Origin of the sequence: Halioglobus sp. HI00S01, from assembly GCF_001635445.1 — a bacterium.
GTDB classification, from domain to species: Bacteria; Pseudomonadota; Gammaproteobacteria; order Pseudomonadales; family Halieaceae; genus Halioglobus; species Halioglobus japonicus.
The window spans coordinates 57672-115342 of record NZ_LWEE01000265.1; the positions used below are offsets into that span (position 1 = coordinate 57672).

Sequence of the window (57671 nt, forward strand, 5' to 3'; positions counted from 1 at the left end):
TCTGAAAGGGCTGAGAACAGCCATGCAGTCGGAATAGCGTAATAAGGCAACGGTAGAGAGGTGAGTACGATGTTCTCCATATTTAATATTTCCAGTTCTGCCCTGGCAGCACAATCTCAGCGCCTGAATGTGGCCGCTAGCAATATGGCCAATTCCGGTAGCGTTGCCGGCCCCGGTCGAGAGCCTTATCGGGCTAGGCATCTCATCTTCGAAAGTCAGGCTGGCGGCATGGGAGGGGTGCAAACGGTAGGAATTGTGCACAGCAACAAACCGTTTGCCTCAGAGTATCGTCCCGATCACCCGCTAGCCGATGCTGAAGGCAATATCCGCAAGCCGAATGTGGAGCCGGTCCATGAAATGGTCGACATGATGGCCGCATCCAGATCGTATCAGGCGAGTGTCGAAGTCATGAATACCACCAAGCAGCTGATGCTCAAGACACTCACTCTGGGAGAGAACTAATGCCTATAGCCAGTGTGTATGACAGCAGCGTTCTTGCCAGGGTTAACCAGACTGATCAGCAGCCCACCCGTGGTGAGTCAGATGCAATAGGAGCGAACTTCATGACATTGCTGGTGGCCCAGCTGCAGAACCAGGACCCTCTCAAACCTCTGGAGAATACCGAGCTAACATCTCAACTGGCGCAAATTAATACAGTAAGCGGCATTGAAGACTTGAACCGTACCTTGCAGGACATCGACAGCCAGATCAATGCCGGTCAGCAACTGCAGGCGTCTATGTTGATTGGTCGCGGTGTCATGGTGCCTGGTAACACGGTACTGGTGGGGGATCAGGGCGTGACCACGCCGTTTGGTATCGAGCTGACAGAGGCGGCGGAGTCGGTGACAGTCGAGATTGTCAGCGAGGCTGGCGAGGTGGTTCGCAGTCTGGAGCTGGGTCCCATAGAGGCAGGCTTACGGACCTTAAACTGGGACGGCCAGCTGACGAGTGGAGCCCCGGCACCGCAGGGCGCCTATGAACTTCGCGTCACGGCACGCGGCACCGGCACCCGAACGTTACCTACTGAATTAACGGCTTTTGCACTGGTTAACGGTGTATCAATCGACCCCTCAGGCGAGCCCTTGCTCGATCTTGGTGGGCTTATGGAGCCGGTGTTGTTGAGTGAAGTGAGGCAGATTCTTTGATCGAGTAACAGCTGGCGAGCAGGCCAGCGGGAGAACAATAGTATGGGATTTTCACAAGCGTTAAGCGGTTTGAATGCCGCTGCCACCAACCTGGATGTGATTGGTAACAATGTTGCCAACTCCCAGACAGTGGGGTTCAAGGCCGGTCGGACGCTGTTTGCTGATGTCTACGCCGGAGCTCAGGCAGGGCTGGGTGTCAAAGTAGCTGCGGTGCAGCAAACATTTACTTCGGGTACGCTGGAGAGCACCGGGCGCAATCTCGATGTAGCGATCAGCGGGTCCGGCTTTCTCCGGTTCGACCAGAATGGCCAGACGGTGTATTCGCGCAACGGTCAGCTCAACATGGATGCCAATGGCTACATCGTCAATGCCCAGGGTGCGAGGCTCACTGGCTTCCCTGACGGCAAAGTTGGTGGCGACCCGGAAGCTATCTTCATACCCACTGGCGGGCTGGAGGCCTCTGCAACCACATCCGTGAGCGCCACGCTTAACCTAGATGCGGCGACGCTAGAAATCGATCGTCTTGGAGTGCCGTTTGACGCGACTGACGACAGCACTTATTCCTACACGAGTAACGTGACTATTTATGACTCTCAGGGCAACGATTACGCCGCGACGCTGTATTACACCAAAACGGGCGACAACACCTGGGAGGTTCGCGTTGGCAGGGATGGAGAGATTGCCACTGCCGCGGGCACGCTTAATTTCGATGCCAACGGCTTGCTCAGCAGTACTGCCGGTCTTGACAGTTTTGAGTTCTCTCCCGGTGGTGGTGTTACTGATCTTGATATGGCTCTGCAGTTGGACGGTACCACGCAATTCGGCAATGACTTTGAACTTACTGCATTGAGCCAGGACGGATACACCTCGGGCAGTTTGGTCGGTATTGCGATCGACGAGTTGGGTAATGTTGTGGGTAATTACTCCAACGGCCAGACCCGGGTGATATCCACTTTGGTCATTGCCAACTTCGCCAATGCAGAGGGCTTGGAGCCTGTGGGTGACAATGCCTGGGCTGAAACGACCTCCTCTGGCCAGCCGATTATTGGCGCTCCCGGAGTGGGGCTGGCCGGCACTGTGGCTTCGGGCGTGGTGGAAAACTCGAATGTCGATCTGACCCGGGAGCTGGTTAATCTGATTATTGCGCAGCGTAATTACCAGGCAAATACCCAGACGATTAAGGTTCAGGATGAAGTTCTCCAAAGTGTGGTTAACCTGAGGTAATAAACCGTGGATAGAGTGGTATATACCGCGATGAGTGGTGCGCAACAGTCGTTGAATGCGCAGGCAGTCATCAGCAACAACCTGGCTAACGTAGCGACAACAGGGTTTAGAGAGCAACTGCTCGCGTTCCGTTCAGTGCCGGTAAACGACAACTCTACCCTGGGTAGCCGCGTTTCGGTGATCGCCCAGACGCCGGGCTCCGAGTTTGGACCCGGCCCTGTGCAGTACACTGGTCGTACCCTGGATATTGCCTTGAAAGACGATGCATGGCTGGCGGTGCGTGGCGCTGACGGCACAGAAGCCTATACACGTCGCGGTGACTTGCAGGTTGATGGCAATGGGCAGTTAACCGCAGGAGGCTTTGTGGTGCTTGGCGATGGCGGTCCGGTGCAGTTACCGCTCGGGGCTGATTTATTCATTGGTGAGGACGGCACCTTCAGCACGCTCGGCAGCGGTGAAGATCCGGATGCAGTGACCCAGGCAGGTCGACTCAAGCTGGTGGATGCATCCACGGCTGTTTTGGTCCGTCAGGCAGACGGCCTGTTCAGGCCCAAGACAGGAAGAATGTTACCCGCCAGCGAGGAGGCCAGAATCGCCACTCAGTCGCTGGAGGGTAGCAATGTAAGTGCCGTTAAAAGCATGGTGGAGATGATGAGCTATGCACGGCTGTTCGAAATGCAGATGCAGGTGATACAGAACGTTGAAAAGAATGATCAGCGTGCCGCCAACCTGCTGTCGCTGCGCTAACACAGTAAACAGGTATTAGCATGATCAACTCATTGTGGACATCGAGAACAGGCCTGGAAGCACAGCAGGTACAGATGGACGTCATTGCCAACAATTTGGCGAACGTATCGACCAACGGTTTTAAGCGATCGCGAGCCGTCTTCGAGGACCTTCTGTATCAGACGGTGCGCCAACCTGGCGCAGACGCAACCAGTCAGGACACTATTCCCTCGGGCCTGCAGTTGGGTACCGGGGTAAGGCCGGTGGCTACCGAACGGCTACACACCCAGGGAAGTCTGCAGGAAACTGGCAACTCCCGCGACCTGGCGATTAACGGCAAAGGCTTTTTTCAGGTGCTGATGGCCGATGGCAACACCGCGTTTACGCGCGACGGTAGCTTCCAGGTCGATGAGAACGGTCAGTTGGTAACAGCGTCCGGCTACCCGATTGAACCTGCCATTCTTATTCCGGAGAACGCGCTATCGCTGTCTATCAGTCAGGACGGCATCGTGTCTGTGGTCACGCCGGGGAATGTGAACAGTAACCAGGTGGGACAATTGTCGATAGCCACCTTTGTCAACCCAGCTGGTTTGCAGGCCATCGGCGAAAACCTCTTCGTAGAGACGACCGCATCCGGGACGCCAACAGAAAGTAACCCCGGCCTCGATGGCGCAGGTCGTATTTATCAGGGCTTTGTAGAGACCTCTAACGTGAATGTTGTGGAGGAGATGGTGAGTATGATCCAGACTCAGCGAGCATATGAAATTAACAGTAAAGCTGTACAGACCAGTGACGAAATGCTGGCTAGGCTCACCCAGCTCTAAAGCGATGAGATAACAAATGATGAATAGGCACAGTAATACATTGTTGATCGTGTCACTGCTCGTGTCTAGTTGCGCGCAAGTGCCCGGTAGCCCGCAGCCGGATAACTTTCCCAAGGCTGAAATACAGCAGCCGGAGGCCCCGGTTGCCGATGGATCTATTTATCATGATCGGGGTGTCTACATGCCCTTGTTTGAGGATCGCCGTCCGCGTCGCCCGGGCGACATCATCACGATTGTTCTTAATGAACGGGTGAGTGCAAGCAAGAACTCTTCCGCTCAGGCGAGTCGCGAGGGGACTGGTGCACTGGTAACCACCGCGACACCGGAGGGTCTTGAGGAGTTGAATCGCTGGGGCTTTGATATCTCCGGGAGTAGTGAGTTTGCCGGTAGTGGTGGCGCCCAGGCCAGCAACCGGTTAACTGGGACGATAACCGTGACCGTTGCCGATGTCCTGATCAACGGCAACCTACATGTCGTCGGCGAAAAAAGAATACTGATCAACCAGGGTGCAGAGTTTTTGCGTTTTTCGGGTGTGGTCAACCCCCTTTCAGTGGACGAGGATAATTCAGTGAGGTCGTCGGAAGTGGCTGATGCCCAAATCGAATACACCGGCAAGGGATATATTTCAGAGGCACAGCGTATGGGCTGGTTGCAGCGGCTGTTCAATAGCGTTTCACCTTATTAATTCGTCGCTCGCTGAGAGCTGGAGTCGTGCACGATGTATGTTAGTGGCAATGTTTCGATACTGGCGCGCTTGCTGCTGTGTCTGCTGCTGCTTGTGCATGCCGGTGCCGGTCGTGCAGAGCGTATTGGTGAGCTTGCGGATTTCGTTGGCGTACGCAGCAATGCATTGATCGGCTATGGCCTGGTGGTTGGGCTGGACGGGACAGGCGACCGAACCATGCAGGCCCCCTTTACGGGTCAAGCATTGGCAAACATGTTGTCTCAGTTAGGTATCTCCATTCCGCAGGGCGCCAATATGCAGCTCCGCAATATCGCCGCTGTTGTTGTCACTGCTGAGCTCCCGCCCTTTGCGCGTTCTGGTCAGACCATCGATCTCAATGTTTCGTCGATTGGCAATGCCCAAAGCCTGCGCGGTGGTTCGCTATTGATGACGCCGCTTAAGGGTGTTGATGGTCTGGTGTATGCCATCGGTCAGGGCAATATACATGTCGGTGGTGTTGGAGTAGAGGCCGGAGGCAGCGGCGTTCAGATTAACCAGCTGGCCGGTGGCAGAGTTCCGGATGGCGGTATGGTGGAACGTACGGTGCCTCTGGATATCGTGGCTTCCGATGGCAGTCTGACCCTGCAGTTGAAGCGCCCCGATTTCGACAATGCCCGCCTGGCTGCAAAAAGAATCAATGAGGTTTTCGACCAGCAGGTCGCCCGCCCCGTCGATGGCAGTGCTATCCGTCTGTCTGCACCGGAGCAGCCCGGGCAGTTGGTGAACTTCATGGCGACCATCGAAAATATCGAGGTGGATCCGCGCATTGATGACAGCCTGGTAATTGTCAATTCGCGCACGGGTTCTGTCGTGATGAACAGTCGGGTCACGCTGCGACCGGCAGCGGTCGCCCATGGCAATCTCTCGATTACGATCGATACACGTTATGGTGTTAGCCAGCCTGGTCCTTTTGCAGATGTCGGTCGCACTGTTGTTACACCCGATACAGAGATTGTCATTGACCAGGGTGAGGGCGCCCTGCATATGATGGAAGGCGCTGCATTGGCAGATGTTGTGAGCGCCTTGAATATCATGGGCGCTTCTCCAGTGGACCTCATGTCGATATTGGAAGCGCTTAAAGCCGCCGGCTCACTGCGCGCCTCGTTGAAGGTGATCTAATGTCATTGCCTGATGTGACCAGTCAGCACGCCCTCGATATTGCCCGCCTAGGCCAGCTCAGCAGGGACGCGAAAAATGGTAACTATGAACGCTCGCTGCGGGAAACTGCCAAGCAGTTCGAAGCGATTTTCCTCGGTAAGATGCTATCGACAATGCGCGATGCGTATCTCAAGTCTGATCTCGGCCGTAGCAATCACTTGTCGTTCTACGAATCGATGATGGATAAACAATGGGCACAGCATCTCTCTGAGCGCGGGATTGGTCTGGCCGACATGTTGGTTGAGCAGCTTACCTACGCCGGATCGACGGTACCCGCGGCCCGAGAAACTCTGGCTAAAATGCCGTCGCCGCGTGCAGCTTGGCCAGTTCGTTCTATGGGCATGCCTGCCTCAATCCCCAGGCCTGTCGAACCAATAAGCCCGCTGCCGATGGATGCTGTGCCAGGCGCAGAGGACGATGGCGAGAGTCCGGATGCCTTCGTGGATCGCATTACGCCCTACGCGCGGTCGGCGGCACGGAAAAGTGGTATTCCCAGTGAGCTGATAGTTGCTCAAGCCATTCTCGAAACGGGCTGGGGGCGTCGCAGAATAGAGCGTTTGGACGGTAGTGACGGGCACAATATTTTTGGCATTAAAGCCGATCCGCAGTGGCGCGGAGAGCGTGTTACTGTCGAGACGCACGAGTATATCGGTGGGCGTCGTGCCGAGGTGAATGCTCGCTTCAGGGTCTACCAGTCTTTGCAGGCAGCGTTTCAGGACTACGCACGGATAATGGGCGAAAGCGACCGCTACGAGAGAGTCAGGGCCGCTGAATCGCTGGACGAGGCCGTCCAAGCGCTGTCAGAAGCCGGCTATGCCACTGATCCTGCTTACGCCGACAAACTGCGTGCATTAATCGATCAGGGCCTGCGGCCGCGTTCGTCGAGATCCTAGGGAGTGAGAAAAATGTTCGCCAATTTACTCAAGACCCTGCTCTTTTGGGCCGATCTAGTAGCAACGGCGGGAAAGGATCGTAATCTATGAGCATTTTTTCCACCGGGCTCAATGGACTGAATGCAGCACAGGCCGCACTGAACGTCACTAGTCGGAACATCAGTAATGTTTACACGCCCGGATACAATCGAGAACTGACCGTTCTTGAAGACTCGGTGGTCAGTGGCGGGGCCAGNGTGTCGGCAATACAGCGACAGTTCAATGCCTTCACAGCTGGCCAGCTCAATCAGGCGACGACACGGCTGGAGTTCTATCAGGTCTATGCCACTAATACCTCTCAGATCGATGATCTGTTGGCAGATCAGGACTCGGGACTGTCGGCATTGATGCAGCGTTTTTTCTCCTCAGTGTCTGACCTCGCCGCTGCCCCCTCTGACCCAGCTGCCAGGCAAGGCGTGCTTGGAGCGGGCAATAGTCTGGCAACGCAGTTTCGCTCGGTGTCGGGTTTCCTCGAGGATATGGCTCGGGGCATTGACATTCAGTTGGCTCAGGAGGTTGACCTGGTTAACAACAAAGCCGACCTGATAGCGAATCTTAATGAACAGATTACGGTGACTCTTGCCCGCACCGGTGAGTTGCCGAATGCGCTGATGAATCAGCGTGACCAGGTGATTGCAGAGCTGAGTGAAATTGTCGACACTCGGGTGCTGGTGCAGGGTGACGGTACGTACAGTGTGAGTATTGGCAATGGGCAGCCCCTCGTGTCAGGTGACAATGCCTATGAGCTCTCTATTATGGATGCCAGCGATGACTCCAGCAGAAAAGCGATTGGTTATCGAGACTCTGGGGGCAACATCTTGGAACTGGAAGACGATAGTTTTGACGGTGGCCGGATTGGCGGCTTGCTGGCCTTCCGAAGCGAGGTCCTCGATTCAGCTCGAGACAGTATTGGTCGTCTGGCGGTGAGCGTGGCGTCTGCAGTTAACGAGCAGCATAGGGCCGGCATAGATCTCAATGGAGATCCGGGACTAGATTTTTTTGATATTGGCTCTCCCAGTGCATTTGCCAATGATCGGAATGTGGGTACTGCGGTTTTTTCTGCTGCATTCGGTGATACCGTCGATCTCACCGGTACCAGCTACGAAATTCGCGTAGTCGATGCGGGAACAGGTGAGTTTTCAATCACCCGCAAAGATGATCAGAGCACCACCATGGGATTTCTCGATGGTGCCAACCAGCTAACGGTGGACGGTGTGGTGCTGACACTGGATGATCCCGGTCTGCTGGCCGATGGCGATCGGTATGCGTTACAGCCAACGCGCTTCGCTGCCTCGCAGTTCTCGACAGCGCTAGTGGACATCGCTCAGGTAGCGGCAGGCCAGTCTGCGGCCACGGGTGACAACCTTAATGCGCTCGCACTGCAGCAGCTGCAGTCGACAGATATTGTTGGCGGCAGTGCCAGCCCTGGTGGGGGCTATGCGGCGATACTTGGCGATGTTGGCAACCGTACCAATATCGCCCAGATCAATCTCGAGGCCCAGGCGGGTATCCGCCAGCAGGTGCGCAACCTGCAGCAGTCTGAGTCGGGTGTTAATTTGGACGAGGAAGCTGCCAATTTGGTGCGCTATCAACAGTACTACCAAGCCAACGCAAGAGTGATTGAAGTGGGCACAGTCATGATCGACACCTTGCTTGGATTGAGGTCATAGGCCTCCTAGGAGCATTTAATGCGGATTAGCACCGTAAACATGTATGAGCAGAGTATTGCCTCAATGAACCGGCAACAGGGTGAGCTGCTTCGCGTCGGTCAGCAGATAGCGACCGGTCGTCGGGTAGTAACGCCCTCGGATGATCCTCAGGCCAGTGCAAAAGCCGTAGGAATTAGCCAGGCCATCGGGGTTATCGAGCAATACTCCGGCGCTCGAGCGACCGCCCGCAACTCGCTGTCCCAAGAAGAAAGTGTACTCTCTAGTGTAAGCGATGCGTTATCGGCAGCGAAAACACTGATGCTGCAGGGTATAAACGGCACCCTGCAGAATGCAGATCGGCTGTCAGTTGCTACTGAGTTGCAGGCCGTTTTCGAAACGGTATTGGGGCAGGCCAATGCAGCCGACGGCAATGGACGCTTTTTCTTCGGTGGTTTCAACGATGGTGCGCCGCCGTTCTTTGATGACGGGCTGGGCAATATTGTCTATGTGGGAGACACCAATGAACGCACTCAGCGCGTAGACAACTCACGCTTGATGTCGGTGGCCGACAGCGGCGATCAGGTATTTCTCAGAGTGACCCCGGGCTCCGGTTATGTGGCCGAAGCTGACTCAGCCAATACCGGCAGTGTGGTCTTCAAGGGGCCGGGTGTGATTGATCCTACAGATCCTGACTATGGCGCTAATTTCTCCGTTGCGTTTGTTGATATGGCCGGTGAGCTAGGCGTGTCGATTAACGGAGCGCCGCCGTCTTTGTACGTAGATGGCGCAGCAATCACCTTTGGCGGCCTCTCCTTGGAGCTTAGGGGAGTGCCCGAGATCGGCGACTCTATCGACGTCGGGCCTGCTGAAACAATGAATACGGATGTCTTCCAAACCTTGAACAAGGCGCTGGCGGTGCTTCGTCAACCCGTGTCTACAGAAGCTGATCGTGCTGCGCTGAACAATACCTTGAATACTGTTATGCGAGAGCTGGACAATAGTCTTGACAACGTTCTCACCGTACGTGCCTCGGTGGGTGGGCGGCTCAATGAGTTGGATATTATCGACAGCGTGGCGGCTAGTCGTAGTCTCGGGTACCAGACCAATCTCTCGCAGCTGGTAGATCTTGACTATAACGAAGCTGTTGCTGACTACAGTTTACGCCAGGTGGGTCTGCAGGCGGCACAGCGCTCGTTTGTCGACATCAACGGTATGTCGCTATTCGACTATCTGCGCTAAATCACAACTAATCCGCGTGTCAGCAGAAAGTCAATAAACTCCAGCCCGCGATCAAACACCTCCTCAAGTACCGGTTGCAGCCGGGTCATTAGGAGCGCGATTAGTAGAATTCCCAGCCCCAGTGAAATCGGGAAGCCCACAGTGAAAACGGTAAATTGCGGCGCAGAACGGTTTAAGATCCCCATCGAGAGGTTAATGATAAGCAACATGCACAGTACCGGTAGTGCCAGTAACAGTCCGGTTTTGAAGATCTGCCCGCCAAACATTGCCAGGGAGTAGAAGCCTTCGGAATTAATCGACAACGCGGCAATGGGAAGCAGTTGGAATGACTGTGCAACGGCGGCAATTAGGAGTAGATGTCCGTCCAGCGCCACGAATAGTAACAGAGATACGATGTATAGAATGCGGGCGACGATCATCGTGTTGGTGTTCGTGTCCGGCGAAAAAAATGCAGCGAACGCTAACCCCATCTGCAGGCCGATAAAATCACCGGCGGCCTGCACACTCGCAAACACCACGCGCATGGTCGTGCCCATGGCCACCCCGATGATGACTTGCTCAGCGATGATCGCGGCGCTGCTCCAGGATAGCATCGGTACATCCGGTAACGGCGGCAGTGTAGGGGAAACAATGATGGTAAGTACGACGCACAGGCCTATTTTTGCCTGCATTGGGATACTTTGATGACCCAGCAGCGGGGCAGATGCCACCAGCCCCGAAATCCGAACAAAGGGCCAGAAGAACTGGGATAGCCACGTCTCCAGCTCTGTAAAGCTGACTTCCAGCACTTTCCTACTCGCTAGCGGATCATGTTTGGAATGCCCTGTAGTAACTCTGCCGTATAATTGGTGATCAACTGCAGCATATAGGGTCCGAAAATTAACAGCGTCAGCCCGACGCCGAGAATTTTCGGAATAAATGACAGGGTCATTTCGTTGATTTGGGTGACGGCTTGGAACAAGCTAACGGTCAGGCCCAGAAACAGGGCCGCAAGTAGTGCCGGCGCGGCCAGTAGTACGGCGACCCGCATGCCGGCATAGGCGAGATCCATTACTGATTCGGGTGTCATGGTATGGGAACTCCTTTAGGTAAAGCTCATCGCCAGTGAACCGATTAGCAAGTGCCAGCCATCGACGAGTACGAAAAGCATGAGTTTGAAAGGCAGCGAAATGGTGGCGGGAGGTACCATCATCATGCCCAGAGCCATTAGAATACTCGCGACGACCAGGTCGATAATCAGAAAGGGTATAAAGATCGTGAATCCAATCTGAAACGCGGTCTTAAGCTCGCTGGTGACAAACGCCGGAATCAGCACAGACATAGGTACGTCAGCCGGGCTGGCAAATTGCTGGTCTCCGGATAACTCAGCGAATAGCGTCAGATCATTCTCCCGTGTCTGGGCCAGCATGAACCGATGCATTGGGTCTGAGGCGCGACTGATGAACTCCTCGAATTCAATGCCGCCGTTGCTGAGAGGCTGCCAGGCCTCGTCGTAGATCTGGCTGAGCACCGGCGTCATGATAAACAGGCTCAGAAACAAGGCCATGCCAATCAACACCTGATTGGGAGGCGCAGACTGTGTGCCCATAGCCGTTCGCAACAGGCTCAGCACGATGATGATGCGAGTGAAACTGGTCATCATCAGCAGGATCGCTGGTAGGAAAGCTAGGCTGGATAATAGCAGCAGTAACTGCAGATTAATGGACCATGACTGGCTGCCATCGGCCTGCGTACTGCTTGTGAGTCCGGTAATCTGTGCTTCTGCTGCGCCGCAGAACAAGGCCATTGCAGTGCAGGTGATCGATCTGACAAACGCAGGGCTCATCACTGTGACTCGCCAGATAGACTCGAGTGGTCAGCGTCGGTGAGTGTCTCACTGTGAGCGGCCAGCATTCGGTCGAAGTCATGGTCCGTATTGGGTGGCGATAGGGCTTGTCGGTCATGCTTGTGAATGAGCGAGATATTTCCGTTACTTATGCCCAGCAACAGCTCGGTATTACCTCTGAACGCAATAAGCACCAGACGTTCGCGTGGTCCAAGATGGGTGGTGGCGATCTGCTGCAGAATATCGTCCTTGCTGCGCGTCGGACGCAGCAACTTGCGCGCCAGCAAGCCCAACAACAAAATCAGCGCTACGACAACGAGTAGCGACAACAGAGTTTGGCCGAGCATACTGGCGCCATATAGCGACTCTACCGCACTGGAATTCAAAGGCGCTGAATTATCGGTCTGCATACTAGCGGTTGAGTTTTTCCACTCGCTCTGTGGGAGTGATGATGTCGGTAATCCTGATGCCGTATTTGTCTTCGACGACGACGACCTCGCCCTGGGCGATGAGATAGCCGTTGATAAGAATGTCCATAGGGTCGCCTGCCAGTCCATCGAGTTCGAGCACAGAGCCTTGTGCGAGTTCCAGCAGCTGGCGGATAGATATACGGGTACGGCCCAACTCCACATTGAGCTTGACCGGGATGTTCATGATGAGGTCCAGCTCTTGTGCCGAACCTTTGGCAGGGCCCGCGCTCAGCGGCGGGAATGCCTCTGCGCTACCATCCCTGACACTGTGGCTATGGGAAGCGGAGCCTGTACCGGGGTCAGGCTTTGGATTCTCTTCGACTTGTTTTTGATCCTGCTCCTGCGTCACGCCTTGCTCTGCGAGAGCCGCAGCCCACGGGTCTTCCTCTTCTAAGGTGTCATCGGCTTTAGCTGCAATATTGTCCGTCGCTTCGGTTGAATCGACCAGGGTCTGGTCTGGCGCTTCGAGTGTGTCTTCGGTTTCGTTAATCACGGTGTTGGCTCCATGAATATGCTTCGGGCTACCGGGATTCGGTATCCTGTTCAATTTGGTCCTGCGAAATGTTGAGTACTTGCTTCACTGACAGCGCGCGATGCCCGCCGCGGCTTCCGTAGCCACATTCCAGAATGGGAACACCGTTGACGTGCCCAGGGATGGAGTCGGGGAGATTCACGGGCAGAATGTCGCCCGCTTTCAGAGAAAGAATGCTGCCGATACTGGTCGGTATCTGACAAAAGTCGACAATAAGCTCCACTTGTGACCCTTTGATTTCATTCGAGAAACGGTCACGAAATGGAGCTTCGCCTTCTTCCTCATTCTTCTCGACCGGGTTAATCAGGGCGTCGCGTATAGGCTCAATCATTGTGTAAGGAATGCACACCTGAAACGACATCGTGGAAGCACCTACCTCCAGATGGAAGTTGGTATTTACGATGACTTCATTTGGTGAATTGGTGATGTTGGCAAACTTCACCTGCATCTCTGAACGCACGTATTCAACATGAATTGCATAGATCGGGCGCCATGCTTCTACATAGGCTTCGATTGCCAGGTCCAGAAGTCGATGAATAATACGCTGCTCTGTGGCTGTAAATTCCCTGCCCTCTGATCGGGTTAGAAACCGGCCGTCGCCACCGAATAAGCTGTCGACCACCAGGAATACAATGTCCGGCGGGAATACGAAGAGTGCTGTGCCGCGTAGCGGTTTGATGTTGACCAGGTTAATGTTGCTCGGTACAGGGACATTTTTTGAATAAGTGCTATAGCTTTCAAACTTCAGAGAGCCACAGTTGACGTCAGCATTGCGTCGAATCAGATTGAACAGGCCCACCCGAAAAAGCCGGGCAAATCGCTGATTGATCATGTCCAGGCCATGTAGGCGTTCTTTGATGATCCGCGATTGGGTACGTGGATCGTAGGGGCGGATGCTGGCTTCTACTTCCCGGGAGTTTTCAGCCGATTCTTCATCGCCACTGACACTGTTGAGCAGTGCATCGATTTCATCTTGTAACAGTAAATCACTTTCGGCCATGACAGGGTCCGCCTACTGGACGATGAAATCCTGGAAGTAAACGCCGACAATCGAGAGCTCTGGCTGCGGGTCTGAGAATGGCTCGGATAGGGCGAGCAGAATTTCATCAGCAACTTGGCTTTTGCCCTCGGCAGCCTTTAGCTGTTCAGCGCTCTTCTGTGATAGCAAAACCAACATCCGATTGTTGATGTCTGGCATGTAGGTGGTAAGGAAATTTCTGGTTGTATTGTCGGAGACCCGCAGCATAACACTGGTGTAGAGAAGCCTGTCGGTGCTCTTTCCTTGCAGGTTTACGGTCATCGGCCCTACTTTGACAAACAATGGGTCAACGATGACCGCCGGCTCCGCAATTTTGGATTCATCAGCGTCGCTGCTTCCGAGAGTTAGGTACGCTCCCGCCGCTGCGCCCATAATCCCAACAAGTATCATTGCGACAAGGATGATTCGTTTTCTGGATTTTGGTTGCTGTTCTTTTTCGCCGGACTTCTTTTCATCTACCATAGCGCCAATCCTTAAGCGTCGATTCTTTAAGTGTAAGTGTTCAGAGCAGAAGCAATCCGTGGAAAAGAGAGCAATTGAAGCGTCTATTTGCTGCCCTCGCTCTATACGTAAATGTTGATGCCGGGAGCGTGTATATGACGCTCGCTGGTTGCAGTTGGGGCAATTGCCGATGGTGTGTCAATCAGCCCCCTCAGCTCAGCACTTGGGTGCCTATTCTGCGGTTGTTGCTGATGCGCGCCTTGTTCAGCCGATATGGCTGTCTCACCAAGCTCGATACCCTGTTCGCCCAATATCTCCCGCAGTTGCGGCAGCGCCTGCTCAATCGATTGCCGCACTAGCGGCTGGTTACTGAAGAAGCTGAGCTGAGCATGTTGTTCTTTAACATGCATCTCCACCAAAAGCGGACCGAGCTCACGTGGATGCAGCTGGATTGCCACCTGCTGTTCGCCACTCAGTGTGATGCGACCTAACTGATGGCCCAGGCTAAGCCCCCATTTCTGGCTGCCGAGCGGTGAGGCTATAGCGAGTTGCTGGTTGCTATGGGACATGCCTTGTTGGGACGGCGCAGGGAGCGTGTTTACGTCCAAACTGGAGGGTGGTGCAGTTGCAAACAGACTGACGCCATAGTTGCCTAAAGAGGATGTAGTCACTGGCGTATGTTTCGGCTCGCTGAATGTATTGATCCCAAGCTCCAGTGTGATTGATTTGGTCACACCCTGCTCCGTTTGGCCATTCGACTGCGTCGTGAGCGCTGGAAGCTGCTCTTTTGGATTGGTAGTTGTGAGCTCGCCGCTTACCCGCCCTATAGCAGGTTTCTGAGCCTTGGACATCGCCTCAGGTTTCACCAGATCAAGCCCCAACTCGCGGCCGTGAATGGATACTTGGGTGGCGGGCGGAGCCATGCTTGCGCTTAGCTCAATTCCTGCGATTTGACGATCCACTGGGCGAGGGCTTTGGGCCGTCGCTTCAAAAACTGGCCTGGCAAATTCGCTCGTCCCCACCAATGACATGTCGCGCGGGATAAGTGCGGTGGCTTCCGAGTTAGTAATCTGGGGGATCGGGCTGGCGGTGTCTAGAGGCTGAGAAGAAAGAATTCCAGGTAGCCAATGTGGTGCCAGCTGCGCCACGTTATAAGTGCTGCTAGGTTGGATCAGCGCCTCTGGTGTTGTTGCTTGATCCGCAGTCAGGTTTTCGGGCACAGCAAGGGAGCGCAGAATGGAGGCAAAGCGACCACTGGTCCCCTGGGTATTGGCTCCTGGCGTGGCACCAACGGGCAGCGGCGCTGGAGTGGGCGCTGCCATGAGGCTGAGTAGTTCGGCATCCATAGTGTTAGTGCGTCTATGCGCTAAAGTTCTGATCGCTGCTTGCGTTGATAGAGAGATGTAACGATCATGTCCATCTCCTTGAGTTCACGCTTGTTTTTCTCCTCAATTTGCCGTTCCTCACGACGAGTGCAGAGCGCATTCAATGACGCGTGCTCGCGAATACTATCTTTCATGTTGAGCATCGATTGCTCAATGTCGCGCTCCTGGCGTTCCATAGATAAATTTGCGTGTTCAATGGCGCGATCCAGCGACCCAATAAACACTTGATACTCCTGTACCAATTGGAGTGGAGAGCCTTCTATGAGAGCTAGCCGAAGTTTCTCCCGATACTCGTTGCGGTAGGCGTGGAGCGCATTACACTGTTCCTGTAAATGCGCTTTAGATGCTCGATCGCGTGAGAAACAGGCTGTGTCCGAAAGCTTCTTTTGCTCGGCTTTGTCTTTTAGATAGTTGACGGCGTCTGTCTTCATGGCCTGTCTCCATTGATATGCAATAGCTCGGCGAGTGAATCGTTAAGAGTGGATTTCTCTGATATGTTCTGCTGCAGGAATGCCTCTACCGCGGGGTAGTTGGCGACTGCGACATCAAGCAGTGGATCGTGACCTGGGCTGTAGGCTCCCAGGCTTATCAAATCCTGGTTACGCTGATAAATACTGAAGTAGCGTTTTATCTCCAGCGCCCTATCGAGTTGCTCGCGACCCACCAGCTTGTCCATAGACCGACTGATAGAGGCCTCCACGTCGATGGCTGGGAAGTGACCGGACTCCGCCAGCTGCCGTGACAATACAATATGGCCATCAAGAATTGCACGGGAAGCGTCTGCAATTGGGTCCTGTAAGTCGTCGGCTTCTGTGAGCACGGTGTAGATGGCCGTCAAAGAGCCCGACCCGGATGCGCCATTGCCCGCCCGTTCAATCAACGCTGGCAAACGCGCAAACACCGATGGTGGATAACCTCGGGTCGCTGGCGCCTCGCCAACTGCAAGGGCGATCTCTCTTTGTGCCATGGCGAATCGGGTCAGCGAATCCATGAACAACAGAACTCGATGACCTGCGTCTCGAAAGTACTCTGCCAGTAGTGTTGCGTAGCTCGCACCGTGCAAGCGCTGGAGGGGTGAGTTGTCAGCGGGTGTGGCCACCACAACAGCTCGGGTAAGGCCTTCGGCTCCAAGGCTATGCTCAATGAACTCCTTGACCTCACGGCCGCGCTCGCCAATCAGTGCCACGATGACTATATCGGCGGACGTATATCGGGCAATCATCCCTAGCAGAACTGACTTGCCTACGCCTGACCCTGCGAACAGACCGATGCGCTGGCCTTCACCGATGCTGAAAAGAGCGTTAATTGCACGAATGCCGGTATCTATCTGGGCCTCAATTGGTTTACGATCTAAAGGATTGATCGGGGTGGTCGGCGAGCAGGCATAGCTATCGGGGTGCAGTGGGCCTTTTCCGTCAATCGGATCGCCGAATCCATCTACGACCCGGCCTAGTAAATTCATGCCCACAGGAAATCGCTTACCCCGATCACAGTGTTCGCTCGGACAATACACTCGGGCGCCAGGCACAAGCCCTTCGATCACTGTGAGTGGCATCAGGAACAGTGTGTCCTTGCCAAAGCCCACCACCTCCGCTTCCGCCGTTCGAGTGCCGCCGCCCCGGGGATCCACACCCGGCAAATCAATCACACAGAAACTGCCCAGCGGCAACTGAATGCCTGTTGCCTCGAGCACTAGTCCAGCAGCTCGCGTTATCCGGCCGCTTTGCTGGTAGCGCGGCAGGTCTTGCAGCCGATTGTTGACACTGACAAGAGTTTCTCGCCAGCGAGCAAAGTGGCGATTTTCGTATGAGTTCTCTTGAACAGGTGAGTTCATTCTGAAGGCCATCGATCAGTGGATTAAGAGACGCCTTGGTCTGCGCGCTGCCTGACTTTAGTGAAAATCTGTTGCAGGCGAGACTCTAATGAGGCATCGATGACAGTGTCTGCGGTTCGCACAATGCACCCGCCACGACTGACGGCGCGGGAGGGTCTTATTTCCCAGGAGCGCGCTTTGAGTTCGTCAGCGCAGTGGGTATTGATGATCTCAACGTCATCAGGATTCATGGTAATCTCGATGTCTCCACTCAGGTGCAGATTCTCCTGCAGTAGCCCCTCGACGCAACGCCTAATGGTCTCAGGATTGAGCGCAATGCAATCCAGTGCCATGTGATTGCCGATAGCCAGTGATAGTTCGATTAACTCGTTGCTTATCGAGGCGCTAGCAGTATCTAGGGCGTTTCTGTATTCGTCGCGCATAGTTTGTAAGGGTCCAAATACCGATTGGCGTAGTCGTTCGAGCTCCTGTTCTGCTGCTGCCATGCCTTCTTTGAAGCCCACCGCATAGCCGTCGTCCCTGGCCATGTGATAGCCTTCTTCGTAGCCTTTGGCTTTGGCCTCTAATCTATTTTTCTCAAGTATGGCTGCGTCATCGGCCGATGGCTCGTCATCAGTTTTCGCAGTTTCGATTGCGGCTTCGGTTGCGGGTTCTTCAGGCCGTTCAAGGCTGTCATTTGTGCCTCGGGGCGGATCGAGTAATTCCATTTCCCAGTGTTGCCAGGGCGCTGAGGCGGTAAGTAGTTCTGTGCGTTCATTCAACTCAGACATAACGTTCGTCACCATTGGACAATACTATCTCACCGGATTCAGCGAGGCGCCGAACCAACTGTAGGATATTCTTCTGCTCTTTCTCCACCGCAGATAGACGCATCGGGCCACGGGCTTCCATGTCCTCGATCAACATTTCCGAAGCCCGTTGAGACATATTGCGAGTAAATTTTTCGGTCACTGATGCCGGTGCACCCTTTAGCGCCACCGCCAAAGTCGCAGTATCTACTTCTTTTAGAACTATCTTAATCGCCGAATCGTCGAGGAATTCAAGGCTTTCAAAAAGGAACATCTCGTCGATAATTTGCTGCATAAGCTCTTCGCTGTAGTCCTTTACGTTCTCGATTATGGATTCCTCTGTAGAAGAGTTCATCATATTGAGAATCTCGGCAGCGGTTTTGACACCGCCCATCTTGCTGCGCTTCAGATTCTGGCCTCGTAACATCGAACCGAGCACTTCGGTCAGTGTTTGTAACGCGGCGGGTTGTACACCACTGAAGGTGGCGATTCGCAGAACTATGTCGTTGCGTTCTTTCTCATCGAAAAGCTCAAGAATGTCTGCAGATTGTCGGCGATCAAGATGCACGAGAATGGTGGCAATAATTTGCGGGTGTTCCTCCTTGATCATTTCTGCAACGGTGGCAGGTTCAATCAGGTTCAAGGCCTCGATGCCGTTATGAGTGTTCTTGGTCTCGGTTATGTCTTCGATCAGGCTGAGCGCTCGATCTGAACCCAGCACTTTCGTTAGTATGTCCTGTATATGGTCGGTAGAGGAGACGCCGAGTACTGCAAAGTCCTCGGATTCAGTAAAGAATTCGTCCAGGACCTCGGCCACCTCGGTGTGTGATACCTGCGCGACGGACGCCATTTGTTGAGAGAGTTGTTGAATCTCAACGGCAGACATATGCTTGAGCACGTCAGCGGTACTCTCATTCTCGAGTGAAAGAAGTAATATGGCACTCTTCTGGAGTCCACTCATTGAAGAATGGCCGCTAGTTGCTGTCATGTTTCATCCAGTTTCTAACGATCATGGCAATCATTTTCGGATCTTCGCCACCCAAGCGCTGTAGTTCACGTAGCTGCTCTGCGTAACTGGCTGATCGGTCTACGCGTTTGAAAGGGATGGAAGCCGCAGGGTCTGTGGTATCGTCACCTACACCGCCTTCGATTTTGTTCAATGCGCCTCCCTCAGCTAACGCGGGCGTGGTCTCCGGTGTAGCCTCTATCAGGTGCTTTTTCATTACCGGGCGCACAATCAGGCGGTAGCTAAGCGCTATCATAATGCCGGCGACCAGGTAGCGTAAGAAGCCGGCAAGCATATCCAGGTGGGCGGGCTCTCGCCACCAGGGCGCCTCTTCCACGACCGGAACCTTAACGACTTTGAAGGCGCTGTTTACCACCTCAACACTGTCTCCCCGCTCGGGTGTGAATCCGACTGCCTGCTGGATCAGTCGTGTGATGTTGGTAAGTTCAGCCTCGCTAAGGGGTTCGTTCGTCTGCTCACCCTGATCGTTGATACTTTGGCGATGATCTACGACAACGGCGACACTGAGCCTTTCCAGAGAACCACGCGGATGTTCGATATGGCGTACTGCACGATCCAGTTCGTAGTTCACAATATCGTCGCGTGACAGATTGGACTTGTTGGTATTCCGCCCGGCTGCTGCTTCGCCGAGGGCCTGGCCGTCGGCAGCGTCCGGGTCACGTTGCTCTGCGATCGGCGGCTCGAAAGTCGGTGCTATGTTCGATAAAGCGCCCGGCACGCCCCGAGCGGCGTCTTCGTTACCCGAAAAATTGGTGCGAGTCTGACTGCTGCGAATGGAGGCGCTGTCGCTGCTTTTGTTGGGGCTCCAGGCCTCGGTGGTCTCCTCGACGCGGGTGAAGTCGAGGCTGGCGCTAACCTGCACTTTGAAACTGCCCGCTCCAAGAATAGGCTCGAGAATATTCTGCACCCGCTGCTGGTAGCTCGACTCGACCGTGTGTGTATACTCCAGCTGGGTGTGCTTCAGGCCCTCAATGTCATCCTTGGGTGCTGATAGCAGCTCGCCTCGCTGGTCAACCACGGACACATCTTCCGCTTCCAGGTCGGCCACCGCACTTGCGATCATTAACGCAATGGCGTTCACCTGGCTCTCTGTCATTGTTCTGCCCGCGTGCAGATTAAGCACCGCTGAAGCTTTGGCAGGCTGGTTTTGGGAGACGAAAACGGAGCGTCGAGCCATGGCCAGGTGAATTCGCGCTGATTTGACGGGACTCAGCTGTTCTATGGATTGTGCTAGCTCACCTTCGAGGCCGCGCTGGAAATTGACCTGCTCGGCGAATTTGCTAATCCCGAAGGCTTGATTGTCCATGAGTTCGAAGCCGACTTTGCCGCTTCGGGGTAAGCCCTGTTCAGCTAGCTCCATCCTTAATCTGTAAACATGCTCGGCGGGGACCAGAATAGCACCGCCGCCTTGACTGATTTTGTAGTCAATGCCGCGCTGGTCCAGCGCTGCTATGAGCTCGCCGCCTTCGGCGTCACTCAGATTACTGTAGAGCAACTGATAGTTTGTATTAGTCGCCCACAGCGCGGCCGCGATGATTACGGCAAGAAACGCAGCTGATACAATCAGTAGCGGAACTGTCGAATGATTGGCTGCAAGTCGCTCAAGCGTTGTTTGTGGTTTAGCGGGTGTGTCTTCGGGAATGACGGCCGGCAGTTGCGCCGCAGGAACCGGCGCGACAGAGACAGGAGTTGCAAGAGTCGCTGTATCAGCCATGGATCGATACCTGACCGTACGCAAAATCACTGCCCTGCAGTGGTTTCAGTCTCTGCTCAGTACTCTGCGTTTCGCCCATGCCAACCTCAGCCTCTGGAAGTACGTCCGATACTCGGGCTTTTTGGTTGACCCGAAAATATCGCACGGTGAGATTATGGCAGGGCTGCCAATGGGCTAAAGCACAATAAAGTCGACTTTATTGCGTCTTATCGCCCGACTGCCCTCAATCTTTAGAAGCTAGTATGGAATTTGTTATTGTGCAGGGAGCACTGGTTATGGTGACGCCACCAGGCGCGCAGAAGGCGATGCTGTATCAAATGCAGCAGTTGTCCATTGAGGCCCGGCATGAGCCTGTCGAAGGTCATGGCGTCAGGCATTCAGTCGGCGAGGCAGGTTTCGCCGATGAGCTGCACAGCTCTCTGCTACGAATTAACCAGCTGCAGTCTACAGCCCGCGAGCAGGCGATGGCTTTCCAGGCTGGCGATTCAGGCTATAGCCTGAATCAGGTTATGGTGAATTCGCAGAAAGCTTCCTTGGCCTTCGAGGCAGGAGTCCAGCTACGCAACAGGCTGCTCACCGCGTACAAGGAAATCATGAACATGCAGGTGTAGAGCATGCAGTGTGCGGGGGCGCCGGCAACGGCTACTAGTGCTACCAGGCCAATAGTGCTGCTAATCCATGTTTTCATCGTGCTAAATCCTCAGGCTATTTGATCAATAATTTGAGCGCTCAGTTCTTCACGGTGCGCTGCAACACGCAACATTGCTTCACTGGGCATCTGGCGAGTAACTTCGCCGCTGTCGCTTTCGACGATCTGGATTCTCACCTGGTCAATGTTCTTAACCAGGTCGAACTGGAGAGTGTACGGACGCATAACTCCGTTAATGCGCTGCAAGTCACGGGCGCTTAAGGGCGAGGGCTCTGTTCTCACAGCGAGCGCGCCATAGGCGACACGATAAGATAGCGTGGCATCATCTATTATCCGCGAACTATTCTGGCTGTTCTTACCTTCCGTCCGCGTGGTGCTGCGGCTGTTATCTGCGCTCATTGTCAATGGGCTGGCTGTGATGGACATAGGCCTCTACCCACCCCGTTTTTTCGAGATACTCGTGCTCTTTGAACACTCACATCTACTCTATCGGCAGTGGAAATCTCGACTTTAGCGCCTTTACTTCAGGCAGGGTCGTGCGCATAGCTTTCCCAAAGCGAGCGCAAGGCAGCGCGATCGAGGTCTTCACGGACAGTAAACACACCCGCGGTTTCCACCCGCTCCACCAATTCTAGAAACTCTAGGATCGGGTGGTACTGTTCACGGTTCCAGAAATCATGAATGAATATTCTGGTGCTTGCGAGGTTCGTATTGTGGCGAAGAGTATGCTCTATCGCTCGTGCCGCGCAGGCGACCCGGAAGCGTCCATCGACCAGAATCAGGTCGAAGGGTTGCTGTAGCTGATGAATGGCGCGACTGTAATCGACGAACAGCTCCGCAAATTTGTTTGAGGTAGGCATACCCCACTCGCCGACCTCTCCGATATCGACTGCCACAAGGTGGCAGCGATCTCCCAGCTCGCGCGTAAGGGCGTTAACCCACTGCGCATCGCTCTCAACGCCGTGGACTTCTAGACCAGCTGCTACTGCCCATACGGTGGAACCGCCAGAGCCAAACTCGAAGTAAGACTCAGCAAAAGACAGGCATCGGGCAAACAGCTCCCGTTCATCCCGCGACATATGTGGTGCAGTTGGGAGATTGAATTCTTTGTCCTGATTTTTGGCAGTCCCGGGTCGCACAAAACTTTCCAAGGGTGCCTGTTGCGGATTCTCCATGTGGGCAGCAGCGCGAATGTACCGCTGCGCGAGATCGGGATCAATGCGGTGGATTAACGATGCTGGTAAATCCCTAATATTGAACACATTGTGCAGTATAAAGCTCAGCGTCAGTAGCTGCTCAATCTGTAGCTTGGCAAGCCTGGCTTCACAGGGCACAAACAGCAAGTCCACCGAGTCCAACTGACTTGCCGGGAATGCGTTCTGTAGGCCATCGCAGGAACTCACTCGCTGTAAATCAGTAAGACAATGAAGGGTAAAGCCGGATTCCGCTGCGCTGGCGATCAAATGAGATAGATCAGGTTGGTGCAGGTAGCGCGGTTGGGTAGGGCAGCGAATTTGTAGAAGCAGAGTAGATTCCAGTGTTTTGCGCCCGTTCTCGAGGATAGTGAGCGGGTTTCCCGAGGTGTCCAGAATGAGCCAGTCAAGTTGGTTCATGCCCTCGATATCATCCAGCGCCAACGTACTAATGGGCAGGGTGGTAAGTACCTGTGCAGGGAGTTGCATGGCGCCCGGCAGGGCGTCGGCGGGTAGCGGCTCGCACACACTGCTCCACGCCGGGTCGATGCACGCGTGCAACACACTCGGTTTGCCGTCACCCAGCACCGTGTGCTGGAAAACTTGCACATTTTCGCGGGTGCCATCGTCGTCACTGCGTGGCACGCGGCTGGCGGGATCGAAGCCTATAACCTGAAAGGCATTGGTGCTGGCCAGTGCGTCAAAACCTGGGTCAAGCAGTAGTTTGCTGCCGCAATCCATGACCACTATGTGGCGCTCCAGAGACCACACGAAGTCGGGCTGCACCATACTGTGATTGGGGTCTCTGGGGTTCGGCAGCTCGTTAATCCTGACGCTGGTGAACGTATCTTCATTGGCAAACTGCATTTGCCCGTTGGGGTTGAAAGACAAGGCAGTCGGGTTTTTGCCTGAGCAATGGCGTTGCCAGATTGCACGCAGCGCGCTATTTAGGTGGCGCGCAAAGCGATGCGCGTCGCAGACGGGCGAGTGTTGCAATTGCTGTCGTAGAGAGCTGCGATAGTGCTCCAGTTTTGGGATATCACTGGCGAGGCCTATTGCGATTCGTCGATAGTCTTGCCAGTTTCTGGCCACAAGGTGAGCCAGGCCTGCATTGGTTAAGTGCGTTGCCGAGTGGCGCCCTGCGAAAGTAGGTCCAGGTAGAGTGATGACCGGCACGCCCATGAGTATGGCCTCGCAGGTCGTCAAACCTCCCGAGTAGGGCCAAGGGTCAAGCGCGATATCTACGCGATTGTAGGCGTCCAGAAGTTCAACGTGCGGCGATCGACCCTCAATATGAATCCGGTGCTCGTCAATGCCATGGTGCTTGAACATAGCCCGTACCCGTCCACATAACTCTTCAGAGCCGAATTGACTGCCCTTGAGGAACAATCGGCTGTGTTCCACAGCCAGCAACAGGCTGGCCCATTGTTCAATGAGCTGCGCATTGATTTTGGTGGGATTGTTGAAACACCCGAAAGTGATATACCCATTCTCGAGAGCTGGCACGGCGCCAATCGACGGGGTGTCCCCTCTGGGGATGTAGCAAATGTAGTCATCGGGGAGACGTATCAGTTTCTCGGTGTAGAGGTGATCAACCCCTTCAGGCGTCTCTACGTGATCGGTGATCATGTAGTCCATGGCCGTCAGGCCAGTGGTATTGATTTGCCCGCCAACCCATTTGACTTGCAAGGGCGCGGGTCGCATGGCGATGGTCTTGCAGCGATTGCCCTCGGTATGTCCACATAGGTCGATAAGGATATCTATCCGGTCCTCTGCAATGCGTTCTGCCAACTCCTCGTTGCTGAGCCTGATGACGGATCGCCATTCATCCGAGCGACGCTGGATGAGCTGTGTGTAGGGATCAAACTTGTCATTCATGGTGTAACAGTAGAGCTCGATATCCTCCCTGGGCAGGAACTGAAGGCAGGAAGTGATCATCTGCCCCACTGGGTGAATGCGAAACCCTGCTGAAATCATGCCAACTCTAATACGGCGATCAGGATCCTGGTCGACCGTCGCGCGCGCTACGGGAGCTTCTGTCGCAAACAGTGCATCCCAGTTGAGATGAGCCTGGTGAATAGTCTCAGCGCTCAGATGGGGGTTATAGTGCATTAACAACAAGTGATCGCTTGCCAGAAGGAAATTGGTCGGGTCCAGTTCACGACTCGCCTGGATCTTGTTTTCTGCGTCCTCAAAGCGTCCCAGGTTGTAATAGGCGTTGCCCAGGCTGTGCAGCAATATCGCGTTGTCCGGCTCCAGCGCACACAAGCTCTCCAGCAGTTCCGCAGCTTCGCCATGGCGAATGGCGCGCAGCAGCAAATTGGCCTTCTTCTTGAGAAAGTCACGATGCTCAGGGCTGTAAAGCAGCGCGTTATCCAGCAGCTCTATGGCCGCGTCATACTGACTCTTGTCGGCCATCTCCCGGCAAAGCCATAGCAGCGAAGAAGCGAAATCAGGCTCTATTTCCAGGGCCCGATGCATCAGTTTGATGGCTTCTTCAGTTCTGCCCTGAGCATGATACACCCTGGCAAGGCTGTTGCAGACTTCGGGATCTTCGCCTTGCAAGCTCGCGGCGCGGTTCAGTGCGCGTTCAGCTTCATCCAGCGCTCCGTTGCGCAGGAGAGATGATCCCAGTGCTTTCCAAGCAAAACGGCTGTCCGGATAGTGGGCGGCAAACGACTCGGCCAATTCGAGGCAGGATTGGTTATCGCCGGCCTGATGCAGGTCTACGTACTGCTGCTGTTTCTCTATAGGCACCTGGCCAAAGGCGACGTGGTTTACCTCTTGAAGCTTAAGGCGTGCTGATGGCGCGGAAAAAGGTGTGGCCTGGCTAGACTTTTTATTCATGTTCAGAATACCTCGGGTTCGTCCCGGTTTTACTTCAGTCTGCAGTGTAGGCAGGTTGAGCCGTTGCCAATGAGGTGAATAAGACGAACAAAAGGGCTCTTATCGTCAGACAAAAAAAGCCCCCAATAAAGGGGGCTTGGAATTACGGGCGATTTCCCAGGGGAAGGAAAGATAAGAGCCCGTTGACCTAGATGGGTGCAGTTCGCGTCCCCACGCTGACTGCGAGAATTCCACTATAGTCACACCTTGTCCTCTTCAAAGTGTGTATAAACAGAGGAAAAGTACGCTATTTTGTCTTTATTATAATCCTACTCCCAAAAAACGCCCCATCAGGGGCGTTGAGTGGAGCCGCGTGACGACTATCCAAGCAGGCTGAGAACAGTCTGTGGTACCTGATTGGCCTGAGCGAGTACCGAGGTGCCTGCCTGTTGCAGGATCTGGGCTCGGGTCAGGTTTGATACTTCAACCGCATAGTCAGCGTCTTCGATTCGAGATCGTGCTGCAGACAGGTTGGTCGACGTCTCGGCGAGGTTGGTAATGGCTGATTCAAAGCGGTTCTGTGCTGCACCCAGTTCGGATCGTAATACGTCAACTTGAGTGAGCGCCGCGTCGAGCGTGGCAAGCGGGTCCGCGGTTAGCTGATTTCCTAGTGAAACCGTGCCATCAGTGGCTATTGTTGCTTCGTAGTAGGCGGTGTTACCGTCTGCGTCATTGCCACTCACCACGTAACCGCTGCCGTCCGAATACGCGTAGACATTGGGGTTGGTAAGTGCAGTGATGCCGCTGACGTCAACGCTCACAACGTCATTGTCGGTAATCTGAGTCAACTGGGCGCTCAAGGCTGAAACCGTTGCTGCGCTGCTCGTGATCGCATTGGTTCCAGATGTATAGCTAACCACCCCCGTGGTAAAGTTCACCGATGCGGTAAAGTAGTTGTCGCCGCTATCTAAGGTGACGTAGTAGTCACCCCCAACATCCTGATAAAGCGCCGGTGTTGCTGCAGAGTTGGTATCTGATACTACGCTTAAATCATCAACATTAATGGTAATGCCGTCGCCGACGAAGACACCATCGCCAGATGACACCGCGGTGATCTCGCCGCTGCCGGTACCGAGATCACTTGCAGTTTTAGCTGTGCCGGAACTATCGAAAGTCACCACGCCAGTGGTGGTGTTGTAGTCGGCCACATAGCCCTGGCTGGTGGCCGCATCCCACACGTAGAAGCCATTGTCCGGGTCGTCACCTGCTACATAGATGTCATAGCTGGCGCTGGATCCGCCGTCTGCGAATGTCGCATTCTTCACGTCCAGCGTTTGGGTAATTTCCGTGGTTGCTGAGCTTGATAACTCGTTCGACAGCAATGTATTTTCGACCTGGAAACCCGATAGCCCCAGCGTGCTCGCTGACGTTTCCCGGAGGTTCATCGTAATAGCCTCGCCGTCATTCGCGCCGACCTGAATAGTGAAGGTGCCGTCGCCGGCAAGTACGTTGACGCCGTTGAACGAGGTTTCCGCTGAGATTCGATCAATCTCATCCAGGCGCGACTGGATCTCATTCTGAATTGAGGTCAGGTCACTGGACGAGTTCGTCCCGTTGGCGGCCTGAACACTGAGTTCGCGAATGCGCTGTAGGTTGTCGTTAACCTGGTCCAGTGCACCCTCAGCCGTCTGGGAGATGGAAACACCGTCGTTTGCATTGCGTTGAGCCTGCATCAAGCCGGTAATTTGTGATGATATCCGGTTTGCGATGGCGAGGCCGGCTGCGTCGTCTTTGGCACTGTTAATTCTCAGTCCCGAAGACAGACGCTCCATGGCGGTGGATAAAGCGCTTTGCGAACTTCCCAGATTTTGTTGGGCGACCAGCGCGGTGATGTTCGTGTTGATAACTGACATGGTCGTATTCCTTTTCAGGTTTCTCGTTCATGAATGCCGAAGCGCTCGAGCTTGTGCCCCTGCATTGACGGCCGTTTTGCCGTTAGGCTGTGTTTCGGCCAGTCGCCAAAATCCTTTAGCACTGCAATAGCAGAAAATGTTCTATATTTCTCGCGCAATGATTGTCGGATGCGCACGCAGCGGCAGAATAGTCGGGCTGACGTCGAGGTCGGAAATGTTTGAAGAACAGCCAACTAAGCAGGATCTACTTGAGGGGCGAGATGACATCTGGCAATGGCTGGAGGGCTTTGTTGGCGTAGGCGGCCTGTGGATCCGTCTTGACGCAAGCCCAAGTGAAGCTTGCCCAGTGGTGGTTGTGGGCTTAGAAGAGGGCGATCAATTAGCGCTCGAAGTGGTCGATGCTAACTTGGCTGAGCGGGCACATTCTGCAGGGAGTTCCATCACCCTGTTTACCAACGAGGGTGTCAAGTACGCCCAGAGCAACTCACTTCATATAGAGCACTGTCACGTGCTGGAGAACGCCGCAACTGTCTACACAGGTTTGCCAGAGTGCATAGTCATTAACGCGAGGCGTGGCGAGTTTCATGCAAGGCTCAGAAAGGATCTCGATTGCCCCGTGACCATCAGCGGTCCTGGCTTGATCAGGCCGGTACAGGGTGAACTGGCGGACTTGTCGGTGGGAGGGTGCCGTGTTCATCTGTCCAGCCACGCCTGTTATATGCAGCCGGAATGCCCAGACTATTCAGTGGAAGTTGCGTTTCCCAGTGGCGAGTTGTTCCAATCCTCAGCTGAGGTTCGATATCTGGATCTGTCTGAAGAGAATTTCTCAGTCACAGCGGGATTTAAGTTTCATTCCTGTTCGGCGCAGCATGAGAGCCAGGTTTGGCAGCTGGTTCGTGACATTGAGCGGGAGAGTGCCCGGGCTGCCGACTCCGAGCGTGATTTTGAGCCATCCGAGCTGTTCAGGCCTGTTTCATCAGTCGACAATGAAGTACTTGACTCTAGGAAGCCGCTTTCCGCTGCAGCCGTTCGATTACGCCATATTGCAGACAGCCTTTGTTTTCAGTGGTACAACCTCAGGAGCGGTAAATCGCTGTCCATGGAAAGTATGCTGTGGGCGGCAGAAGATCTGATTGTACTTGCGGCAAGCGACGCCGAGGAGGCCCTGTTTGCCACTTTGGACGATCCAGGCCACCCAGCATTGATTTGGCATGACGTCTGTCTGGCAGTACGGATGGCCTGTGTTGCCCGCCATTGCGGTTTGCCCGAGGGTGAGCTGAAAGCGGCGGTGGCCTGTGCGTTGGTTCACGACGTAGGGTATCTGGTTAACGGCAGCTGCTCTTTGGAGCATGCATCTAGGCCGGTATACCAGGCCGAGGCCGTGGCTGTCATAAAGTCAGCTCTTGCACATTGCAATTGGATTCCCGATGCAACCGTTGAGGCCGTGCTGGATAGTGGGGCCTGTTCGCCACCGAACTGTTCCAGAACTCCCCTGGGGAAACTGGCGTTGTTACTGGGGCTGTTGGACTGGCAATGCCGCGATGTGGCCAACAAGGCTGCGCAGCCCTGGAACTCCGCTTTACAGCGCGTTTGCTCCGACTATCCGGATCTTGCCGACTGGGCTGATATCACTGTGGCTTGTTTTGGAAAGATGCCAGTGGCCAGTCGGGTCTGTGATCCTGATGACAAAAACTTCTGGGTGCGTGCCCTGGATGCCGATCAGCGTCCCGCCGTTCTAGTGCCCTGTGGTGAGCGATGCCTCCCAAATCGAGAATCCTTGCAACGCCAAATGATGGAGCTGCAAACAAAGTCACTGCGCCAGCTACTGGTGCCAGTTAATACTCACATCTAACGCCGGGCTTAAGTTCTACCTCGCAAGGGCCGATACAATCTGTGTGCCTGGTGTCCTGATTTCAAAGTTACCTGAGTCCATGGCACGACTGACGACGGCGTGGAGTTGAATTATGCCCACAATTAGTGCACTTGGTATCGGCTCTGGTCTGGATTTGAATGGCTTGCTGGATCAGCTAAACAGTGCTGAACGCGAGAAGCTTGTTCCGATCGTGGACAAGCAGCGCTCGTTCGAAGCTAAGCTATCTGCGCTAGGACAATTCCGATCAGCGCTGGAGTCATTTCAGGACAAAGTCGATCAACTTTCGGACGGTACGGCATTTCAGTCGGTGACAAGTTCGTCGACAAGTGAAGGCATCAGCGTAGCTGCCACTCGCGATGCGGTGCCAGGGCAATACAATATCGATGTTACCCAGCTGGCTGGCACATACAGTATCGCGACAACGGGTCTGGATGCCCGTGATGAGTATCTTGGTGCTGGCACTATTACGATTACCCTTGCCAACAATACCAGCGTTGAAGTTGATATCGATGGCGAGGCAAGCACATTGAATGATGTGCGTGATGCGATCAACAAGAGTGGGATCGATATACAAGCCAGTGTTGTCGATGACGGTAGTGATGCGCCCTACCGTCTTTCCATAGGCTCAGTTGAAGCTGGCGAGGATGCTGCCATTACGAATATCGACTTCGGCGCGCTGGCGGGTTCGCTGGTGCTGGATGACGCCACCGAAGTGCAGGGGCAGAACGCACAACTCACTGTTAATGGTATTGATATCGTCAGCCAGACAAATCAGGTCGAAGGCGCTCTCGAAGGACTGACTTTGGCATTGCTAGAGGAGGGCGAGGTCGGTGTTCGAATTGATGTTGATAATGAAACCATTCGTTCCGGTGTCGCTGAATTTGTCGAAGCCTATAACCGGCTGCAGACAGAGATCGATAACCTGACGAGATATGAACCTGAAAGTGGTGTGTCCGGTGCGCTGCTTGGAGACTCCACCCTGCGTTCGGTTCAAGTGCAATTGCGCGGCATCTTTACCACTGGGCGTCCCGAAGGTGAGCTGGTCCAGTTAAGCGATAGTGGTATTGCAATGCAGTTAGACGGAACGCTTGAGGTCGATGAAGACATCCTGTCTGACATCGTCGAGGAACAGTTGGCCGAATTGTCAGCATTCTTCGCCGGCGATGACAGTGGTGATGGTATTGCCGAAAGATTGTCAGCGGCCTTGCAAGCACTGCTGGATTCGGATGGCATTATCAACAGTGCAAGCGATAGCCTGGATCGCCGTATTGACGCACTCGATCAGCGTCAAGAGCGGGTTGAGGCGAGTATTGATCGAACAGTAGAACGCTATCGCAAGCAGTTTTCCCAGCTGGACATTCTGGTGGGTAACCTGAATTCAACGAGTGCGTACGTAGCGCAGCAATTTGACATTCTCAACGCCCAGTTGTCGCAGCGCGTATAGCTAGCTGCATAGAGACATGGGGCTCGGAGTGTTTGAGCAATGGAGAGTAGAGAAGTGTATGGTCAACAACACATAGTTCCGGGTAATTCGGGTGCAGGCGCCTACGCTAGAGTAGGGCTAGAGAGTGGGGTAATGTCGGCAGACCCACACCAGCTCATTGTTCTGCTCTTTGACGGCGCTGAAAGCTGTATCCGCAATGCGCGCATTCATGTCGAAATGGGTGCGATCGCCGAACGCGGCCGGTCTATTTCGAGAGCGGTCGATATCATAAACCAAGGGTTGTTGGCGGCACTTGATATGGAGCGCGGTGGAGACATATCCGCCAATCTGGCGAGAATCTACGACTACATTATAAGGTTGCTGCTGGAGGCGAACGTACGTGTCGACGTGACGCTTCTCGATCAGGCAGAGCACCTGCTTCAGGAAATCAGTTCGGCCTGGCGAGAATTGGCCGTTACGTTACGCAAGGAGTGACTCTATGCGCTGTGAACTTGTAAATGACGCCGCAATATCAGAACCACTCTTGCCTTACGACGATCTGATGGCGAGTGCCCGCAGGATGCTACGGCAGGCGCGAGCTTCCCAATGGTCCAGTCTGGCCACCGAACAGCTGGAGTTCTGTAAAGCCTGGGAGCGTTTGGAACATTCTGGTGTTAATGCGTGCCTGAACGAGCCGCAAGTCGCCCAGCGTGATCGCCTAATCCATGAAGTTGACGTTCAGGTGGATGAAGTCTGGCGGCTATTAAATGAGCGTCAACTCGAGCTGAGCCGCGAACTGTCTCGTCAGGGTGCCGCCTTGTTGCCGGATTTCTGCGTAACCAAGAAGGCCGGTTTTGCTCATGACGGGCTCTCCGGACGAGTACCGTGCTAAACCAGATTGGTGTGCTCATTGAGTCTGTTGCAAGATTTGGCGCCGTAGACAGGCTCAGGGTATCTCGGGTGGAGCCAGTCCGAAGTGCGGCTGACAAGCCAACCGATCAGTTGGCAAGCCGTACCAGCAATGCCCATAAGACCAATTCTATTGCCCATTTGAGCGCCCCGGCGAGATTGCTGGCAGGTATACTCGGGTCAGATCCTCCTGAGGCGCGCGCGATGATCCGGTCGGTAGGCCATTTAGCCCAGGATGGAATAGCAAGCCCAGAGGCGGGCACATTNATAGCTGTGCGNTTGCAGAGGAGCATATGCTCCAGTGGACTTTTCTACGAATCCCACTTACGCCAGTGGATTCATGGGCGGCTCACACTGGAAACGCTATTGCGGGAGCCACAGGTTCGGATGTGGCGGCACGACCAGGCTGATTTGCCACCCCTACGTTCCCTGGTGCGGCAGCAAGTCGATCTCCTCTCCAGGCCGGTGTTAACCTGGGAGGGTGAGCTGATGCCTGCGATTCCCCTGACGCTCAATGTCGACTGGCTGTCGTCGCCCCGTGGGCGCAGCGCGCCTCGCGAAGGCTACGATGGAACGTCAGATGCTGAGCCTCTGACGCGTTGCCGAACTCGCATTCAGATTGTGCTGCCTGCCCTGGGTAAAGTAACTGCGACACTTGTGGATGGCCCACGTGGCTTCTCATTTGATCTGCAATGTGCCAGTCAGCGCGGCCTAAGGGCCTTACGGTCACTTTCCGAGGTCTGGCGGGGTCAAGTGCAGCACAAGCTCGCCACGGAGGTGGCTGTGATGATCAACCGGTCTGATATCAGTGCAGCATCCAGATAACAAGACTCATTCGCTTAAATCCAGTGCTGTGGCGCTGAGGTATAAAGTGTCCGACGATCCTGCGCCTCGTGTTGTTGCGCGCGGATATGGCGCTATTGCTGAGCGAATTATCGAAGAAGCGAAGTCGCATGATGTATTTGTGCACGACTCACCCGAGCTTGTCGCTCTGCTTATGCAAATCGATCTCGATGAATATATTCCGCCGCACATGTATACCGCAATCGCAGAGCTGCTCGTTTGGCTGTCTGCTGTTGATAAGAAAGTCGCTGATGAGCGCTGATAATAGAAATTTGAGTAAGCCAGGACATCGGATTATTTGCAGTGTATTTAAGCTCTCAAGACATTTATTTCGAAAAATTCACGATTTCGCTCAGCATATCTGATGCTCTGCTATACTGAAGCCAGTTTGTTCGTGATCTCCGCGGGGATCGCGGTTGCCAAATAGGTTCCATACTCGCACGCGTAGTTTTCGGCTGCGCGATCAAGGATAGACGCGGCTATGATTAACAGAGACACGCTTGATGAAATTCAGGAGATGAACATGACATATCTTCTTCTGGCCAAGCAGCTCCTCAGCGATGATCGCGCTGCGGCTATATTTCGTTTAGGCATTTCTGAAGATGTGGCTGACTATATTCAATCTCTCCCGTCACGCAAGCTGGTGCAGATCGCCAGAAGTAGCCAGCTGATCTGTGCTCTGCGTTTCTCTGAGGTTAGAGAGTTGGAAGTAACGCTGGCCACCCGGCGTGATCACATTGAAACACCCAGTCACCAGGCCATTCTGCTGGCCTCTAAGCTAGCGAATACAGTGGAACAATGAGGGTTTCAATCATTACGGAGCGATGCAATGACGACTCGTAATATAGTCGAGGAGTCACGGCAGGTTCAGCTCTGTATTGACCTCATTGAATTGGGGGCGCGCCTGCAGGTTTTGGAGGTGGAAACTGATCTGAGTCGCGGTAGACTGCTGAAGTTATATAAAGAAGTCAGGGGTGAGTCACCGCCGCGTGGGATGCTGCCTTACTCCATCGATTGGTTCCTGACTTGGATGCCGAATATCCATTCATCACTGTTCTACAATATTTACCGGGCGCTGTCGCAGGGGCCCGGTAGCGAGCGCATCAATAACTTTATTGGCGCCTACTCGCTCTACAAAGAGCAGCTCTTACTAGATGAGATGGAACCAGTGCTTACACTAACGCGGGCCTGGACTTTGCTGCGCTTCTGCGAAAGTGGCGTGCTGGACACCTGCTGCTGTGAGAAGTGTGGTGTGGATTTTGTGCGACACCCCCAGGATCTGCATACCGGATTTGTCTGTGGTATATGCCAGCCGCCATCCCGCGCCGGTAAAACGCTGGATCGTTCCTGACCGCTATTTTTGTCCGGCCTGGTCGAGCCAATAGACGTTGCTCGATTCTTGCTGTAGCAGCGGTTGTTCGAATGCCCTCAACCATTCCAGCAGGCTATCTGCCGCAATCGGTTTTTGAATGCCGTAGCCCTGGCCGAGCTCGCAGCCCATGTCGAGAAGCATCTTGGCGTGTTCGTCAGTTTCGACACCCTCTGCGACAACAGTGTGATGCAGCTTGCACGCCATACTGATTACTGCCTTTACGAGATGCCGGCTCTCCGTCGATGACAGGATGTCGATGATAAACGACTTGTCTATCTTAAGTGTATCTGCCGGAATGCGCTTCAGATAGGTTAGTGAAGAGTAGCCGGTGCCGAAGTCATCCAGAGCGACAGTAATACCCATATTCTGAACTTTGCGCACGATACTACAGGCTCTTTCGATGTCCGTCAGAGCTGCTGATTCCAGAATCTCTATTTCGAGCAAAGCGGGGCTGACCCTAGGGTGACGCGCCAGAAGCGCTTCCAGATCGTTCACAAAGTGATCACTCTGAATGTAGCCTGCATCGATATTGACGCTGATCTGCAATGGATAGCCGTGCCGGGAGAATCGCTCAATCTGCAGCATGACCGCTTCCATGACCCATCGATCTACTTCAATAGCTTGATCTGTCCCACTGACCAGGGGCAGGAACTGATCCGGGAAAACCAGACCGTCCTCAGGATGCTCCCATCGCAGCAGTGCCTCCGCGCCTAGCACCTGGCCGCTTCGCATATTGACGAGTGGTTGTAGGTGAATACATAGCTCATTGTTTTCTAGTGCGTATCTAAGACGCTCCAATCGGCGTCGATTACCATCTTCGATGCGGTGGCGCTCCGCATCGAACAATTCGATGCGATCGCGCCCCTTGTCTTTGGCTTGGTACATAGCTTGGTGAGCGTGCCGCACCAGTACCTCGCCGCTGACGTCGGCGGAAGGGTAGAACGAAGCGCCGATGCTGGCTGTGAGGTAGATTTTATGTCGATTGCTTAGCTGATAGGTGCCGCGAATCGACATCAGCAGGCGTTTACCGTAGGCCATGACCATTTCCGGGCTTTCGACGCCAGCTAGTACAAGGGCGAATTCATCCCCACCAAGCCTCGCTATGTAGTCAATCGTTCGCGACTGTGAGCGAAGCCGGTTGGCCACTGCGATCAGTAGTTCGTCGCTAATGGTCTTGCCGAATCGTTCGTGGACACCCTGGTAGCAATCCAGGTCGATGTAGCAAACTGCTAGGTGACGGTTGAACACGTTGGCGCGCGCGAGGTTAGAGCGTAGATGGGCAAGAATGCCCTCGCGGTTACCCAGTCCGGTGAGGGAGTCTGTATCAGATTCGCGGTCGATCGCCGCGGCTTCTGGGGCGCGACATGCTTGATCGGAGATTAACGCGATGTACTGTGCGTTTTTACCAACGTCCGGCTCAAACTTAACGATTCTTTCCTCTGCGAGGAATACTTCACCTTCACGCGTGCGGTTCCAGGTGCGGCCGTACCAATTGTCTTTGCGCCGCAGCGCACTGCGAATACTTGCGGCACATTTCCGGTCTTCTGGATCTGCGCGAAATCGCTGTATGGGCTGACCGAGTGCGCTGGCACGGCTGCTACCAATGAGCGAGAGAAAGGCAGGATTCACGTCTATAATAGTAAATTGCTCATCTAGGAGGAGCAGTGCGTCGTGATGCTTGTCCCACATTGTCTCTGCAAACTGGATCTTCCGCTTTAGGTGATGGAGGTGGGTTATGTCTCGGGTCATTATTCTCAGTAGTTCCAAACCCTCGCGATTGGATTCCGCAGGTTCGATCTGAATATATTTCTCGTGGCCGTCTCCACAGCATATAACGAATTCCTGGGGCTCTAGCAGCGGTTCTTTCACAGCACGTTGGATTGTCGTCCAGAGTGACGTGGTATTGGATTGTTCCAGGTTGTTGGCGAGTATGCTTGGCGGCATCCACCCTGTCCGGGTGACTCCGAGGTGCTGACGAGCCAGGCTATTTACCATGAAGCCATCGGCATCGCTATCATAGAAGATCACGCCAATTCCTGCAGTTTTCAGGCAAGGGTCATCGAGCAGTGCTGCTTTCGCGGTGGCAGATGCGTCGCCCGGATGGCCATCCAGTGGCAGGGTTACAGGCAACGAATTGCCCAACAGGGTAGCGCCAAGCAGCAGAATCACCAGAACAGGCAGGCTGATGGCCGGTGAATTGATAAGACCTGAGGTCGCCAGGTATATGGCACTAAATCCACCAATCACCAGTAGCAGGGCGGCGAGTGATACTCTAAGACTGCCGCTAACCCCATGATTAAGCCGGGCTATTTGCTGCGCTGTGGGTCGGCTTTTCGGCCCTTTATCAGAACTTGACTGGCTCACCGCTATGCTCTCTATTGTCTGTCTGCCTATAGAGATAATCGGCTGGCATCACTGCCATCTTTAACTCGCGGTGATTCTCAATCACTGTTTCCCATACTGGTAGTTCCGGCCCCTAACAGGAAAAATAGGCGCGATATTGTCGCCTAATTGCAACATAGTTGATGCTGAATCTTGCTTACGATCACTGCGCATTCGATAGCGATGCTGCAGTGCGGTAAAGCTCAGCTCTAAGGTGCCGATACACTTCTGGTGTAGCTGGCCCAGGGAATGAGGACTTACCTTGCTGATAGCCATTGGTTTTTTAATCGTTGTCGTCTCGGTATTCGGGGGGGTTTTACTGGCTGGAGGACGGCTGGGACCTTTGTTTCAGCCAGCGGAGATACTGATGATTGCTGGTGCAGCGCTGGGTGCTTTTGTCGCGTCTAATAACAGTCAGTCGATGCGCACTACCGTGCGAGCGTTCAAGCGACTGCGGCCGGCTTCTGGATATGGTCGAGCGCTGTATATGGATTTGATGGGGCTGCTCTACGAATTGCTGACCAAGGCTCGAAGGGAAGGTGCACTGGCGATTGAAGCTGACATTGAGGATCCCTCGAACAGCGCTCTTTTTGCTGCGCATCCCGTGGCATCGGCCGACAGACTGATTACTGATTTCATCGCAGACTATCTGCGGCTTACAGCCACAGGGAGCGTTGGTCCCGTTGAATTGGACGAGCTCATGCTGCATGAGATAGAAGTTTTCGAGCTTGAGTATGAAGTACCTGTCAGGTCGCTGCACAGAACTGCCGACGCCATGCCCGCCTTTGGCATTGTAGCTGCTGTACTAGGTGTGGTGCATGCTCTTAGTTGGGCCTCAGCTGGCCCCGATCAGTTGGGCTCGATGATTGCCCACGCGCTGGTAGGGACCTTTCTCGGTCTATTCATCGGTTATGGTTTCATTGCGCCGCTGGGCAGCCGTCTCGAGCGTCAGGGCGCGGAGGTGGTCAAGGTTTTGCAGTGCATACGTGTATGTCTGCTCGCGAATATTCATGGTTATGCGCCTCGTATAGCAGTGGAGTTTGGTCGCAAAGCGCTATTTAGCACTGAGCGGCCCACGTTTCTTGAACTGGAAGCCCATGTTCGTGGGCAGCATGTCATATGAGTGCGGCCTCGGTACCGTTTGTCCTGCGTCGGCAGCGAGCGCGTGATAATCACCAGGTGGGTGGCTGGAAGATTGCCCTGGCAGATCTCATGACGGCCCTTATGGCCCTCTTTCTGGTGCTGTGGATACTCTCTGGAGCCAGTGACACGCAACGCCAGCAGGTCTCGGATTACTTCAACTCACCACTGCACATTCGCCCCAAAGCCCAACTGGCAATCAAAGCATCGAGCCAGGTAAATGGAGAGGGGCTGTTGCCAGGGTCACAGGGGGTCGTGCTTACAGCTGCACGGCAGTGCCCAGCCCCGGCAGCTGCAGAGCACGATGTCGAGACTTTGCGCTGGGAGTTAGACAAAGTGATGACTGCCAATCCAAAGTTGCAGCGTTTGAAGTCGCAGCTGCGAGTGGCCGCCGTGGCCGAGGGAATGAAAGTCGAGTTATCGGACTCTACCCGTGAAACGATGTTTCAGCTAGGTAGCGGTGAGTTGGAACTTGGGATGCGCGAGCTGCTAGCGGCACTCGCCCCGGTGCTGAACAAATTCCCGCAAGCCATCAGCATTACCGGGCACACTGACTCTCTCACCTACCCGGGCCAGCAGGCTGGGTACAGTAATTGGGAGCTCTCCAGCGCACGGGCGAATGCTTCCAGGCGTCAATTAGTTTCCGCGGGTTTGGCCCCGGGAAAAGTGATACGAGTATCGGGAGTTGCCGACATGTTACCGATCAAGGACCAGCCCATTGATAGCCCCATGAACCGGCGCATCGAGATTCTCTTGTTGGATGATGTCGGTCGAACGGCGCTTATAGACTCCAAGACACCAGAAGACCTATTCATTGGCACTTCGGATGCCACGCGACCTGAGGTAGAGGCAGATCACCATGGATCTAAGCGAATTCAGTAAACATTTTTTTGATGAGGCCGACGAACTCCTGTCGGAAATTGAATGTTGTCTACTGAACCTGGATCTCGAACATCCAGATTCTGAAACTCTCAATGCGGTGTTTCGAGCGGCTCATTCGATTAAGGGCGGTGCGGGTACATTTGGCTTTACGATTGTGCAGGAGACCACACACATACTGGAAAACCTACTGGATGATGCTCGTAATGGGAAGTTGATTCTGACCCGGGTTATCGTAGACCAAATTTTGGAAGCCAGAGACATGCTGAAAGATCAATTGGACGCCTACAAGAATGGCACCGCACCTGACCAGGCAAACTTCGAGGCACTTTGTCGCGCCCTCCAGAGAGTAGCAGAGGAAAACAGAACTGACTTTGGCGCGATATCTGCAGTTCAGGGTGGTTCAGCAAACCCTAATCCCTTGACTGCTGGCGAAAATAGTAGCGATTTCGAACTTTTCAACGAAGCAGAGTTGCCGTCCAGTCGCTCACCCGCACAGGTGTTGCTGGTGCAGCTGAACTCCGTGAAAGAGTGTGATAGGGCACTGATAATTGAGGAGCTTGGCAATCTGGGCGACGTGCTTAGTCAATCAGGCGACGCTGAGCTTTACGACATTATCGTGTCGACCAACGAACTCTGCGAAGATCTCGCGGCGGTGCTCAATTTCGTGATTGAGCCGGAGCAGTTAACCATTACTGTCCAGGCAACCTCCGATGCAAATGGCAGTGCAGATGTACCAATCGCGGGGCCCAAGGCAGATCACGCACAGGTTGATTCGGATGTCGATGCACAAGATAGCGCGAACAGCGAAAAGCAGGCTAAGCGCTCTTCCAGCGAGTCGACGACGATCAGGGTAGCCGTCGACAAGTTAGATCAGGTGATCAACCTGGTGGGTGAACTGATCATTACCCAGTCGATGTTGAACGAAACTGCTAATAGTCTTGAGGGCGTCACCAATAGTGAACTGCTCAATGGCATCAACTTATTGCAACGCAATGCCCGTGATCTTCAGGAAGCGGTAATGTCGATTCGTATGCTGCCCATGGACTACGTATTCAGTCGTTTTCCGAGGCTTGTTCGCGATTTTGCAGGCAAACTCGGCAAAGAGATCAATCTGGTAACGGAAGGTGAGTCGACCGAACTCGACAAGGGCCTGACAGAACGCATTATAGATCCACTGACACACCTGGTGCGCAATAGCCTCGACCACGGTATAGAGCTGCCGGAAGTGAGGGAGGCGGCTGGCAAGTCCAGAGAGGGTCGCCTAGTGCTCTCGGCGCAACATGAAGGCGGTAACATAGTGATCGAGGTTCGAGATGACGGGTTGGGCCTAGATCGCGACAAAATTTTGGCGAAGGCCAAGGAGAGGGGTATCGGACTGGCTGAAAATCCCTCTGATCAGGATGTGTGGCAATTGGTATTCACCCCGGGTTTCTCTACTGCAGCCGAAGTCAGTGATATTTCCGGCCGCGGTGTGGGTATGGATGTAGTGAAACGCAACATTCAGTCCATGGGAGGTTATGTAGAGATCGAGTCTGAGCGAGGCAAGGGTACAACCACGCGAATTGTCCTGCCGCTGACGTTGGCGATTCTTGACGGCATGTTGGTGCGTGGAGGTAGCGAAATCTATATTCTGCCAGTGAGCTCCATTATCGAATCGCTTCAGTTCCAGGATGAGAACCTATCCTCCTTGCCAGGCAACATACCCATGCTGCGTGTGCGAGAGGAATACTATCCCGTGGTGGCTATATATGATGCGATGGGTTTGCAGGATACGCGCGAGGAGCGAGACAGCGACGAGCGCAAAACTGCAGTCATGTTACAGGCGGGCTCGTTGAAGTATGTGCTACTGGTTGATGAACTTATAGGTCAGCAACAGGTCGTCGTCAAAAATCTCGAGGATAATTATGGAAGGGTGGAGGGTGTTTCAGCGGCCACCATCCTCGGAGACGGTAGCGTGGCACTGATTCTGGATATTGGTGATCTGTACAGGCTAGGCCAGGAATCGCGGCTCAGCACGCAACGCACTGCAACCAAAAAAGTGAACCCAGCTGACTCCACAGAACAACAGGCTTTGCCTGCCGACGATTAGTGCAAGCTAGGGTTGTAAATGCCAGTTTTTTGTAGCGCTATTCAAGCATTCGGCTCGTAGGGGGCCTGTTAGTTTATTCGCTGTGCCGTGCAGAAGCCGGCGTGCCATCTTGACGGAGGAATCTGGTGAACAAAGATATCAGCATACTGGTTGTGGACGACTTTCCTACCATGCGCCGCATCGTGCGCAGCCTGCTGAAGGAGCTCGGGTTCAATAACGTGGAAGAGGCAGAGGATGGACGTGAAGGGTTAAACAAGCTTCGTGCAGGGGGATTCGACTTTGTAGTCTCTGATTGGAATATGCCGAACCTTGATGGCCTGGAAATGCTCAAGCAGATTCGCTCCGATGACGCGATGAAAGAGCTGCCGGTGCTCATGGTGACCGCTGAGGCAAAAAAAGAGAACATTATTGCTGCAGCTCAGGCCGGTGCAAGCGGCTATGTGGTTAAGCCCTTCACGGCTGCGACTTTGGAAGGCAAGTTGAATAAAATTTTCGAGAAGATGGCAGTCTGATGGAGAACAGTCAGGCCAATATCTCTGCGCCGGAGCCACAACAAACGTTGATACCTGAGGCTAGTGAGTCCGACGAAATGCTCGGCCGCATTGGCACGGTGGTGCGCTCTCTGCGCGAAAGCATGAAGGCGATGGGCCTTGATCGTGCTGTCGAGAGGGCAGCTGAAATGATCCCGGATGCGCGGGATCGCCTCACCTATATTTCGACCATGACAGAACAAGCGGCAGAGCGCGCTTTGAATGCCGTGGACAGAGCCCAGCCCATACAGGATCGATTGCATCAACAGTCGCATGACCTGGCAGAGCGTTGGGCGCATTGGAGCGCCACCCACATAGAGTATGAAGAGGTCAAGTCACTGGTCCTTGAAACCCGGATGTTCCTCGAAGACATACCTGAGCAGACCCGCGAGACCAACAAGGAACTGCTGGAAATTACTATGGCGCAGGACTTTCAGGACCTAACCGGCCAGGTCATCAAGAAACTCATGGAAGTGGTGATCGATGTCGAACATCAGCTGCTCGATCTACTGGTTGATGGACTTTGCCCCGAGCAGGATCGGGACGAGGTCCGGCGTCGCATTTACTCTCAATTCCAGGAAGCGGAGTCGGAATCAAAAGATGGCTCGCTGCTAAACGGGCCTCAGATAGATCCCGCTGGCGATGAAGTAGTCAGTGGCCAGGATCAGGTAGATGACCTCCTGGATCAACTCGGTTTATGAAGGTTGCCCACTGAGGAAATGCCCATGGCAAAAATCATGGTTGTAGATGATTCGGCGACATTGCGTCACATGGTGGTGCACGTGCTACAAGAGGCGGGGCATGAAATATCGCAGGCAGAATCCGCTGAGCAGGCGCTCAGTCGGATCGAGAGTTTTCGTCCGGAGCTTGTGCTAACCGATCTCTACATGGGTGGGCTTGATGGTATCGAGTTGGCGCGCGAGATCAGAACGATACCCGGTTATCGCGACACACCCATTCTGGTATTGAGTACCGATTCAAGTTTGGCAGTAAAGCAACGGGGCAAGGCGAACGGTGTGAATGGCTGGATTGCCAAACCCTTCGACCCCGAAATTTTGCAAGGCGTAGTGCAGAAGGTGTTGCACTAATAGAAAGCAGACGATGCCGAAGATGAAGAAATTCGCGCATTGGCCGATAGGCTCATTGCCCGTTGGCCACCCGCTAGAGATACCGGAGTACAGTTATGAATAATGCAGCTGCGATTCAAGACGATATCGTTGGTGTACCTGGCGACAATGGACAGTATCTGACGTTCATTCTTGCCAACGAGGAATATGGAGTTGAAATATTACGTGTTCAGGAAATCCGTGGCTGGTCGAAGGTGACGCCATTGCCAAATTCGCCTGAGTATCTTAAAGGTGTGATCAATCTACGCGGCACAATAGTCCCGATCATAGACCTGCGCGAGCGCTTCAGTCTCGAATCACTTGAGTATGGATCGACCACCGTGGTGATTGTCGTCAGGGTAGAGAATGGCGAGGAAGACAGGGTCATGGGACTTGTTGTTGATGCCGTATCTGAGGTGTACACCCTGGGCGACAGTCAGTGCCAGTTACCCCCGGAATTTGGCAGCCGCCTGGAGGACAAGTTCGTCAAGTCGCTGGCCTCAGTCGAAGACAAGATGATCATCGTGCTCGACGTCGATGCATTCCTTAACGTCGACGTAAAGGCGAGCCTGGAGTAAGCGGGAACAATGCGTCGAATAGCCGTCATTAATCAGAAGGGAGGCGTGGGTAAGACAACCACCTGTGCCAACCTCGCCCATGCGTTTGCTATGGTCGGACACCGCATCGGTCGTAACGTGCTGGCGGTGGACCTCGATCCACAGGGGCATCTCTCCACAACACTCGGTAACGATGCGGCGTCTGCAGGTGTCGATGCGCTGCTGGCGGATGATTCGCCCCTTCACGATTTAACCATCCAAAGCCGAGACGGTTTGGCGTTGCTCGGTGCAGGATCTCGACTGGCAGACTTTGAGGGGCTGGACGCAGGATTAAGTAGAGATACAGGGCTTCTCGGAGAGCGGCTTAACGATGCAGACACCTACGATATTGTAATGATCGATTGTCCTCCTTCCTCTGGCTTTCTCGGCAGAAGCGGCATCGTCGCGGCGACTGAAATACTCATACCGGTGCCGGGAGATTACCTGGCAATGGTGGGACTCTCCAGCCTGCTTGAGCTGCTCGAGAATATTGAGGCGGAGATAGACAGGACGCTAACCAAATGGATAGTCGTTACCCGATTTGACGCGCGAAGAAATCATGCTCGAGAAGTGTATGACAAGCTTCGTGAATATTTCCCAGACCAACTGTTGCACAGCGTGATAACTGAGTCTGTAGCACTTACTGAAAGTCCCAGTTTTGGTCAGTCGATCTTTGAGTACAAGGGCACCTCTCGTTCTGCGAGCGAGTATGCCGCCCTGGCTCGCGAACTGATAGAAACCGGGCAGGAGACGAGGAAGACGGCATGAGTAGGAGCAGTACTAAGAAAGTAGGTGACGATCCGCTGGAGTGGCTGCAGAAATCAGCCAAGCAGGGCGGTGGAAGAAAACCTGTCGGCCGCGGTGATTCGCGGAAGAAACCTGCGGCAAAACGCTTGTCGACATCAGTAATCCCGCAGCCATCAGTGCCCGATCCAGCAGCTCTGGTTGAGGCGAGCTTTAAACAGGTGGCGTCACGGGGCGAAGAGATTGTAAGTCTCTTTTATGAGCGTCTGTTTGATCGCTACCCCCAAGTTGAACTTTTTTTTGAAGGTGTAGATCAACAGGAGCAAAAAAAGAAACTGCTCGCTGCCCTTAGCACCATGGTCGCGAGTCTGCGCAATCCCGATAAATTGGCGCCGATCCTTGCGGAGATGGGGTCTCGGCACCAGGAGTATGGGGCGGAGGTCGAACATTACGGTGCAGTTGCGGAAACGCTGGTCGAGGTTCTGGCAGACGTTTCTGGCGAAGAATGGAATAAAGATATTAGCCACGCGTGGAAGTCTACCTTGTGGTCTGTTGCGCAGATGATGCTGGTGGGCTACGAATCTGAGAAGGATGCAGACATGGCTTCAAGTAGTGTAGCGGCGCTGGCGGTACCAGAAGAGTATGAACACACAGCGGAAGAACTGAGCCGTATGCGGTCAGCCGTCGATGGTGCGATGACGGCGATCATGATGGTCGACCGTGACTTTGTAGTGACCTATGCAAACCAGGCGACCCTGGATCTGCTGTCCAAACATCGCGACACGTTGGCGAGCGTGTATCCCGGCTTTAGTCCGGACGCGCTGATTGGTACATGCATCGACAGCTTCCACAAGCGTCCTGAGCATCAGCGAGCGTTGTTGGCGGACCCGGCGAACCTGCCATGGCGCACTGACATCAGTATTGGCCCCTTGAAGTTTGCCCTAAATGTGACTGCAATTGTCGATGAACGGGGAGACTATTTGGGTAACACCCTGGAGTGGTCGGATGTCACGGCCCTGCGCGAGAAGGAATTGCAAACCGCCCGGTTAAATTCGTCAATCGACGGCGCTATGACAGCGATTATGATGATCGATCGCGACTTTACTGTTACCTATGCCAACGAAGCCACTCTACAGTTGTTGCGCGACAATCAGGCAACGCTTAGCTCGATCTATCCTGGATTCAACCCGGATAAGCTTATCGGTTCTTGTATCGATGGCTTCCACAAAAATCCCGAGCACCAGAGGAATATACTGGCTGATCCAGCTAACCTGCCTTGGCGCACAGACATTGAGGTGGCTGACCTCAAGTTCTCCCTGAACGTAACTGCCATTGTTGATGCGCAGGGTAATTATCTCGGAAACACACTTGAATGGTCCGATGTCACTACCTTGCGACAGCAGGAACTTCAAACAGCGCGGCTCAATTCATCGATTGATGGCGCAATGACGGCAATCATGATGATTGATAGAGATTTCATCGTCACTTATGCTAACGATGCCACGCTGCAGCTTCTGCGTAAGAATCAGGAAACGTTGAGTTCAATATATCCCGGATTCAACCCAGACAAACTAATAGGGGCATGTATCGATGGTTTTCACAAAAAACCCGAGCATCAGCGAAATATCCTCAGCGATCCGTCCAACTTACCCTGGCGGACTGATATTGAAGTCGGACACCTTAAGTTCTCGTTGAATGTCACGGCCATCGTTGACGGCGATGGGAACTATTTAGGCAATACACTCGAATGGGCAGATGTGACGGAGTTGCGCAAGAAGGAAATGGAGAATGCACGCCTGCAGTCAGCCATTGCCGGAGCCACAACCCGTCTGATGCTCTGTGACGAGAATCTCGACATTATCTACTGCAACCCCGCAGCAATGGACATGTTCCAAAATCGCTCCAGCGAAATGCGTGAGGTGTTCCCTGGCTTTGATGCCAGCAAGCTCATTGGCGAGAGCATCGATCAGTTCCACAAGAATCCAGCCCACCAGCGCCGCCTCTTGCAAGATAAGAACATGTTGCCGGCCAGCGCGAAGATTCACGTACTGGATCTGGTATTCCAGGTCAATGCCACCATGATCGAGGGAGCGAACGGCGAATATCTCGGAAATATCGTCGAGTGGGTCGATATGACCGAGCAGCACAATGCTGAGACAGAGCTGAGTGCGCTGGTGTCGGCCGCGTCAGAAGGCGACTTCTCTATCTCCATGGACGTCGAGAGGTACCAGGGCTTTTATCGGGATCTGGGTACGACCATTAACGGTATTATGGTCGGCCTCAAAGACTTGTCCGAAGTGCTTGCCAGCCTGTCCCAGGGAGATCTCACCTGCGGTATGAACGGTCAGTACGACGGCTTGTTTGCTAAGTTCAAGGAAGACGTCAATGGCACTGTCGACGTGCTACGCGACATGGTGAACCAGATTCTGACCAGCTCTACGAATATCTCAAGCTCTTCCTCCGAGATTTCTGAAGGTAATTCGGATCTCCTGCAGCGCACTGAAAGTCAGGCTTCTTCACTTGAGGAAACTGCGTCCAGTATGGAAGAGATGACAGCGGCGGTTAAATCGAGCGCGGACAATGCCCGTCAGGCCAACCAGCTTGCAGCCAGCGCGCGTGAGCAGGCGGAAACCGGTGGCCAGGTAGTCAGCCGTGCCGTGGATGCGATGAGTGAAATCAATAAGTCTTCCAATCAGATTGCAGAGATTATTTCCGTGATCGATGAGATTGCGTTCCAGACCAACCTGCTGGCGCTGAACGCGGCTGTTGAGGCGGCACGTGCTGGCGAGCAGGGTAGAGGTTTCGCCGTCGTTGCAGCAGAGGTGCGCAATCTTGCGCAGCGCAGTGCCGAAGCAGCCAAGGAAATTAAAGCATTGATTAAAGATAGCGTTGCCAAAGTAGACGATGGTTCAAGACTGGTAGGTGAATCCGGTAATACGCTCACCGAGATTGTCACTGCTGTCAAAAAGGTGAGTGACATCATCGCTGAGATTGCGGCTGCGGCGCAGGAGCAATCACTAGGCATCGACCAGGTGAACACAGCAGTTTCACAGCTGGATGAGGTCACCCAGAAGAACGCCGCAATGGTCGAGGAAGCAGCTGCTGCAAGTGAATCAATGGCCGAGCAGTCTAATGGCCTCATCCAGCTCATGGAGTTCTTTAATATCGGCGAAAATGACTCATCACCGGCGGCCCCTGCGAGGGGAGGACGGGCCCAGAGCCAGGGCAGACCTCCGCGGGCAGCAGCACCGCGACGCAAGGTGAGTAAGTCAGAGAGCGACGAGTGGGAAGAGTTCTAGAGTAATACCTGATTAGAGGCGGAGGAATGGTAGCGTGATTGATTACTTTCAAGGTCATTACCCATGCCCCCGGCGTTGAATCAGGGGGATGGCGCTTCTGAATTCCGACTGACAGATCGCGATTTTCGGTATATCTCCGGACTCATTGGCGAGCACGCAGGAATCGTACTCACCGATGTAAAGAAAGACCTTGTGTATGGGAGACTGGTAAAGAGATTGCGCGCCCATGGTATGCGCAACTTTTCAGACTACTGCAAATTGATTGAACGTGACACCGGCGGTGAAGAGTTCGAGTTTTTCGTAAATTCGCTAACCACCAATCTGACCAGTTTCTTTCGTGAATCCCATCATTTTGATCATTTAAGGAACGAAGCGCTTCCTGAGTTGATGCAAAAACCTCGCAGGAAGCTGCGCATATGGTCTGCGGGTTGCTCTACTGGTGCCGAGGCCTACTCCATTGCCATGGTTGTTGCGGACATGGTGCCGGCAGACTGGGACGTAAAGATACTTGCCACCGACATCGACACAGCGGTACTGAATATAGCGAAGGCAGGGATCTATGAAGCGGAGTTTGCTAACAAAGGTCTGGATTCACAGCGCTTGAAACGCTGGGCTCAGCGCGACCCGACGCCAGGTTCGGACAGAATCAGAATAAGAGATGAGTTGCGCAGTATGATCAGCTTTCTACCGCTCAATCTCCTCGAGGCCTGGCCCATGAAGAGCAGCTTCGACATCATTTTCTGCCGAAACGTCGTCATTTACTTTGACAAGTTGACCCAAGTCAAACTGTTCGATCGCATAGGTAACCAACTCGCGCCCGAGGGATTTCTATACATTGGACATTCCGAAAGCCTGAACAAGGTCAGTGACAGATTCATGTTGATCGGCAAAACTATCTACCGGCGGAAGGGTTGACGGTGAGCCAGATTCTCAGCAATAGCAGTCAAGCGATGCGCGGCGAACAGCCTAATGTGTTGGATGGCTATGAGCATGTGCATCGCTATTGGGATCGGGCCTTCGCCTGCCATTCTGCGAAAATACTGCCAGGTGAGTACTATGTCTCCACCCAAGGCGAGATGATAACCACCGTTCTAGGGTCGTGTATTTCGGCCTGTGTGCGCGACGTCGACTTTGGTGTCGGCGGAATGAATCACTTTATGCTCCCCGAGGGTAAGAGCGGCGGTGACTGTGCCAGCACCCAGGCGCGCTATGGTAGTTACGCCATGGAAACACTCATAAATCAAATTATTATGCATGGCGGGCGCCGCCGGAGACTTGAAGTCAAGCTATTTGGTGGCGGGCAGGTGCTTGATCAGATGACAGATATTGGCGCGAGAAACATTGCTTTCGTCGAAGAGTATGTCGCGGAGGAGGGGCTGTTGGTTACCTCCAGAGATGTTGGAGACGTTTACCCTCGACGCGTGGTCTTTTTCCCTGAGACAGGTAAGGCGATGGTGAAACGACTGCGCAAAGTCACCAATGACACCATCACCGAGCGTGAGAGTAAGTATCGTGAAGATCTCTCGCATCAGCCCATAAGCAGTGACGTAGAACTATTCTGACAAGCTCATGGAAGATTCCCGAGTTAAAGTATTAGTGGTCGATGACTCGGCGCTGGTGCGCAATATCTTATCCAGGATTTTCGAAGAGGCAGACGATATAGTAGTTGTAGGTGTTGCCGGCGATCCGTATATCGCCAGAGAAAAGATCAAGTCACTAAATCCGGATGTAATTACCCTGGACGTGGAAATGCCGCGTATGGATGGTTTGACCTTTCTTGGCAATCTTATGCGCTTGCGCCCGCTGCCCGTGGTCATGGTTTCGTCACTCACCCAGCGCAGTGCCGATGTCACGTTGCGTGCGCTGGAGTTAGGTGCTGTCGACTTTGTCACCAAACCCAGTATTGATGTCTCCCATACCTTGCAGGATTGCGCAGACGAACTGCTCACCAAGGTTCGGCACGCTGCACGCGTAAAGGTTCATCGCCGAAACGCTAATCCAGCCAATACTCCTACCCATACCCCAATCACCGGGGCAAGAGCTGCGTCGAAGCAGCGAAACTTTCGAACGACTGATCGTTTGATCGCCATTGGTGCGTCTACCGGCGGCACGGAGGCGATTCGCGAAGTGTTAATGGGGCTGCCATCAGATGCTCCAGGCATTGTTATTGCCCAACATATTCCGCCTGGTTTCAGTGCCGCTTTTGCGGAGAGACTTGACCGGATAACACAACTGTCCGTAAAAGAGGCGGAAGACGGTGACCAGGTGCTACCTGGCCACGCGTTTGTTGCGCCCGGGGATCGTCACCTGCGATTGACTCGTAGCGGAGCGCGCTATCTCTGCCTGCTCGACGATTCCGAACCGGTCAACCGCCACAAGCCCAGCGTCGATGTACTGTTTCGGTCTGTTCTGGCCGCTGTCGGCGACAATGCCGTGGCCGCGATACTCACTGGGATGGGCGGAGACGGCGCCAGCGCCATGTGTGCTTTAAAGGATCAGCACGTGCATACCATCGCCCAGGACGAAGAAACCAGTGTGGTTTGGGGTATGCCCGGCGAAACCGTGCGCCTGGGGGGGGCTTGCGAAACACTGCCATTGGGGCAGATCGCTGCGGCGCTGCTTGAAGCAACCAGCTATGGACAGCTTGTTACCCAGGCACGCCGGTAAGCACGGAAGTAATCGCAGACTCTAGTTCAGCGCTGTTAATTGGTGTCAGACAGATGGCACTGAAAATGCCCATGCTGGAAGGTAGTAAATCTGTAAACTCTTGAGATGAAAGTATACCGACATGAGGAATACGTCGAAGAGCCGAATTTTGATCGTCGTTTGTAGATTCTAGGGTCTTATGTGGGGTATCACTGTCCAGAATGATAACTCTTGGCGTAGCGCAATGCTGAAGTGCCTCCGGGTATTCGTGCGCATGGAATTTTATAACCTCCAGCCCGTCGTGCATAGCAAGGGTGTTATCAATGAGTTCCCGCGTGGCGGCGTGATCAGAGAAAAGGGCCACGCTGCTATTTGCAGTATTTGGATAATCGCGCTGATCTAACGCGAATGTAGGCGGGGTGGCACAGGGTGCGTAAACCTCAAGGTGAAAGATACTGCCCATGCCAGGCCGCGAAGTGAAGCCAATGCTTCCCCCCATGTTCTCGATAATCTTTTTAGTGATCGAAAGACCGATACCTGTCCCTTCGATGGACGAACCGCTTTTAGCGCCGCGCTCGAAGGGCGTAAACAGACTGTTTTGATCCTCTGACGCAATCCCAATACCAGTGTCTGCGATGCTTATCAGCACTCGGTAGGGGACAGAATGTGAGCACGAAACAATCACATTTCCGCCCGATTGGTTATACTTGATCGCGTTGTTGATCAGGTTGATGAGCGCTTGTTTTAGTCGTAATCGATCAACCAGCACATGGCCATCGAATGTCCCCTGGCATACGAGATCGACATTTCTTCGGGCCGCCAATGGGCTGACCAGCGCCACGGTCTCATCAATGATTTCCTTGAGTGGGTGGTATTCGAGTACAGTGTTTAGCGAGCCTGTTTCTATGACAGATAAGTCGATGATGTCATTGATTAGTTTGAGGAGATGGGTGCCTGCTCCGACGATTTCGGAGACATTGGACTGCTGTTCCTTTTCCAGATGTTGGTCAAGTTGCAGGAGCTGGCCAAAACCAAGAATGGAGTTCAGGGGGGTGCGCAGTTCATGGCTCATATGTGAAATAAAATTGGATTTGGCTTTGTTGGCATGTTCCGCCAGTGATTTCGATTTGCGCAGTTCGGATTCGGTGTGCTTGATACGACTGATGTCGATAAGCGTGGCAACCAGCGTATCGGCGTCGCCGTTCGGTACCCGGGTTCTAGCGCCGCGGAGTTGGACCCAGATCTCGGCGGCCTGTTGATTGCTGATCCTGAATTCCACTTCGATTGATCGGTAGTTGTTGACGGCGTTTGAAAGTTCCGCAAGCAATAGGCGTCGGTCCTTGGAATGGACCAACTGCAAGAACTGATTGAATTCTATTTTCGCTAGGTTCTTGCTCAGGCCGAACATGTCTGGTGACCAGCGAACCTGAAGCGTACGAAGATCCAGATCGAAATCAGCCACATGAGCCAGTAATTGCCTTCCCAGAAGACGCTGTTTCTCCAGCGATGACTGTCTTTCGCGTGCGCAGCGGCGCAGACTCGTGCTGAGATGGTCGCGAATCATCTGCAGATATTCTGCTAAATCGTCGAGTGCTCGAAATTGTTGTTCTGAATCGCATAAAAGGCACAGTAGGTATTCACAGTCCCCGCTCATCTGTAGGGGCAGGTACGCAATGCCAAGGATGTTTTCTTGAACGAGGCATTTCATCAGGTCATTATCAGCGCAGTCGGTTGGTTCGTTTTCAGGCTGATGTAGTGATACTTTGTTGGCGTCACTTCTGAGCGCCTGCAAATAACTGTAATGACCTGTCTCAAAGGCGTCGTAGAGGTTAAGGGCGATCTGTGGGTGGGAAAATTCGACTACTGGCCTACTGTTCTCGGTGCTGGATTTCAGCAACACGAAGGCCTGGGCCGGGAGTACCTTCAGCCATTCGCCAAGTAATCGCCTGAGGGTCGATAAATGACTCTCGTACTCTATCTCGAGTAACTCTTTCGCATGCCGTCCCATTAACGACAGAATGCGTGTATTAATGTCGACTAGCGAATCAAAGTCAGGCCCTCTGCGTATCTCTGTGCGAATCGCAGTGTAAAAGACTGGTCCATGGGCCCCTATGGTGCTAGGGGTAATCGTGGTTTGTACCCAGAAGTAGGTCCCATCCTTCCTGCGGTTTTTGATGAGCCCTGACCAGGTCGCTTCGCGGCTGATCGTCCGCCACAAGTCGGCAAAAAATTCGGGCGGGTGATGACCTGAATTGACAATATTATGTGTACTGCCGATCAGTTCTTCCTTGCTATACCCAGAGGTAGAACAAAACAAGGCATTGGCGTAGAGAATGCAGCCTCGCTCGTCGGTGACACTGACAATGGCATGCTGATTCATCGCTTCGATGATCTGATTCTTTTCTATGACATTGAGAACAATGTTGTCTGAAATGGAGCCTGCGATCATTGATTCCTCGCCTTTCCTTGTTTTCACTGCCGCGCTCAGGTGGTTAGAGTGGCCTTGCGAACGTCTCAAGCTTGCGGACCTGCCGGCATGGGCAGGAATAGAGGTAAATTCGCGCCCTATTCTGCGCTATCGTCGCCCCGCCGTTTATTTAGCATAGACGAAGAGTAGTGAACCTTCCCTTTTTTCGATATGAGTGACGATTCTCAGCAACAGGAACGTACCGAAGAGCCTACGCCTCGCCGGCTGGAGAAAGCCCGTGCTGAGGGTAAGGTGGCCCGTTCCCGCGAGTTGACAACATTTGTCATACTTTTCGCGGGAATTTTGGCCCTTACCAGCCTGAGCGGCGCGCTATTCACCGCGCTGGGTGAGGTGATGACCGAGGCCTTCAGTTTCGAGCAGCAATACCTGGTAGAGCCACGGGAAATGCTCATTCTGCTCGCATTGCTAGGTGAGCGTAGCCTGAGCGCGCTGCTGCCCTTGTTCTTGATTATGGTGCTCGTAGCCGCGCTTGCCCCGATGTTAATTGGGGGTTTTTTGATGTCCGCGACGTCACTCAAACCCAAGTGGTCGAAAATTGACCCCATTAAAGGGTTTGGGCGAATATTTTCAGCGCAGGCCATTGCCGAGTTGGCGAAGGTGCTCGCCAAGGTGGCCTTGCTGTCATCGGTGGTGGCCATGTTTTTGCTGTCCCGCGTTGACGATTTTCTGGCGCTCCTGACACTGCCCGCTATGGCGGCTATTTCGACAGGGTTGTACCTGGCTGCATTGGTGTGCGGGCTCATGATACTTACGCTTATTCTGGTCAGTCTGATCGACGTTCCGTTTCAATTGTGGAGCCATACCAAGCAGTTGCGCATGACCCGCGAAGAGATCCGCAGGGAGTTGAAAGATAGCGATGGCGATCCGCAGTTAAAGGCACGCATTCGAGCCCAGCAGCAGGAAATGGCGCGTCGCCGCATGATGGGTAACGTCGCCACAGCCGATGTGGTCATTACCAACCCTACGCACTTCGCGGTGGCACTGTCATACGCCCAAGCAAATGAAGGTGCACCGCGCGTCGTCGCCAAGGGGGCAGAGCGGGTCGCCCTGCGGATACGTGAGCTTGCGAAAGAGCATAAGGTACCCGTGCTTGAAGCCCCGGCCTTGGCGCGTTCGCTGTATCGGCATGTAGACCTCGATCAGGAGATACCCTACGAGCTGTATACGGCTGTCGCCGAGGTGATGGCATGGGCACTAAATCTCAAACGCCTACCCGATCACATGCATGGGGTAGTGCCAGAGCCGGCGGCGCTGGCGATACCTGCCTCACACAGGGTGGAATAGGCCTTGGATAAATTAACCGAGCGAATGGGGCCTGCGCTAAACTGGGCCAGACTGCCCGAGGGTATTCGACTCCATGTGATGGCGGGGCCAATATTGGTCATCATCGTATTGGCGATGATGATACTGCCACTCCCACCGGTAATTTTGGACCTCTTCTTCACCTTCAATATTTCGCTCGCCATCATGGTATTGCTGGTGAGTATGTTCACAAACAAACCCTTGGAATTTGCTGCGTTTCCTGCAGTTCTATTGTTCTCAACACTATTGCGGCTTGCCCTCAATGTCGCGTCAACGCGTGTTGTTCTAATGGAGGGTCATCAGGGTGGCGATGCCGCCGGTAAAGTCATTGAGGCCTTCGGTGCATTTCTCATTGGCGGCAATTTTGCAGTCGGGCTAGTTGTTTTTGCGATTCTTGTAATCATCAACTTCATGGTCATTACAAAAGGCGCCGGGCGGATCGCGGAAGTCGGCGCTAGATTTATGCTTGACGCAATGCCCGGCAAGCAAATGGCTATTGATGCGGATCTTAACGCGGGGCTAATTGGTGAGGCCGAGGCCAAAGAGCGTCGCCGCCAAGTATCACAAGAGGCTGATTTTTACGGCTCAATGGATGGTGCAAGCAAATTCGTGCGTGGTGATGCGGTCGCCGGCCTGATCATTATGCTGGTCAATATTATTGGTGGCTTGCTTATTGGTGTTGTTCAACACGGCATGGATGCGGGAACAGCGGCTGAGACCTATACACTGCTGACTATTGGCGACGGACTGGTGGCGCAGATACCTGCGTTGGTCATCTCCACTGCCGCCGGTGTTATGGTGTCGCGAGTGGATACCGACGAAGACGTCGGTCAGCAGGTAATCGGGCAGCTATTTGTCAACCCGAAGGTACTGGCACTCACCGCCGTGGTGATGGGGTTGCTGGGGCTCGTACCGGGGATGCCTAACTTCATGTTTCTGCTTATTACCGCCTGCCTTGGCGGCCTCGCGTGGTACATCGATACTCGCGACGACCCGGCGCCCACGGAGCCGATTCAGGAAGAGCTGTCTCCTGTTCCGGAGAGCCTTGAGGCGAGTTGGGAGGATGTGCAGTTTGTCGATGCCCTTGGTCTGGAGGTGGGACATCGCCTGATTCCCATGGTAGATCAGGAGCAGGACGGCAAGTTGTTGTCGAGAATTAAGAGTGTCCGCAAGAAATTTGCGCAGAGTATTGGCTTCTTACCACCAGTTGTGCACATAAAGGATAATCTGGAACTGGGCGCCAACCAGTATACGATTCTCCTGAAAGAAGCTGTTATCGGCGGCGGTGAAGTCTACCCCGAGCGCTACATGGCCATCGACCCCGGGAATACGACCGGCCGTTTGCAGGGTATTGACGCCCAGGACCCGGCTTTTGGTCTGCCGGCAGTCTGGATCGAAAGCGACAATCGGGACCGCGCCCAGATTTATGGCTATACCGTGGTGGATGCAAGCACCGTCGTCGCTACCCATCTAAATCACTTGATGCAGATGCATGCTAGCGAGCTTTTGAGCCGGTCGGAAGTCAAGCAGCTACTGGACCGACTTGGCGAAGATGGCCAGGAACTGGTGAGTGACGTCGTAGACAAGCGATTGTCAGTCGCTCAATTCCAGCGTGTACTCCAGGAGCTGCTTCGCGATCAGGTTCCGATTAGAGATATCAGGGGCATTCTTGAGGCGCTCGCTGATGGGGATGTGGCGAATGAAGACCTGGTGACTGTTCTGGAAAAAGTCCGAGTGGCGCTGGGTCGAACGATTACCCAGCGGTGGTTTGGTGCCCAGACCGAGTTACAGGTGATAGGGCTCGATCAGCAACTCGAAGACTTACTGATGCAGGCCACCGAAAGTGGCGCCTTGGATCCTGGTCTGGGAGAAACGATTATTACCCTGGCCGGACAAGCGTTACATGCACAGGAAGAGCAGGGGGGCGCCCCCGTGGTAGTCGTTCGTCAGGTCTTGCGGCGAATGTTGAACAGCTTACTCCAGAACCGCATTCCCGGTATAGCCGTGATGTCTGATACCGAAATTCCCATTGATAAGACGATTCGAATCACTAACTGGTTAGGAGGTAATTCATGAACGTACGTCGCTTTACAGGTAATAGTCATCGCGATGCACTGCGCAAAGTGAAATCCGCTTTCGGAGACGCCGCCTTGATTATGACCAATCGCGAGACTGAACACGGAGTGGAGATTGTTGCGGCGAGAGAGGGCGATATGGTGCCGTCGCAGGGTGACATTGTTTTAGCGGCGCCTGCGCCTGGTGTCGCTGCCACAACGGGTGAGTGTGCAGAGGATAGAAATTTTCAGCTGTTGTCAGAGGTTCGCGATTTGAAGGGCATGATTGCCAGCTCAACCAGGCTGCTGCAACCGGGAACCAGTAACGCGGCCAGATTACAGTCGCTAATTAGAGATATGGGCCTTAGTGAAGATCTCCAGAGTGACCTGATGTTGCGCTTCCCCGTGAAATTGCAAGAGCTGAACTGGGAAGAAGAGCCCATGCGGGATTGGCTGCGACAGCAGTTGAGAGCGCAGTTGCCACACGACGACACTTTCGAGCGTAAAGGCAAGGACAGTGGCATTCTCGTTCTGGTAGGCCCGACCGGATCTGGAAAAACAACGACCATCGCCAAAATAGCGGCTCGCTATGTCATGAGTCATGGTAGTGAAGAAGTGGGCCTAATCAGTGCGGATGCTTTCCGCGTTGGTGCGCAGGATCACTTGCGTGAATACGCCCAATTGCTTGATGTGAGTTTTTGTTCAGTCGCAGACGGAGTCGCTCTGCGCCAGGCGCTGCACGAACTTCGTGATAAGCGCTTTGTGCTGGTGGATACCTCAGGCCTCAGTCAGCGTGATGCTCGGATTATGCAGCAGTTCAGCGAGCTAACCTCTGCGTCCAGTGCTCTGGAATTTGCACTACTGCTCTGTGGCAATTGCCATCCTTTGACACTTGAGGAAGTAGTAGAAGCATATCAACGCAGTGCGCTGGCGGCCGGTAGCTCCATCAACCGCTGTATTCTGACAAAACTTGATGAGGCGTGTAGCCCGGGGCTGCTAGTGGATGCTGTAATTCGTTTTGGACTGCTGCCGCTATACACGACCGCCGGCCAGCGGGTGCCTGAAGATCTCGATGAGCCTGACATGTCTGCACTGCTAGATATGGCGTTGGATCGCGCGTTTTCACAGCAGGCTTCGCGCCATTACCAAGTGCCGCTGCCGCCCTCGGGTTGGTCTAGAGAGCTGTTTCAGCGTGGCCGAAAAGTCAAGTTATGCCTGGATAAACTCCGAGATGCTGTACCCGGTTTCCCGCTGCTTGAGGCTGCCTGGGATATTTCACTACTGAACCCAGCCTGGCAACAAGCCAGGTTTGAGGAACTGACGACGCGGACGCAGCTAACAGCGTTGTGTCGTCCAGCGGTGCTTTGGGGCGCGGAGGGTGATTTGCAGTGCGATGGAGCCGATGTCCCTGGCCACAGTCTGTTGCTGGATGACAGCCTGCGGCCAGTTATTGCAGATTGCGGGACGCTGGGCGAGCACAGCATGATATGGTTGCAGGCGCGATTTAGTTCAGTGCTGCAAATATTTCCCGAGTTGCCAGATATTGACACGGTCATCGGTCTTTATGAGAGCTGTTGGCTTTCACAGGCTTCGCCCGATACCCAGCTGTGGACGAATGACGAGGTTGCGGCTGTACGAGAATTGGTCTCGGTAGCTGAACTGCATGCCCGTGAGCCGCTGCACTTTGAGGGGCATGACACCACGATGGAGTTGCGGCAGATACCGGTCCGGCTGGCTGGGCCGAGTATGCGCAAGGTAGCCCAACTCAATGCACGACTCTGGCTGGTAACCGTCAGGGCTGACGCCTCGGGTGAAGCCCTTTACTCGAAATACTGGATAAGCTCCGAATGTATGGAAGATGAGACCGTGATCCCCGCGCTTATCGGCCTGGAGCGCTTTAGTGATTTGGCAAGCTTCAGCTACCGTCAACTGACCCAGGTGCCTGGCTTCCAGTGCTGTGAAGGCCTGCGCAGATTTGTCGCACAGGGTTTGGCTGCGGCCGCGCTGCGTGTCCAGCATAGCGACCATCTGGATGACTATGATTTAAGGGCCGAACTGGCAGCAATGCAGGGTCAAGTTGACGCGCGCAGCGCCGATACTCTTCTGGAATCCCTTACTTTTCTCATGATAGCGCGGGAGTTGTTGGTCCCGGCAAACACGAATTAACAGCGATGAGCGATCAAGCAGCAAGTCTAAGGGACTGGGCAATGACACGCGCTCGGCAGGCTCGCGACCAGGCGGGTGACGGTCAAGTGTGCGGCGATAATGCCGGTAAGACCCTTGTGGTTGTGGGCGCCCCCGATGAATCCGACTATGTGGGGCGGCGCATGGCGGAATGGTCGCGCGCTGGCTATGAGTGGCTTGATCCTGCGGGTGGGTGGCAGATTATCGATGCCACCGACGATGATTTGATCGCCGGTCCCGAAGTGCTTCGATGTCCTCGCTGGGCCCTGTGGATAGACTCTGATATCCATGCTTTCCAGAAAGCATACTCCCATCTAAAGTGGATAGCCGGCAACGGTGGTCCAGAGCGCGTTCTGGCGCTGCACGACACAGGTCTGCCGCACAAAGGTCTACTCGACAACCTGGTTGCCGTTGCTGCCGGGCGATGCGACATTAGTCTGTGTTTATTGAATGGCTGAACCGGGGAATTGATTCACATTGCACGCCGTATTCCCGGCTTTCGAAAAATCGACACGCTTTAGAATCCCTGACGTAAAGACAATGAAACGATGG

55 protein-coding genes (1 of these 55 only partly in view) are annotated in these 57671 nt (G+C 54.0%); 37 read left to right on the forward strand and 18 right to left on the reverse strand.

Features of this window, described 5'->3' with window-relative positions; translation table 11 throughout:
* The 11 genes from flgB to flgL all read left to right on the forward strand — a co-directional run.
* Positions 1–37, forward strand: partial view of a flagellar basal body rod protein FlgB gene (gene flgB / locus A3709_RS17720; protein WP_066057636.1) — the 3' portion only. Its footprint begins 386 nt before the window's first position; the window shows 37 of its 423 coding nt (coding positions 387–423); the start codon falls outside the window, past its left edge; the stop codon is at positions 35–37.
* Between the two features lie 32 nt (positions 38–69).
* Positions 70–462, forward strand: a complete 393-nt coding sequence (gene flgC / locus A3709_RS17725) for a flagellar basal body rod protein FlgC (protein ID WP_066057638.1) — start codon at positions 70–72, stop codon at positions 460–462.
* Positions 462–1145 carry a flagellar hook assembly protein FlgD gene (locus A3709_RS17730; protein WP_066057641.1) on the forward strand — a complete coding sequence of 228 codons (684 nt, stop codon included), beginning with the start codon at positions 462–464 and terminating at the stop codon, positions 1143–1145. The genes flgC and A3709_RS17730 overlap by 1 nt, the downstream gene beginning before the upstream one ends.
* A 42-nt stretch (positions 1146–1187) precedes the next feature.
* The gene (flgE, locus tag A3709_RS17735) at positions 1188–2369 is read left to right on the forward strand and encodes a flagellar hook protein FlgE (protein ID WP_066057644.1); all 1182 of its coding nucleotides are present in this window, start codon (positions 1188–1190) and stop codon (positions 2367–2369) included.
* Between the two features lie 6 nt (positions 2370–2375).
* Positions 2376–3116 carry a flagellar basal body rod protein FlgF gene (locus tag A3709_RS17740; RefSeq protein ID WP_066057647.1) on the forward strand — a complete coding sequence of 247 codons (741 nt, stop codon included), beginning with the start codon at positions 2376–2378 and terminating at the stop codon, positions 3114–3116.
* 20 nt (positions 3117–3136) lie between these two features.
* Positions 3137–3919 carry a flagellar basal-body rod protein FlgG gene (gene flgG / locus A3709_RS17745; RefSeq protein ID WP_066057650.1) on the forward strand — a complete coding sequence of 261 codons (783 nt, stop codon included), beginning with the start codon at positions 3137–3139 and terminating at the stop codon, positions 3917–3919.
* 16 nt (positions 3920–3935) lie between these two features.
* Entirely contained in the window at positions 3936–4604 is a 669-nt protein-coding gene (locus tag A3709_RS17750; protein WP_197484274.1) for a flagellar basal body L-ring protein FlgH, read from the forward strand.
* A 33-nt stretch (positions 4605–4637) separates the two neighbouring features.
* Positions 4638–5762 (forward strand): flagellar basal body P-ring protein FlgI, encoded by a 1125-nt coding sequence (locus tag A3709_RS17755; protein ID WP_066057653.1) that lies wholly within the window; start codon positions 4638–4640, stop codon positions 5760–5762.
* On the forward strand, positions 5762–6694 hold the full coding sequence (gene flgJ, locus A3709_RS17760) for a flagellar assembly peptidoglycan hydrolase FlgJ (protein ID WP_066057656.1): 933 nt from the start codon (positions 5762–5764) through the stop codon (positions 6692–6694). Before A3709_RS17755 ends, flgJ begins: the two co-directional genes overlap by 1 nt.
* Positions 6695–6780: 86 nt before the next feature.
* Complete coding sequence (gene flgK / locus A3709_RS17765) at positions 6781–8403, forward strand: flagellar hook-associated protein FlgK (protein WP_066057659.1); 1623 nt, start codon at positions 6781–6783, stop codon at positions 8401–8403.
* Between the two features lie 18 nt (positions 8404–8421).
* Positions 8422–9621: a flagellar hook-associated protein FlgL gene (gene flgL, locus A3709_RS17770; protein WP_066057662.1), complete on the forward strand. Its 1200-nt coding sequence runs from the start codon at positions 8422–8424 to the stop codon at positions 9619–9621.
* Here flgL and fliR read toward each other — a convergent pair.
* From fliR to fliF, 13 genes are all read right to left on the reverse strand, one after another.
* Positions 9618–10409 carry a flagellar biosynthetic protein FliR gene (gene fliR, locus A3709_RS17775; protein WP_066057664.1) on the reverse strand — a complete coding sequence of 264 codons (792 nt, stop codon included), beginning with the start codon at positions 10407–10409 and terminating at the stop codon, positions 9618–9620. The two genes, flgL and fliR, sit on opposite strands and share 4 nt — an antisense overlap.
* 11 nt (positions 10410–10420) lie before the next feature.
* Positions 10421–10690: a flagellar biosynthesis protein FliQ gene (gene fliQ, locus A3709_RS17780; protein WP_066057667.1), complete on the reverse strand. Its 270-nt coding sequence runs from the start codon at positions 10688–10690 to the stop codon at positions 10421–10423.
* A gap of 15 nt (positions 10691–10705) precedes the next feature.
* Positions 10706–11446, reverse strand: coding sequence for a flagellar type III secretion system pore protein FliP (gene fliP / locus A3709_RS17785; RefSeq protein WP_066057670.1), 741 nt, complete (start codon positions 11444–11446; stop codon positions 10706–10708).
* Positions 11446–11793, reverse strand: coding sequence for a flagellar biosynthetic protein FliO (locus A3709_RS17790; protein ID WP_197484275.1), 348 nt, complete (start codon positions 11791–11793; stop codon positions 11446–11448). Before A3709_RS17790 ends, fliP begins: the two co-directional genes overlap by 1 nt.
* 64 nt (positions 11794–11857) lie before the next feature.
* On the reverse strand, positions 11858–12409 hold the full coding sequence (gene fliN / locus A3709_RS25085; RefSeq protein ID WP_231871231.1) for a flagellar motor switch protein FliN: 552 nt from the start codon (positions 12407–12409) through the stop codon (positions 11858–11860).
* 28 nt (positions 12410–12437) lie between these two features.
* Positions 12438–13448, reverse strand: a complete 1011-nt coding sequence (gene fliM / locus A3709_RS17800; protein ID WP_066057676.1) for a flagellar motor switch protein FliM — start codon at positions 13446–13448, stop codon at positions 12438–12440.
* 12 nt (positions 13449–13460) lie between these two features.
* Positions 13461–13949, reverse strand: a complete 489-nt coding sequence (locus A3709_RS17805) for a flagellar basal body-associated FliL family protein (RefSeq protein WP_082850190.1) — start codon at positions 13947–13949, stop codon at positions 13461–13463.
* A 101-nt stretch (positions 13950–14050) separates the two neighbouring features.
* Positions 14051–15274 carry a flagellar hook-length control protein FliK gene (locus tag A3709_RS17810; RefSeq protein WP_066057679.1) on the reverse strand — a complete coding sequence of 408 codons (1224 nt, stop codon included), beginning with the start codon at positions 15272–15274 and terminating at the stop codon, positions 14051–14053.
* 20 nt (positions 15275–15294) lie between these two features.
* Positions 15295–15744 (reverse strand): flagellar export protein FliJ, encoded by a 450-nt coding sequence (locus tag A3709_RS17815; RefSeq protein WP_066057681.1) that lies wholly within the window; start codon positions 15742–15744, stop codon positions 15295–15297.
* Positions 15741–17147: a FliI/YscN family ATPase gene (locus A3709_RS17820; protein ID WP_066057684.1), complete on the reverse strand. Its 1407-nt coding sequence runs from the start codon at positions 17145–17147 to the stop codon at positions 15741–15743. Before A3709_RS17820 ends, A3709_RS17815 begins: the two co-directional genes overlap by 4 nt.
* A gap of 23 nt (positions 17148–17170) precedes the next feature.
* Complete coding sequence (locus A3709_RS17825; RefSeq protein WP_066057687.1) at positions 17171–17917, reverse strand: FliH/SctL family protein; 747 nt, start codon at positions 17915–17917, stop codon at positions 17171–17173.
* Positions 17910–18923, reverse strand: coding sequence for a flagellar motor switch protein FliG (gene fliG / locus A3709_RS17830; RefSeq protein WP_066057690.1), 1014 nt, complete (start codon positions 18921–18923; stop codon positions 17910–17912). Before fliG ends, A3709_RS17825 begins: the two co-directional genes overlap by 8 nt.
* Positions 18910–20676, reverse strand: coding sequence for a flagellar basal-body MS-ring/collar protein FliF (gene fliF / locus A3709_RS17835; protein WP_082850193.1), 1767 nt, complete (start codon positions 20674–20676; stop codon positions 18910–18912). Before fliF ends, fliG begins: the two co-directional genes overlap by 14 nt.
* On the opposite strand from fliF, the gene A3709_RS17840 reads away from it, so the two are divergent.
* Entirely contained in the window at positions 20675–20854 is a 180-nt protein-coding gene (locus A3709_RS17840) for a hypothetical protein (protein ID WP_066057693.1), read from the forward strand. The two genes, fliF and A3709_RS17840, sit on opposite strands and share 2 nt — an antisense overlap.
* Positions 20855–20918: 64 nt before the next feature.
* Positions 20919–21287 carry a flagellar hook-basal body complex protein FliE gene (fliE, locus tag A3709_RS17845; protein WP_197484276.1) on the forward strand — a complete coding sequence of 123 codons (369 nt, stop codon included), beginning with the start codon at positions 20919–20921 and terminating at the stop codon, positions 21285–21287.
* An 89-nt stretch (positions 21288–21376) separates the two neighbouring features.
* Here the strand turns inward: fliE and A3709_RS17850 are convergent, their stop codons facing one another.
* From A3709_RS17850 to A3709_RS24900, 3 genes are all read right to left on the reverse strand, one after another.
* A complete protein-coding gene (locus A3709_RS17850) occupies positions 21377–21724 on the reverse strand; it encodes a flagellar protein FlaG (protein ID WP_197484277.1) in 348 nt (115 codons plus the stop codon).
* Between the two features lie 125 nt (positions 21725–21849).
* Positions 21850–25365 carry a tetratricopeptide repeat protein gene (locus A3709_RS17855; protein ID WP_066057699.1) on the reverse strand — a complete coding sequence of 1172 codons (3516 nt, stop codon included), beginning with the start codon at positions 25363–25365 and terminating at the stop codon, positions 21850–21852.
* A 359-nt stretch (positions 25366–25724) separates the two neighbouring features.
* Entirely contained in the window at positions 25725–27257 is a 1533-nt protein-coding gene (locus A3709_RS24900; RefSeq protein ID WP_066057702.1) for a flagellin, read from the reverse strand.
* Between the two features lie 214 nt (positions 27258–27471).
* On the opposite strand from A3709_RS24900, the gene A3709_RS17865 reads away from it, so the two are divergent.
* From A3709_RS17865 to flhC, 8 genes are all read left to right on the forward strand, one after another.
* Positions 27472–29109: a PilZ domain-containing protein gene (locus A3709_RS17865; protein ID WP_066057705.1), complete on the forward strand. Its 1638-nt coding sequence runs from the start codon at positions 27472–27474 to the stop codon at positions 29107–29109.
* 112 nt (positions 29110–29221) lie between these two features.
* Positions 29222–30574, forward strand: coding sequence for a flagellar filament capping protein FliD (fliD, locus tag A3709_RS17870; RefSeq protein WP_066057708.1), 1353 nt, complete (start codon positions 29222–29224; stop codon positions 30572–30574).
* A gap of 39 nt (positions 30575–30613) precedes the next feature.
* Positions 30614–31048: a flagellar export chaperone FliS gene (fliS, locus tag A3709_RS17875; protein ID WP_066057711.1), complete on the forward strand. Its 435-nt coding sequence runs from the start codon at positions 30614–30616 to the stop codon at positions 31046–31048.
* Positions 31049–31052: 4 nt separating this feature from the next.
* Positions 31053–31445, forward strand: coding sequence for a flagellar protein FliT (locus tag A3709_RS17880; RefSeq protein WP_066057714.1), 393 nt, complete (start codon positions 31053–31055; stop codon positions 31443–31445).
* Positions 31446–31951: 506 nt separating this feature from the next.
* A complete protein-coding gene (locus A3709_RS17885) occupies positions 31952–32287 on the forward strand; it encodes a hypothetical protein (RefSeq protein ID WP_156507840.1) in 336 nt (111 codons plus the stop codon).
* Positions 32271–32567, forward strand: a complete 297-nt coding sequence (locus A3709_RS17890) for an EscU/YscU/HrcU family type III secretion system export apparatus switch protein (RefSeq protein WP_066057719.1) — start codon at positions 32271–32273, stop codon at positions 32565–32567. The genes A3709_RS17885 and A3709_RS17890 overlap by 17 nt, the downstream gene beginning before the upstream one ends.
* A gap of 219 nt (positions 32568–32786) precedes the next feature.
* Positions 32787–33107: a flagellar transcriptional regulator FlhD gene (flhD, locus tag A3709_RS17895; protein ID WP_066057722.1), complete on the forward strand. Its 321-nt coding sequence runs from the start codon at positions 32787–32789 to the stop codon at positions 33105–33107.
* Between the two features lie 27 nt (positions 33108–33134).
* On the forward strand, positions 33135–33656 hold the full coding sequence (gene flhC, locus A3709_RS17900; RefSeq protein WP_066057726.1) for a flagellar transcriptional regulator FlhC: 522 nt from the start codon (positions 33135–33137) through the stop codon (positions 33654–33656).
* 3 nt (positions 33657–33659) lie between these two features.
* Here the strand turns inward: flhC and A3709_RS17905 are convergent, their stop codons facing one another.
* Positions 33660–36041 (reverse strand): bifunctional diguanylate cyclase/phosphodiesterase, encoded by a 2382-nt coding sequence (locus A3709_RS17905; RefSeq protein WP_156507841.1) that lies wholly within the window; start codon positions 36039–36041, stop codon positions 33660–33662.
* 280 nt (positions 36042–36321) lie between these two features.
* Here A3709_RS17905 and motA point away from each other — a divergent pair, with 280 nt between their 5' ends.
* The 12 genes from motA to A3709_RS17965 all read left to right on the forward strand — a co-directional run bounded on the left by motA (position 36322) and on the right by A3709_RS17965 (position 49112).
* Positions 36322–37182 (forward strand): flagellar motor stator protein MotA, encoded by an 861-nt coding sequence (motA, locus tag A3709_RS17910; RefSeq protein ID WP_066057732.1) that lies wholly within the window; start codon positions 36322–36324, stop codon positions 37180–37182.
* Positions 37179–38081, forward strand: a complete 903-nt coding sequence (locus tag A3709_RS17915; RefSeq protein ID WP_066057735.1) for a flagellar motor protein MotB — start codon at positions 37179–37181, stop codon at positions 38079–38081. Before motA ends, A3709_RS17915 begins: the two co-directional genes overlap by 4 nt.
* Positions 38059–40170: a chemotaxis protein CheA gene (gene cheA, locus A3709_RS17920; protein ID WP_066057737.1), complete on the forward strand. Its 2112-nt coding sequence runs from the start codon at positions 38059–38061 to the stop codon at positions 40168–40170. Before A3709_RS17915 ends, cheA begins: the two co-directional genes overlap by 23 nt.
* A gap of 125 nt (positions 40171–40295) precedes the next feature.
* Complete coding sequence (cheY, locus tag A3709_RS17925) at positions 40296–40682, forward strand: chemotaxis response regulator CheY (RefSeq protein WP_255359757.1); 387 nt, start codon at positions 40296–40298, stop codon at positions 40680–40682.
* A complete protein-coding gene (cheZ, locus tag A3709_RS17930) occupies positions 40682–41401 on the forward strand; it encodes a protein phosphatase CheZ (RefSeq protein WP_082850194.1) in 720 nt (239 codons plus the stop codon). Before cheY ends, cheZ begins: the two co-directional genes overlap by 1 nt.
* A gap of 24 nt (positions 41402–41425) precedes the next feature.
* Entirely contained in the window at positions 41426–41788 is a 363-nt protein-coding gene (locus A3709_RS17935; protein ID WP_066057745.1) for a response regulator, read from the forward strand.
* A gap of 95 nt (positions 41789–41883) precedes the next feature.
* Positions 41884–42384: a chemotaxis protein CheW gene (locus A3709_RS17940; protein ID WP_066057748.1), complete on the forward strand. Its 501-nt coding sequence runs from the start codon at positions 41884–41886 to the stop codon at positions 42382–42384.
* A 9-nt stretch (positions 42385–42393) separates the two neighbouring features.
* The gene (locus A3709_RS17945; RefSeq protein WP_066057751.1) at positions 42394–43170 is read left to right on the forward strand and encodes a ParA family protein; all 777 of its coding nucleotides are present in this window, start codon (positions 42394–42396) and stop codon (positions 43168–43170) included.
* On the forward strand, positions 43167–46445 hold the full coding sequence (locus A3709_RS17950) for a methyl-accepting chemotaxis protein (RefSeq protein ID WP_082850196.1): 3279 nt from the start codon (positions 43167–43169) through the stop codon (positions 46443–46445). Before A3709_RS17945 ends, A3709_RS17950 begins: the two co-directional genes overlap by 4 nt.
* Positions 46446–46508: 63 nt before the next feature.
* Entirely contained in the window at positions 46509–47360 is an 852-nt protein-coding gene (locus A3709_RS17955; protein ID WP_066057754.1) for a protein-glutamate O-methyltransferase CheR, read from the forward strand.
* A gap of 2 nt (positions 47361–47362) precedes the next feature.
* The gene (gene cheD / locus A3709_RS17960; RefSeq protein ID WP_231871233.1) at positions 47363–48007 is read left to right on the forward strand and encodes a chemoreceptor glutamine deamidase CheD; all 645 of its coding nucleotides are present in this window, start codon (positions 47363–47365) and stop codon (positions 48005–48007) included.
* Positions 48008–48014: 7 nt separating this feature from the next.
* Positions 48015–49112 (forward strand): chemotaxis response regulator protein-glutamate methylesterase, encoded by a 1098-nt coding sequence (locus A3709_RS17965; protein WP_066057758.1) that lies wholly within the window; start codon positions 48015–48017, stop codon positions 49110–49112.
* On the opposite strand, the gene A3709_RS17970 is transcribed toward A3709_RS17965, so the two are convergent.
* The gene (locus tag A3709_RS17970) at positions 49093–51609 is read right to left on the reverse strand and encodes a HAMP domain-containing sensor histidine kinase (protein ID WP_156507843.1); all 2517 of its coding nucleotides are present in this window, start codon (positions 51607–51609) and stop codon (positions 49093–49095) included. The two genes, A3709_RS17965 and A3709_RS17970, sit on opposite strands and share 20 nt — an antisense overlap.
* A 120-nt stretch (positions 51610–51729) precedes the next feature.
* Here A3709_RS17970 and flhB point away from each other — a divergent pair, with 120 nt between their 5' ends.
* The 4 genes from flhB to A3709_RS17990 are packed head-to-tail and all read left to right on the forward strand — an operon-like array spanning position 51730 to position 57577.
* The gene (flhB, locus tag A3709_RS17975) at positions 51730–52863 is read left to right on the forward strand and encodes a flagellar biosynthesis protein FlhB (protein WP_066057765.1); all 1134 of its coding nucleotides are present in this window, start codon (positions 51730–51732) and stop codon (positions 52861–52863) included.
* 3 nt (positions 52864–52866) lie between these two features.
* Positions 52867–54957 carry a flagellar biosynthesis protein FlhA gene (gene flhA, locus A3709_RS17980; protein ID WP_231871234.1) on the forward strand — a complete coding sequence of 697 codons (2091 nt, stop codon included), beginning with the start codon at positions 52867–52869 and terminating at the stop codon, positions 54955–54957.
* Complete coding sequence (flhF, locus tag A3709_RS17985; RefSeq protein WP_066057771.1) at positions 54954–57101, forward strand: flagellar biosynthesis protein FlhF; 2148 nt, start codon at positions 54954–54956, stop codon at positions 57099–57101. The genes flhA and flhF overlap by 4 nt, the downstream gene beginning before the upstream one ends.
* Positions 57102–57142: 41 nt before the next feature.
* Positions 57143–57577: a hypothetical protein gene (locus A3709_RS17990; protein ID WP_066057775.1), complete on the forward strand. Its 435-nt coding sequence runs from the start codon at positions 57143–57145 to the stop codon at positions 57575–57577.
* Positions 57578–57671: the final 94 nt, after the last annotated feature.

Bases quoted from the DNA above. Each gene is read 5' to 3' on its own strand.
- flgC (WP_066057638.1), top strand. From the start codon at position 70: ATGTTCTCCATATTTAATATTTCCAGTTCTGCCCTGGCAGCACAATCT.
- A3709_RS17730 (WP_066057641.1), top strand. From the start codon at position 462: ATGCCTATAGCCAGTGTGTATGACAGCAGCGTTCTTGCCAGGGTTAAC.
- flgE (WP_066057644.1), top strand. From the start codon at position 1,188: ATGGGATTTTCACAAGCGTTAAGCGGTTTGAATGCCGCTGCCACCAAC.
- flgG (WP_066057650.1), top strand. From the start codon at position 3,137: ATGATCAACTCATTGTGGACATCGAGAACAGGCCTGGAAGCACAGCAG.
- A3709_RS17750 (WP_197484274.1), top strand. From the start codon at position 3,936: ATGATGAATAGGCACAGTAATACATTGTTGATCGTGTCACTGCTCGTG.
- A3709_RS17755 (WP_066057653.1), top strand. From the start codon at position 4,638: ATGTATGTTAGTGGCAATGTTTCGATACTGGCGCGCTTGCTGCTGTGT.
- flgJ (WP_066057656.1), top strand. From the start codon at position 5,762: ATGTCATTGCCTGATGTGACCAGTCAGCACGCCCTCGATATTGCCCGC.
- flgL (WP_066057662.1), top strand. From the start codon at position 8,422: ATGCGGATTAGCACCGTAAACATGTATGAGCAGAGTATTGCCTCAATG.
- fliQ (WP_066057667.1), bottom strand. From the start codon at position 10,690: ATGACACCCGAATCAGTAATGGATCTCGCCTATGCCGGCATGCGGGTC.
- fliP (WP_066057670.1), bottom strand. From the start codon at position 11,446: ATGAGCCCTGCGTTTGTCAGATCGATCACCTGCACTGCAATGGCCTTG.
- A3709_RS17790 (WP_197484275.1), bottom strand. From the start codon at position 11,793: ATGCTCGGCCAAACTCTGTTGTCGCTACTCGTTGTCGTAGCGCTGATT.
- fliM (WP_066057676.1), bottom strand. From the start codon at position 13,448: ATGGCCGAAAGTGATTTACTGTTACAAGATGAAATCGATGCACTGCTC.
- A3709_RS17805 (WP_082850190.1), bottom strand. From the start codon at position 13,949: ATGGTAGATGAAAAGAAGTCCGGCGAAAAAGAACAGCAACCAAAATCC.
- A3709_RS17810 (WP_066057679.1), bottom strand. From the start codon at position 15,274: ATGGATGCCGAACTACTCAGCCTCATGGCAGCGCCCACTCCAGCGCCG.
- A3709_RS17815 (WP_066057681.1), bottom strand. From the start codon at position 15,744: ATGAAGACAGACGCCGTCAACTATCTAAAAGACAAAGCCGAGCAAAAG.
- A3709_RS17820 (WP_066057684.1), bottom strand. From the start codon at position 17,147: ATGAACTCACCTGTTCAAGAGAACTCATACGAAAATCGCCACTTTGCT.
- A3709_RS17825 (WP_066057687.1), bottom strand. From the start codon at position 17,917: ATGTCTGAGTTGAATGAACGCACAGAACTACTTACCGCCTCAGCGCCC.
- fliG (WP_066057690.1), bottom strand. From the start codon at position 18,923: ATGACAGCAACTAGCGGCCATTCTTCAATGAGTGGACTCCAGAAGAGT.
- A3709_RS17840 (WP_066057693.1), top strand. From the start codon at position 20,675: ATGGATCGATACCTGACCGTACGCAAAATCACTGCCCTGCAGTGGTTT.
- fliF (WP_082850193.1), bottom strand. From the start codon at position 20,676: ATGGCTGATACAGCGACTCTTGCAACTCCTGTCTCTGTCGCGCCGGTT.
- fliE (WP_197484276.1), top strand. From the start codon at position 20,919: ATGGAATTTGTTATTGTGCAGGGAGCACTGGTTATGGTGACGCCACCA.
- A3709_RS17850 (WP_197484277.1), bottom strand. From the start codon at position 21,724: ATGAGCGCAGATAACAGCCGCAGCACCACGCGGACGGAAGGTAAGAAC.
- A3709_RS17855 (WP_066057699.1), bottom strand. From the start codon at position 25,365: ATGAATAAAAAGTCTAGCCAGGCCACACCTTTTTCCGCGCCATCAGCA.
- A3709_RS24900 (WP_066057702.1), bottom strand. From the start codon at position 27,257: ATGTCAGTTATCAACACGAACATCACCGCGCTGGTCGCCCAACAAAAT.
- A3709_RS17865 (WP_066057705.1), top strand. From the start codon at position 27,472: ATGTTTGAAGAACAGCCAACTAAGCAGGATCTACTTGAGGGGCGAGAT.
- fliD (WP_066057708.1), top strand. From the start codon at position 29,222: ATGCCCACAATTAGTGCACTTGGTATCGGCTCTGGTCTGGATTTGAAT.
- fliS (WP_066057711.1), top strand. From the start codon at position 30,614: ATGGAGAGTAGAGAAGTGTATGGTCAACAACACATAGTTCCGGGTAAT.
- A3709_RS17880 (WP_066057714.1), top strand. From the start codon at position 31,053: ATGCGCTGTGAACTTGTAAATGACGCCGCAATATCAGAACCACTCTTG.
- A3709_RS17885 (WP_156507840.1), top strand. From the start codon at position 31,952: ATGCCTGCGATTCCCCTGACGCTCAATGTCGACTGGCTGTCGTCGCCC.
- flhD (WP_066057722.1), top strand. From the start codon at position 32,787: ATGATTAACAGAGACACGCTTGATGAAATTCAGGAGATGAACATGACA.
- flhC (WP_066057726.1), top strand. From the start codon at position 33,135: ATGACGACTCGTAATATAGTCGAGGAGTCACGGCAGGTTCAGCTCTGT.
- A3709_RS17915 (WP_066057735.1), top strand. From the start codon at position 37,179: ATGAGTGCGGCCTCGGTACCGTTTGTCCTGCGTCGGCAGCGAGCGCGT.
- cheA (WP_066057737.1), top strand. From the start codon at position 38,059: ATGGATCTAAGCGAATTCAGTAAACATTTTTTTGATGAGGCCGACGAA.
- cheZ (WP_082850194.1), top strand. From the start codon at position 40,682: ATGGAGAACAGTCAGGCCAATATCTCTGCGCCGGAGCCACAACAAACG.
- A3709_RS17935 (WP_066057745.1), top strand. From the start codon at position 41,426: ATGGCAAAAATCATGGTTGTAGATGATTCGGCGACATTGCGTCACATG.
- A3709_RS17940 (WP_066057748.1), top strand. From the start codon at position 41,884: ATGAATAATGCAGCTGCGATTCAAGACGATATCGTTGGTGTACCTGGC.
- A3709_RS17945 (WP_066057751.1), top strand. From the start codon at position 42,394: ATGCGTCGAATAGCCGTCATTAATCAGAAGGGAGGCGTGGGTAAGACA.
- A3709_RS17950 (WP_082850196.1), top strand. From the start codon at position 43,167: ATGAGTAGGAGCAGTACTAAGAAAGTAGGTGACGATCCGCTGGAGTGG.
- A3709_RS17955 (WP_066057754.1), top strand. From the start codon at position 46,509: ATGCCCCCGGCGTTGAATCAGGGGGATGGCGCTTCTGAATTCCGACTG.
- A3709_RS17965 (WP_066057758.1), top strand. From the start codon at position 48,015: ATGGAAGATTCCCGAGTTAAAGTATTAGTGGTCGATGACTCGGCGCTG.
- flhB (WP_066057765.1), top strand. From the start codon at position 51,730: ATGAGTGACGATTCTCAGCAACAGGAACGTACCGAAGAGCCTACGCCT.
- flhF (WP_066057771.1), top strand. From the start codon at position 54,954: ATGAACGTACGTCGCTTTACAGGTAATAGTCATCGCGATGCACTGCGC.
- A3709_RS17990 (WP_066057775.1), top strand. From the start codon at position 57,143: ATGACACGCGCTCGGCAGGCTCGCGACCAGGCGGGTGACGGTCAAGTG.